Consider the following 56156-nt stretch of genomic DNA (forward strand, 5'->3'; position numbering starts at 1 on the left):
ACACCCTCAAGCTCAAGACGGGCGGCGGTCACGGCGGTCACAACGGTGTGCGCGATGTCGCCCGCGCCATCGGCACCGCGGACTTCCCGCGTGTGCGTGTCGGCGTCGGGCGTCCTCCTGGACGCCAGGATGCCGCGGACTGGGTCCTCTCACCGTTCGGCAAGGCCGAGCGGGAGACGCTGCCGACCCTCGTGTCGGATGCCGCCGACGCCGTGGAGCTCCTCGTCGCCGAGGGACTGCTCGCCGCTCAGCAGAAGCATCACGCGCCGCGCTGAACGAGGAACGCCGAGGCGCCGGAGCGCCGGTCAGGCGCCGTAATACGTGACCGCTCCCGCACCGGCGCCGATGCCCAGCATGATGCTCAGCACCAGGAAGAAGAGCACGGGGCCGATCCCGGCCAGGATGAGCGAGACGATGCCCCAGACGCGACCGCGACGCTTCGCGATCGCGATGATGCCGAGCACGATCGCCGTCAGGCCCGAGACCGTACCGACCCAGAAACCGATCTCGCCCACGAGCACTTGATCGCGCACGGGGGAGAGGAACGAGAGGTCAGAGGTGGAAGGGTCGACGTACTGCATCACGGAGGGAAGGCCGTAACCGATCTGATAGCCGCCGATGCCCCCGATGATCGGGGCCACGACGCCGGCGACGACCGACAGCACGAACGCGATCACGCCCAGTGCGACCGAGCCGGCGGCCGCCGTCTGCGGCGGCTGGTAGGTACCTGCGGGAGCCCCATAACCGCCGACGGGCGCGGGATAGGCACCGGGCGGGGTCTGATAGGCGGGCGCGGGCGGCACCGGCGTGTAAGGTGCGGGCGGCGGAAGCTGCGGGTCGGTCACGCACCCATCCTAGGATGCGCGACCGTACGGCCTCACACTCGGCGCAGCAGTCCGACCTTGTCGTACACGTCCGCGAGCGTCGCATCGGCGACGGCATCAGCGCGGGCGGCATTGGCGGCGAGGATCCGGTCGAGCTCTGCCGGGTCGTCGAGCAGCTCGAGGGCACGGTTGCGCACCGGCTCGAACTCCGAGACCACGACCTCGGCGAGGCCCTTCTTGAAGTCGCCGTAGCCGCGACCGGCGTATTCGTCCTCGATCGACGCGACCTGGCGCCCGCTGAGCGCCGCGTAGATCGTCAGCAGATTCGAGACACCCGGCTTGTTCTCCCGATCGAAGCGCACGGATCCCTCGTTGTCGGTGACGGCGCGCATGATCTTCTTCGCGGACTTGGCCGGATCATCCAGCATCCACAGCACACCGGCGTCGCTCTCTGCCGATTTGGACATCTTCGAGGTCGGGTTCTGCAGGTCGTAGATCCGCGCGGTGTCCTTCTGGATCACAGGCATCGGCACGACGAACGTCTCGCCGAAGCGCGAGTTGAACCGCTCGGCGAGATCGCGCGTGAGTTCGACGTGCTGCTTCTGGTCGTCGCCGACGGGAACGACATCGGTCTGGTACAGCAGGATGTCCGCGGCCATCAGCACCGGGTAGGTGAAGAGGCCGACGCTGGTGGCGTCCTGTCCGTAGCGTGCCGACTTGTCCTTGAACTGCGTCATGCGCCCCGCCTCGCCGAAACCGGTGATCGTGGAGAGGATCCAGGCGAGCTCGGCATGCGCCCGCACGTGCGACTGCACGTACAGAGTCGACTGCGAGGGCTCGATGCCGGCGGCGATGTACTGGGCCGCCGTGCGACGCGTCTTCTCGCGGAGTTCCTTGGGGTCCTGGGCGACGGTCAGGGCGTGCAGATCGACGACCGAGAAGTAGGCGTCGTACGACGTCTGCAGATCACGCCACTGCAGGAGCGCGCCGATGTAGTTGCCGATCTGAAGCGAATCGGCTGATGGCTGCATTCCAGAGTAAAGGCGAGGTTTGGTCACCCGTCAATCCTATGGGGCGGCGCGGGACGCCTCGTCAGTAGGAGTAGTCGACGATCACGGGCGCGTGATCGCTCCACCGCTCGCCGTAGGTCGCTGCGCGCGCCACTCGGTAGTCCCGCGCCCGGTCGGCGAGGGCCGGGGTGGCCAGGTGGTAGTCGATGCGCCAGCCGGAGTCGTTGTCGAACGCCTGGCCGCGCATGGACCACCACGTGTACGGCCCCTCGCCCTCGCCGTGGAATCGACGGCCGATGTCGATCCACCCGAGTCCGGTGCCCACGGTGCCGTCGACGCCGGTCACCTCGGCGCCGGCATCCCCGAGGAATCGATCGAAGTACGCCCGCTCGCGGGGGAGGAACCCGGCCTTCTTGCGATTGCCGCGCCAGTTCTTGATGTCGAGCTCGCGGTGGCCGACGTTCAGATCGCCTGTGACCAGAGCCAGCGCTTCGTTCTGGCTGAGCTCGACGAGGCGCTGCCCGAAGGCATCGAGGAACCTCCACTTCTCCTCCTGCTTCGGAGTGTCGGCCTCTCCGCTGTGCACGTAGGCGCTCACCACGGTGAGAGGACGGTCGCCGATCAGGAAATCACCCTCGATCCAGCGGCCCTTCGAGTCGAAGTCCTCGGCACCGAACGTCGTCCGCGACGCGAGCGCGGGCGTGCGGCTGGCGATCGCGACGCCGGCGCGGCCCTTGGCCGTCGCCTCGTCGTGGATGATCGACCAGCCGGGCAGCGCGGCCTCGAGATGCTCATCCTGCCCGCGGACCTCCTGCAGCGTCAGGATGTCGACGTCGGCGGCATCCAGCCATCCGCTCATCCCGTTGCGGGCTGCCGCCCTGATCCCGTTGACATTGACCGAGGCGATACGCAGGTGAGGCATGTGATCAGCCTAACGAGGGCCGGTGACATCCTCGGCCTCTGCTCCCTCGATCGCGATCGCGAGGGTGTCCTCGGCTCTCCGCACCCCACGGGACGCGAACCAGCGGCGATACCAGGGCGCCTCATCGTACGCGTCCCGTGCCCGGCGCAGCTGCACACGTGCGGCGAGGACCAGTGCCTCCTGCTCGGCGAGGCGAGCGGCCTGCTCGTCCTCGAGTTCCAGCGGATGGTCGTGGTCGGCGGCGGTGACGGCGATCCAGGATGCCGCGACGAGTACGACGCTCGCCAGCAGGCGGCACCACAGCAGCAGTCCGATGATCACCGCGAACGAGGCGAGCAGCGGGTTCGTCGGCACGCGAGTCAGCAGCAGACCGGCGGCCAGCTGAAGAACCACCATCGCGCCGCCGCCGAGCAGCGACGCGGGCCAGATGAAGCGCCATCGCAGGTCCGCTCCGACCAGGAACCGTACCAGGGCCGCCAGGGCGCCGGCATCCACGACGAACGCGCTCGCCATCCAGAGCGCACGCCCGGCACCCGAGAGTACCCACGAGTCCTCCGGCCAGCCGAAGAGCTCGAAGATCGACTCCAGCGCCCAGATGCTCAGGACGCTGAGCGCGGCGCCCAGCAGCAGCGCGAGACCGAACAGGATGCCGGCGAACAGGTCGCGCAGCTTGAGCAGCCAATACGAGCGCGTGTCGAACGGCAGACCGAAGATGTCTCGGATCGCTCGGCGGGTGAACGTCACGGCCGAGATGGCCGTCCACGCCGCGAATCCGACCGCGACCGCACCGGTGATGGTCAGCAGGCCTGTGCTCCGCTGCGCGATGTCGACGACGTCGGCGCGCTCGAAGAGGCCGGGGTCGCCGATGAGGCCGGGGAGGTAGCTGTTCGCCAGGTCGATGAGCATGTCGATCGCCCGCGGACTCGCGCCCATCCACAGACCGACGCCGGCGAAGCTGACGTAGATGACCGCGAACAGCGAGAACAGGACGTAGTAGCTCATGCCCGCGGACAGCAGGAATCCGTTCCCGCGCAGAAAACCACGCCATACGCGCACAGGGAACGCGGCGAGCGTTCGATCCTTCAGCTCAGCCGCACGCTCGAGCGGCCCTTCCAGGCGCTCGCGCAACGGCACGGGGATCCTCCTACGGGCGTCCGCGCAGAACCGCCTGCTTGACCTCGGCGATCGCCTTGGTCACCTCGATGCCACGCGGGCATGCCTCGGAGCAGTTGAAGGTCGTACGGCAGCGCCACACGCCCTCCTTGTCGTTGAGGATGTCCAGACGGACCTCGGCGTTGTCGTCGCGCGAGTCGAAGATGAAACGGTGCGCGTTGACGATCGCGGCAGGACCGAAGTACTGGCCGTCGGTCCAGAACACCGGGCACGACGAGGTGCACGCGGCGCACAGGATGCACTTGGTGGTGTCGTCGAAGATCGCACGGTCGGCGATCGACTGGACGCGCTCCTTGCCCTTCTCGGGGACACTGCTCGCGACGAGGAACGGCTGGACCTCGCGGTAGGAGGCGAAGAACGGCTCCATGTCGACGATCAGGTCCTTCTCGAGCGGCAGACCCTTGATCGCCTCGACGTAGATCGGCTTCGAGATGTCGAGGTCCTTGATCAGCGTCTTGCAGGCGAGGCGGTTGCGTCCGTTGATGCGCATCGCGTCGGATCCGCAGATGCCGTGCGCACACGAGCGGCGGAACGACAGCGAGCCGTCGACCTCCCACTTGATCTTGTGCAGCGCGTCCAGGACGCGGTCGGTCGAGAACAGTTCGACGTCGTAGTCCACCCAGCGCGGCTCGGCATCCTGTTCAGGATCGAACCGGCGGATGATGAACGTGACCAGGAAGGACTGGATGGCCGGGTCTGCGGCCGCGGGGGCCTCTGCGACGGCGTTCGACATGCTCAGTACTTCCTCTCCATCGGCTGGTAGCGGGTCTGGACGACCGGCTTCGAGTCGAGTCTGATGTGATCGGCGGGGGTCGACGAGTGCGGGTCGCCCGTCAGGTACGCCATGGTGTGCTTCATCCAGTTCTCGTCGTCGCGCTTGGGGAAGTCGTCGCGCATGTGGCCGCCGCGGCTCTCCTCGCGGTTCTGCGCCGCGTAGACGACGACTTCGGCGATGTCGAGCAGGAACCCGAGCTCGACGGCCTCGAGGAGGTCGGTGTTGAAGCGGTGCCCCTTGTCGTCGATGTAGACGTTCTTGTAGCGTTCGCGCAGCTCCTTGATGACGTCGAGGACGTGCTCGAGCGACTCATGGGTGCGGAAGACCTGGGCCCCGCGGTCCATCTCGTCCTGCAGCTTCTTGCGCAGCACCGCGACGCGCTCGGTGCCGTTGCTGCTGCGCATGTCCTCGAGCAGGCCCTTCACGAATGCAGCGGGGTTCTCTGGCAGCGGTACGAACTCGGCCGTCTTGGCGTATGCGACGGCGTTGTTGCCGGCGCGCTTGCCGAAGACGTTGATGTCGAGCAGCGAGTTGGTGCCGAGGCGGTTGGAGCCGTGCACCGAGACGCAGGCGCACTCGCCGGCCGCGTACAGGCCGGGAACGACGGTGTCGTTGTCGGCGAGCACCTCGGCGTTGTTGTTCGTCGGGATGCCGCCCATGGCGTAGTGCGCCGTCGGCATGACGGGGACGGGGTCGGTCACAGGGTCGACGCCCAGGTACGTGCGTGCGAACTCGGTGATGTCGGGGAGCTTGGTCTCGAGGACTTCGGCACCGAGGTGCGTGCAGTCGAGGTACACGTAGTCCTTGTGCGGACCCGCGCCGCGCCCGTCGAGGACTTCCTGCACCATGGAGCGCGCGACGATATCGCGAGGGGCGAGGTCCTTGATCGTGGGGGCGTAGCGCTCCATGAAGCGTTCACCGGACTCGTTGCGCAGGATCGCGCCCTCACCGCGGGCACCCTCTGTGAGCAGGATGCCGAGGCCGGCGAGACCAGTCGGATGGAACTGGAAGAACTCCATGTCCTCCAGCGGCAGGTTCTTGCGCCAGATGATGCCGACCCCGTCACCGGTGAGGGTGTGCGCGTTCGAAGTGGTCTTGTAGATCTTCCCGAAGCCGCCGGTCGCGAAGACCACGGCCTTGGACTGGAAGACATGCAGTTCGCCGGAGGCCAGCTCGTAGGCGACGACGCCGGCGACCTGGATCTTGCCCGCGTCGTCCTTCACCGTGATCAGGTCGAGCACGTAGAACTCGTTGAAGAAGTTGATGCCGAGCTTGACGCAGTTCTGGAACAGCGTCTGCAGGATCATGTGGCCAGTGCGGTCGGCGGCGTAGCAGGCGCGGCGGACGGGGGTCTTGCCGTGCTCGGCCGTGTGGCCGCCGAAGCGACGCTGATCGATCTTGCCCTCTGGCGTGCGGTTGAACGGCAGGCCCATGTTCTCGAGATCGATGACGGCGTCGATGGCCTCCTTGGCCAGGATCTCAGCCGCGTCCTGGTCGACCAGGTAGTCGCCGCCCTTGACGGTGTCGAAGGTGTGCCACTCCCAGCTGTCCTCCTCGACGTTCGCGAGTGCCGCAGCCATGCCGCCCTGCGCCGCACCGGTGTGCGAGCGCGTCGGGTAGAGCTTGGAGATCACCGCGGTCTTCGCACCGGGGCCGGCCTCGATGGCCGCCCGCATTCCTGCGCCGCCGGCGCCGACGATCACGACGTCGAACTGGTGGTAGTGCACACCGTCGCGAACGACGGAATCCTGAGTCTCAGTAGTCACTTCTCGTTGCTCTCTTCTCAGTCCACGTGGCGGGCGTCAGGCCGCGCACAGCTTCACAAGCTCGGCGGTCGACGGGTCGCCCAGGCACGGGTCGAACGTGAAGACGACCAGGGTGCCGAGGATGATCAGCAGCCCTGCGGCCAGACCGATCGCCCAGACGAGGGCCTTGCGCACCTTCTCGTTGGTGACGTAGTCGTTGACGATCGTGCGCATGCCGTTGCCGCCGTGGATGAAGGCGAGCCAGAGCATGAGCACGTCCCACCACTGCCAGAACGGTGTGGCGAACTTTCCTGCGATGAAGGCGAAATCGAGGGCGTGGATGCCCTCACCGACCATCAGGTTCACGAACAGGTGGCCGAAGATGAGGACGATCAGCACGACGCCGGATGCTCGCATGAACACCCAGCCCCACTTCTCGAGGTTGATGCCGCTGCGGCGGCGGGCCGGTGCGGCGACGGTCTGGGCGGACATCAGTGACCCCCTCCGAATCCGGCGAACGCCAGAGCAAGATGACGCGAGGTGAATCCGGCCATGAGGACGAGCCACACGGCCAGGACGCCCCAGAACAGCTGACGCTGGAAGCGAGCGCCCTTCGACCAGAAGTCGACGAGGATGATGCGGAGTCCGTTCATCGCGTGGAACACGATCGCCGCGACGAGCACGACCTCGCCGAGGGCCATGATCGGGTTCTTGTAGGTGCCGATCACCGCGTTGTACGCCTCGGGGGAGACCCGGATGAGTGCCGTGTCGAGCACGTGCACCAGAAGGAAGAAGAAGATGGCGACTCCGGTGATGCGGTGAAGCACCCACGACCACATGCCCTCACGGCCGCGGTACAGAGTGCCGCGCGGGGTCTTGGACGTGGTTTCCGAAATCGACGGTGTCAAGCGAGTGCCTGCGGACACGGTCGTCCTCCCTGATCGATGCGAGGCCGGGAGCACTGGGTCCGAACCGACCGCAGGGCATGCCCGATCGGGACCCATCCTATTCCTGTCAGAACGCTGGGTGCGACGAAGGCGACCCTAAGGCCCGGCCTCATCATTGCCATCATGCATCGTCACGATTCGGCCTGGCTATCGTGCTGAACAGCCAAGAGAATCCGCCGATGCGCCGCAGCCCCGGCGGATAGGTTAGATCCATGGCGCCGTTCGACGACTTCTATGCAGTGATCCCCGCCGGCGGTATCGGCAGTCGGCTGTGGCCGCTCTCTCGGGCGGACGCGCCGAAGTTCCTGCACGACCTGACCGGCTCCGGCAACTCCCTGCTCCGCGACACGTGGGACCGCCTCGAGCCCATGACCGGCCCCGACCGCATCTCCGTCGTCACCGGTCGCGCCCACCGCGCCGCCGTGGAGGCCGAGCTCCCCGGCATCCCCGACATGAACGTCTTCCTCGAGTCGGAGCCGCGCGAGTCGGCGGCTGCCATCGGCCTCGCCGCCGCGATCCTGCATCGGCGCGACCCCGACGTCATCATCGGCTCGTTCGCCGCCGATCACGTCATCCGCGGCACCCGCACGTTCGAGTTCGCCGTGCAGCAGGCCGTCGCCGTCGCGCGCGCCGGTTACATCTGCACGATCGGCATCCAGCCGTCGGAGCCCTCGGTCGGATTCGGATACATCCAGAAGGGCGAAGAGATCGTGGTCGACGGAGCGCCCGAGGCGGCGACCGTGCAGCGCTTCGTCGAGAAGCCCGATCTCGAAACCGCCAAGGAGTACTACGCCGACCGTTCGTTCCTCTGGAACGCCGGCATGTTCATCTCCAGGGCCAGCGTGCTCCTCGACGAGCTCGCGGCGAACGAGCCGGAGCTGCATGCGGGTCTGCTCGAACTCGCAGAGGCGTGGGACGACCGCGAGCGCCGAGGGCCGGTCGTCGACCGGGTCTGGCCGCGGCTGAAGAAGATCGCGATCGACTACGCCGTCGCCGAGCCGGCGGCGGACAAGGGGCGCCTGGCCGTCATCCCCGGGCACTTCGACTGGGACGACGTGGGGGACTTCGCCTCACTGACCAAGCTCATCTCCGGCGGCCGCAAGAACGACCTCGCCGTGCTCGGTCCGAAGGCGCGCGTGCTGTCGGATGCCGCCACCGGGATCCTGGTCAGTCAGACCTCCCGGGTCATCAGCCTGATCGGCGTCCAGGACATCGTCGTCGTCGACACCGAGGATGCGCTGCTCGTCACCACGGCCGAGCACGCACAGCGCGTGAAGGGCGTCGTGGAATCGCTCAAGCTGACCGGTCGAGGCGACGTTCTGTAGCAGCCCCGACCGGGTCTATTGCGAGTTCATAACCATTAACCGTCTCGACCACTGCGTTCGCCGTAATACTGGGTAATTTATCCAGACGGACCCTGCGATCGGCGCAGGCCAGTAGTCGTGGAGGCTTACGTGACCATTTCCACCCGAAAGCGCGCTCTCGCCGCGCTCGTGGCGACCGGCGTCGCCGTCGCACTCGCAGGCTGTGGGGCCGCTCCCGAGGAGAACGACGGCGGCAACGCCGGCGGCGAGAAGCTCGACTTCCTGCCCTGCATCGTCTCCGATATGGGCGGATTCGACGACAAGTCGTTCAACCAGCTCTCGTTCGAGGGCGCGCAGAAGGCCGCAGACGAGCTCGGTGTCGAGCTCAAGGACGTGCAGTCCAACGCCGAGACCGAGTACGGCCCGAACGTGACCAACCTCGTCGGCGAGGGCTGCAACGCGATCGTCGCCGTCGGCTTCGCTCTCTCGGCCGCCACCGTCGAGGCAGCCACGGCCAACCCCGACGTCGACTTCATCCTCGTCGACGACGCGGCCGACAACGACTTCGACGGCAAGAAGGACGCCGAGAACGTCAAGCCGCTGCTGTACGACACCGCCCAGGCGGCGTTCCTCGCGGGCTACCTGTCCGCGGGCTACTCGAAGACCGGCAAGGTCGGCACCTTCGGCGGCATGGAGTTCCCGACCGTCACGATCTTCATGGACGGCTTCCTCCAGGGCGTGAACCACTACAACGAGGTCAAGGACGCCGACGTCCAGGTCGTCGGCTGGGACGGCAAGACCGGCTCGTTCACGGGTGGCTTCGAGGCCAACCAGGACGCCAAGCAGGTCGCCGTGAACATCCTCGACCAGGGCGTCGACGTCATCCTCCCCGTCGGCGGGCCGATCTACCAGTCGGCGCAGCAGGCGATCAAGGAGTCCGGCAAGGACATCGCCCTCATCGGCGCTGACGCAGACCTGTTCGTGACCGACCCGAGCACGGCTGACGTCGTCCTCACCTCGGTCCTCAAGGCGATGGACCTGTCGACCTACCAGGCGGTCCTCGCCAGCGGCAAGGACGAGTTCGACGCCGAGGCCTACATCGGCACGCTCGAGAACGACGGCGTGGGCATCGCCGACCTGCACAACTTCGCCGACAAGGTCGACTCCGGCCTGCAGGACGAGGTCACGCAGCTCCAGCAGGACATCATCGACGGCAAGGTGACCGTCACGTCCTACCTCAGCGAGTGACGCAAAGAGACGGGGAGGCCGGCGCGCGTCGGCCTCCCCGTCTCGTTCTGTCCGGCCACTCCCGCAGACCCGGGTCTGCTGAATAGGATCGACCACATGAAGCTTGAACTGCGCGGCATCACGAAGAGATTCGGCGCGCTGACAGCGAACGACCACATCGATCTCACCGTTGAAGAAGGTGAGATCCATTGCCTTCTGGGCGAGAACGGCGCAGGCAAGTCGACGCTCATGAACGTCCTCTACGGCCTGTACCAGGCCGACGAGGGCGACATCCTCCTCGATGACGAGGTGCAGCACTTCTCCGGCCCTGGCGATGCGATGGCCGCCGGCATCGGCATGGTGCACCAGCACTTCATGCTGATCCCCGTCTTCACCGTCGCCGAGAACGTGATGCTCGGACACGAGCAGACGAAGTTCGGAGGCCGTCTCGACCTGGCAGCCGCACGAAAGCGCGTGCGCGAGATCTCCGACCGCTTCGGATTCGCCGTCGACCCCGATGCGGTCGTCGAAGATCTCCCCGTGGGCGTCCAGCAGCGCGTCGAGATCATCAAAGCGCTTTCCCGCGACGCCAAGGTCCTCGTGTTCGACGAGCCGACCGCGGTCCTCACGCCGCAGGAGACCGATGAGCTGATGAACACCATGCGGCAGCTCAAGTCGCAGGGCACATCGATCGTCTTCATCACCCACAAGCTCCGCGAGGTGCGCGAGGTCGCGGACCGCATCACGGTCATCCGGCTCGGCAAGGTCGTCGGCGAAGCATCGCCTTCGGCTTCCAACGAAGAGCTCGCCTCCCTCATGGTCGGCCGGGCCGTCGAGCTGACCGTGCACAAGGACGCGCCCAACGTACGAACGAACTCGCTCGTCGTCGAGGGGCTCACCGTCACCGACCGCACCGGGACCGTCCTCGTCGACGAGGCGTCGTTCGAGGTGCGCGGAGGCGAGATCCTCGCGATCGCCGGTGTGCAGGGCAACGGCCAGACCGAGCTCACCGAGGCCATCATCGGCCTTCAGGATCAGGTCAGGGGCAGCATCCGCCTGGACGGCGAGGAGCTGCTCGGGCGCTCGGTCCGCGAGATCCTCGACGCCGGCGTCGGGTTCGTCCCGGAGGACCGCAGCGTCGACGGACTGGTGAAGGAGTTCACCATCGCCGAGAACCTCATGCTCGACCGCTCGCACGGTGAACCGTTCGTCAGCGTCGGCACCGTTCGCCGCAGCGCCCTCGATGCGTTCGCCCGCGAGAAGATCACCGAGTTCGACATCCGCACCCAGGGTCCGTCGCAGGCGGCCGGGCGGCTGTCCGGCGGCAACCAGCAGAAGGTGGTGCTCGCACGCGAGCTGAGTCGCGATCTGTCGCTGTTCGTCGCAGCGCAGCCCACCCGCGGCGTCGACGTGGGGTCCATCGAGTTCATCCACAAGCGCCTGATCGACACCCGCGACGCCGGAGTTCCTGTGATCGTCATCTCCACAGAGCTCGACGAGGTCACCGCCCTCGCCGACCGCATCCTGGTGATGTATCGCGGCCAGGTCGTCGGCATCGTCCCCGGTGACACCCCCCGCGACCGCCTCGGCCTGATGATGGCCGGCATGTCGGCGACCGCCGCGAGCGAGGAGACCAGCGCATGAGCGCCACGCAGCCCCAGACCCCTCTCGCCGCGCCGGACACCAAGGTCGCGCCGTCTCGCTGGCGGCTCGCCATGCAGGCGATCGTGCGCGGCAACGGCATCATCTCGGTGCTGGCCGTCCTCATCGCCGTCGTCGTCGGATCGATCATGATCGCCGCGACGAACGAGCAGGTCCAGGCCACCTCCGGCTACTTCTTCGCCAGGCCGATGGACATGATCGGTGCGATCTGGGATGCCGTCGCCGGGGCGTATGCCGCTCTGTTCCGCGGCGCGATCTACAACTTCAACGCCGACAGCTTCGCGATCGGCATCCGTCCGCTCACCGAGACCCTCAAGTTCGCCACGCCGCTGATCGCGGCCGGCCTCGGCGTCGGTCTGGCGTTCCGCGCGGGTCTGTTCAACATCGGTGGCCAGGGGCAGATGCTCATGGCGGCCGCTGCCGGAGGCTACGTCGCGACGCAGTGGGATCTTCCGTTCCCGCTGCACCTGATCGCCGCCGTCGTGGCCGGCATGGTCGCCGGTGCGATCTGGGCCGGTATCGCCGGACTCCTCAAGGCGCGCACCGGTGCGCACGAGGTGATCACGACGATCATGCTCAACCACATCGCCTTCTACCTGCTCGCATGGATGCTGGCGACGCAGGGAATCCTGCAGGCGCCGGGCTCGAGCAATCCGAAGACCGCACCGATGCCGGACAGCGCCGTGCTGCCGCAGCTGCTCGGCCCGCAGTACAAGCTGCACGCCGGGTTCCTGCTGGCGCTCGTCGCGGTCGCCTTCACCTGGTGGCTGCTGGAGCGCTCCTCGCTCGGCTTCCGCTTCCGCGCCGTCGGTGAGAACCCCGCAGCCGCGCGCGTCGCGGGTATCGACGTCGGGCGCATGTACCTGGTGGTCATGCTCATCGCCGGCGCGCTGGTCGGCATCGCCGGCATCAGCCAGATCCTCGGCACCGAGACCAGCGGATTCGGCGGAGCGATCGACGCCGGCATCGGCTTCGACGCCATCACCGTCGCTCTGCTCGGCCGCTCGACGCCGCTCGGCATCCTCGCCGCCGGCCTCCTGTTCGGCGCGTTCAAGACCGGCGGATTCACGATGCAGTCCTCGGAGGGCATCCCGATCGAGATCGTCCTCGTCGTCCAGTCGCTGATCGTGCTGTTCATCGCCGCACCGCCTCTGGTGCGCGCCATGTTCGGCCTGCCTCAACCAGGGGCGCGCAAGAAGCCCAAGAAGCCGAAGAAGAATGCGGCGCAGATCGCCGAGGAGGTGTCCGCATGACCGTCACGGCCGAACCCGTCGTCAGCGATGAGCAGCGTCGCGTGACCGTCGTCTCATGGAAGGCGCCGGTGATCTTCGCGATCTTCACGGTGCTGTTCGCGCTCCTGCCGCTGCTGGCACCGCGCGAGGGCGAGACGACGTTCCGCCTGTCTGCAGGCGAGGCGTTCTTCACGGTTCCGGACGTCGTGCTTCCGGCGACGGCCACGGCGTGGATCGCCGTCGTCCTCCTCGCCGCAGCGACGGTGTTCGCCGTGATCCGCGTGCGGGCACGGCGCGGCATCCCGTTGTGGCTCGTCATCGTCTGGGTCGCCGTCCTGATGATCGGCTTCCTCGCGTGGGCCGCCGCCGGCAGCACGCTGCCGATGATCGGGCTCCTCGGCGGTGCGCTGGCACTGGCCACGCCACTGATCTTCGGCGCACTGGGCGGCGTGATCGGCGAGCGAGCCGGCGTCGTGAACATCGCGATCGAGGCGCAGCTGCTCGCCGGCGCGTTCTCGGCCGCCGTGGCCGCGTCGCTGGCGGGCACGCCCTGGGCGGGCCTCGTGGCCGCCATGGTCGCCGGCATGCTCGTCGCCCTCGTCCTCGGTGTCTTCACGATCACGTACTTCGTCGACCAGGTGATCGTCGGCGTGGTGCTGAACGTGCTCGTGATCGGTCTGACGACGTTCCTGTTCCGACAGGTGCTCGCGCCGAACACCGAGACGCTCAACAGCCCGGAGACGTTCAACGCCGTCGCGATCCCGGGGCTCAGCGAGATTCCCGTGATCGGACCGATCCTGTTCCGCCAGTCGTTCATCGTCTACCTGATGTACGTCGTGGTGGCGCTGGTGTGGTTCGGTCTGTACCGCACCCGCTGGGGACTCCGGCTGCGGTCGGTCGGCGAACACCCCCAGGCCGCCGACACGGTCGGCATCAAGGTGGCCGCGACCCGCTACCGCGCCGTGCTTCTGGCCGGTGCCGTCGCGGGCCTCGGCGGTGCGTTCTACACGCTGGTGTCGGTCCCGAGGTTCAATCAGGAGATGACCGCAGGAGCCGGGTTCATCGCGCTCGCCGCCGTGATCTTCGGAAAGTGGGACCCGATCCGCGCGACGCTCGCAGCCCTTCTGTTCGGCTTCGCGACGAACCTGCAGGGCGTGCTCTCGGTGATCGGCTCCCCGGTTCCGAGCCAGTTCATGCTCATGCTTCCGTACATCGTCACCATCTTCGCCGTCGCCGGACTCGTCGGCCGCTCGCGGGCACCAGCCGCGGACGGCGAACCCTACATCAAGAGCTAGAGGAGCCATGACAGACATCGATTGGGACGAGCTTCGTCACGTCGCGACCGAGGCCATGCACAAGGCCTACGCCCCGTACTCCCGCTACAAGGTGGGGGCTGCGGCGCTCGTCGCAGACGGACGCATCGTCGCCGGCTGCAATGTCGAGAACGCCTCGTACGGGGTGACTCTCTGCGCCGAGTGCGCGCTGGTCGGCGACCTGCACATGTCGGGCGGCGGCAAGCTCGTCGCCTTCGTGTGCGTGAACGGCGACGGGCAGACCATCATGCCGTGCGGGCGCTGCCGTCAGCTGCTGTTCGAGCACTCCATGCCCGAGATGCTGCTCGAGACCGTGTCCGGCATCCGGACCATCGACGAGGTGCTGCCCGACGCATTCGGGCCGCGCGACCTGGAGGACGCCCGATGAGCGCACCGGAACCGTACGACGCGATCGACGTGATCCGCGCGAAGCGCGACGGGGGAGCGGTCCCCGAGCCCGCCCTGCGGTGGATGGTCGACGCCTACACCCGCGGCTACGTCTCGGACGCGCAGATGGCGTCCTTCGCCATGGCGATCTTCCAGCGGGGCATGGAGCGCTCCGAGATCCAGGTGCTCACGGATGCCATGATCGCGTCGGGGGAGCGGATGGACTTCGCCGGCCTGGGCAAGCGCACGGTCGACAAGCACTCCACCGGCGGCGTCGGCGACAAGATCACTCTGCCGCTCGCCCCGCTCGTGGCATCCTTCGGCGTCGCCGTGCCGCAGCTTTCCGGTCGAGGACTCGGCCACACGGGTGGCACCCTCGACAAGCTCGAGGCGATCCCCGGATGGCGCGCTGCGCTGTCGAACCAGGAGATGTTCGAGCAGATGCGCGGCGATGTCGGCGCTGTGATCTGCGCGGCAGGCTCCGGTCTCGCCCCGGCGGACAAGAAGCTGTACGCGCTCCGCGACGTCACCGGCACGGTCGAGGCGATCCCGCTGATCGCGTCGAGCATCATGTCGAAGAAGATCGCCGAGGGCACTGACGCACTGGTCCTGGACGTGAAGTTCGGCTCCGGCGCCTTCATGCAGGACATCGATCGCGCGCGCGAGCTGGCTCAGACGATGGTCGCGCTCGGAACGGACTCGGGGGTGGCCACCACGGCGCTGCTGACCGACATGAACGTGCCGCTCGGACTCGCGATCGGCAACGCCAACGAGGTGCGCGAGTCCGTCGAGGTCCTCGCCGGCGGCGGGCCGGCCGACATCCGAGAGCTCACGATTGCGCTCGCACGCGAGATGCTCACGCTGGCCGGTCAGCCGGATGCCGACGTCGAGGGCGCGCTGGACGACGGTCGCGCCATGGACACCTGGAAGGCGATGATCCGCGCCCAGGACGGCGATCCGGATGCTCCGCTCCCCACCGCTCGTGAGACGCATGTCGTCACGGCCGAAGCGGACGGGATCGTCACCGGCATGGAGGCCCTTCCGTTCGGCATCGCGGCGTGGCGCCTGGGAGCAGGGCGCGCACGCGCCGAGGACCAGGTCGTGCACGCCGCCGGCATCGACCTGCACGTAAAGCCCGGCGATCGGGTGAGCGCAGGACAGGCGCTGTTCACGCTCTCCGCCGAGGACGAGGCACGCTTCCCCCGGGCGCTCGAAGCCCTCGAGGGCGCCTGGACGCTGGGCGACACCGCGCCCGAGATCGGGCCCCTCGTCCGCGAGCGCATCACCGCGTAGGCTGTAGCGCGCGTGAGAGCGCGCTCCGCTTCTGAGAGGACGAGGTTCCATGTCGATCGCACCTGACGGTGACGTGAAGATCCAGGGCGTTTCGCTGCGCTCGCTGCCCAAGATCTCGCTGCACGACCACCTCGACGGCGCTGTGCGCCCCGCTACAGTGGTCGAGCTCGCCGAGGAGATCGGACTCGAGCTGCCCGCAGGCTCCGGCGATGCGCTCGGCGACTGGTTCACCGCGCAGGCCGACTCCGGATCCCTCGTGAAGTATCTGAAGACGTTCGACTTCACGGTCGGAGTCATGCAGACGGCCGAGGGACTGACCCGCATCGCGCGGGAGTTCGTCGAGGACCTCGCCGACGACGGCGTGATCTACGGCGAGATGCGGTGGGCGCCGGAGCAGCATCTGGCAGGCGGCCTGTCGCTCGACGACGCCGTCGACGCCGTGCAGCAGGGGATCGAGGAGGGCGAGGATGCCGCTGACCGCTCCGGTCGCAGCATCCGGGTCGGTCAGATCCTCAGCGCCATGCGACAGAACGACCGCGCCCTCGAGATCGCCGAGCTCGCGCTCGATCACCGCGACGACGGCGTTGTCGGCTTCGACATCGCGGGCCCGGAGGACGGGTTCCCGGCCTCCGATCACCGTGAGGCCTTCGAGCTGCTGGCGGCGAACTTCATGCCCGTCACCGTTCATGCCGGTGAGGCCGCTGGCTTGGCCTCGATCCGCAGTGCACTGCTGGATGGTCGTGCTCTGCGCCTCGGCCACGGCGTGCGCATCGTCTCCGACCTCGAGGTCATGGGGCGCGACGGCGAAGAGGTCCAGGTCAAGTTCGGCGATCTCGCCCGTTGGGTTCGCGACAGGGAAGTTCCGCTCGAGCTCTCGCCCTCGTCGAACGTGCACACCGGCGCGATCGAGGCCTGGGGCACCGAACTCGCCGACCACCCGTTCGATCTGCTCTATCAGTTGGGCTTCGCCGTCACCGTGAACGTCGACAACCGCACGATGAGCGGCACCTCGCTCACCCGTGAGCTCGCCCTGCTCGTCGACGCCTTCGGGTACGACCTCGACGACCTGGAGACGTTCCAGTTCAACGCGGCCGCCGCGACGTTCCTGCCTGTCGAGGAGCGCGAGGAGCTCGTCGAGATGATCGCCGAGGGCTTCCAGAGCCGCTGACCGACCGCGCAGGTCATCCCTGCAGGAACGGGACGAGCAGTTCCGTGACCGTGCTGTGCATCTCGCCGTCGGAGATCGTCGGGGTGCCGTCGCCGCTCTGCGGACCGTAGTCGCCGAACGACGCGTGCGAGGCGCCGTCGATCTCGACGAGGTCGGCGTCAGCCGGGAGCAGGTGCCGGGCGTCGGCGATCTTCTCGGGCGTCGACAGGCCGTCCTCGCTCCCCGCCAGGCTCAGTACATCAAGGTCGGAGCCTGAGAGATCGTTCGAGCAGTATGAGCCGAACAGCACCAGCGCACCGGCATCCGGGGCCAGCTGGCACGCTCGCACGCCGCCGAGCGAATGGCCGCCCACCGCCCAGGTGTCGACCTCCGGCGCCGCGCTCGTGAACGCGTCGAGGCCGCGCGGATCGAAGAAGGCGAGGTTCAGCCACGGGCGCGTGATGACCACGGTCTTCCCCTCTTCGGCGACGCCCTGCAGCATGGCGACGTAGGCCCACGGATCGACCTTGGCTCCGGGGATGAAGACCAGACCGGCATCCGAGTCGCCGTCGGCCGGGGTGAGGACGATGCCCTCCGGTGCGTCCTCGATCGTGATGCTCGCGTTGTTCCGCGCGCTCTCCAGCGGCCCCTCTTCGGCGGGCATGACCCCGACCTGCGTCCAGACGAGTGTGCCGCCGATCGCGAGGACGAGGACCGCGACAAGGCCCCACAGGGTCCAGCGCAGGACGGACCGCTTCTTCTTCACGCCGCCCACGCTACGCCCGTCCCACCCCCGGATGCGTCGTCAGGTACTCCTCGAACGCCTCCGCGCTCGTGCGTGACGGCGTGAAGCCGAACTCCGTCTTCAGCCGTCCGTTCGCCAGCACCGGCCGATAGCGCAGGAAGACGACCTTCTCCGGGCCGTGCGGCGTCAGCCGCAGCATCCGGCCCACGCTGAGCGCGACAACCAGCGCCCACGCGGGGATGGTGAGCAGCGGCTTGCCCAACCGAGCAGCGATCTGCGGCACCGTCAAACTGCCGTCGCCGGCCACATTGTAGATTCCTGGTGGCCCGTCGGTCGCGGCGCGGGCGAACGCTGCGGCGACGTCGTCGACCCAGGCGAACACGAACGGGGAGTCGGAGCCCGTGATCCGCAGGATGCGCCGGCCATCCCACAGTGCCGTGATCTGATTGCGCACATCGGGGCCGAGGATCGTGCCGATCCGGAAGATCACCTGCTCGAGTTCGGGATGCGTGCGGCGGTGCTCGGCCAGCATCTCCTCTACGAGGCGCTTGTGGCGCGAGTACGGGAACACATCGTTGCCGCGCAGCGGCTGAGTCTCGTCGATCCATTCCGGGTTGTCGGGGTGGTAGCCGTACGCCGCACCCGAACTCGACACGACGATGCGCACCACACCGGTGCCGACGCACGCCGCGAGCACGTTCGCCGTGCCGGTGACGTCGACCCGGTACTCGAGGTCGACGTCGGCGCCGGGGTTCACGATCGCGGCGAGGTGCACGACGGTGTCGATTCGATACTCGCCGAGCACGCGCGCGATGTTCTCAGCATCCGTCACATCCATCCGCACCGAGTACATCCGCACCGAGCGGATGCCTTCGCGTTCCGGCTCTTCGCGCAGATCCGCCGACACGACGAGCTCGACGTCTTCGCGTGCAGCCAGCATGCCGGCGACGTGGGAGCCGAGGAACCCGCTCCCGCCCGTGATGAGGACGCGCCTCACGAGGATGTCTCCAGGGTGCTGCGCCCGCTGGCGTCTCCGGCGGGGGAGCCGGTGCGGCGCCGGGTGTGCCGCGCCCACAGGCTCGCGACGATGAGCCCGGCGACGATGTCCCAGATGCCCCACCACCCGGCGACGATGGCCATGCCGCCGAGTCCGTCGAAGAAGGCGAAGACGATGCCGAGGCCCAGCCCGGCGTTGCGGATGCCGACCTCGAACGTCATCGCCTTGCGCTCCCGCGTGCCCAGGCCCCCGGCCACTGCCGTGCCGTAGCCGAGCGCGAGCGCGACGGCGTCGTGCACGGTCACCACGAGGACGATGATTCCGAGCACGCTGACGAACACCGACCAGTTGCCCACCAGCGCCACGGTGATGAAGCCGACCAGGGCGAGCAGACTGAACCACTTGACGAAGGGATGCGCCTTCTCGGCGATCCGCGGCAGCTTGGCGCGCACGAACAGACCGACGGTGAACGGAAGCCCGATGATCAGGACGATCTCGAGAAGCATCTTCACCGGATCGAGCGACACTTTCTCCAGCACGGTGCTCGCGGAGGGGTGCAGCGAGCCCCAGAATGCGATGCTCAGCGGCATCGCAACGATGTAGAGCAGGTTTCCCACAGCGGTCATCGACACCGACAGCGCCACGTTGCCCCCGGAACGGTGCGTGAGCACCTGCGAGATGTTCCCCGGCGGACAGCACGCCACGAGGATCATGCCCATCGCCATGGATGCCGTCACCGGCAGTACGAGCGTCAGAGCGAAGGTCACCACGGGCAGCAGGAGCAGCTGGGCGAGGATCGCGATGATGAAGGGCTTGGGATGCTTCGCCACCACGCGGAAGTCGCCGGGCGCCGTGTCCAGAGCTATCCCGAGCATGATCAGCCCGAGGACGACGTTCAGCAGCGTGAGAGACACCGGTGTGAAGCTCAGGACGATGTCGTCGACGTTCACGGCGCCTCCATCGTCCGGCGCTCAGCCTTCACCGCGCCGCGGTACGCGTCCTTGTTGACGTAGTACGCCATGCGATCCAGGGCGAGATAGCGGTAGCCGCCTGTGACGTCCGGCCAGGGGCTGCGCGTGACCCGTTCGCGGAAGCGCTGGGCACGGCCCGGATCGTTCTCCACCGCGTCGAGATAAGCCGCCAGCAGCTCGGCCTGCTCGTAGCGCCCTTGCCAGCCCAGACCCGAGGCCTCGACCATGCCCATCACGTACAGCCCGTTGAACGACGCGGGGAAGATGTTGAGGAACAGCCGCGGCGACGCGGAATGCCACGACAGGTGCGCGCGATTCACGAACGGGTAATCGAGCGTGTAGCCGGTCGCCAGCAGAACGAGGTCGAAGTCGCCTGAGCCGCCGCCCCGGAAGTGCACGGTCTCGCCGTCGAATCGTTCGACATCGCCTCGGATGCGCAGGTCGCCCTGGCCGAGGTGGTTCAGCACCATGGTGTTCACGATCGGGTGGGATTCGTAGATCCGGTAGTCGGGCTTCGGGAACCCGAACCTGACAGGGTCGCCGGTGAAGGCCTTCAGCACGCGTGAGTCCACGGCCTGTTTGAGGCGTGCAGGCAGGGGACGCCCCTGGTTGAGGGTGTCGCTCGGGCGGCCGAACAGGTACCGCGGGACGAAATAATATCCCCGGCGCACGCTCATGTCGACGGATGCCGCGTGGTGCACGGCATCCACGGCGATGTCGCACCCCGAATTGCCCGCCCCGACGATGAGCACGCGTTTGCCGTCGAGCTCGCGCGCACTCTTGTAGAAGTGCGTGTGCCTGATCTCGCCGCTGAACTCTCCGGCGAACGTCGGAGTGTTCGGCTCCGACAGGGTGCCGTTCGCCAGGATGACTCCGGCGTACCAGCGGGTCTGCTCGCCGTCAGGGCCCATCGCGGTGAGATCCCACCCGCAGCCCTGCGGCTCGAGCCGGGTCACCCTGGTGTCGAAGCGGAACAGCGGCGTCAGGCCGAAGTGATCGGCGTAGGAACGGAAGTACTCGAGCAGAACCGCGTGACTCGGGTAGTCGACGTCCGACCGCATCGGGAACTCGGCGAACTCCGTGGTCGTGCGAGACGAGATCAGGTGAGCCGACTCGTACATCGAGCTGCGCGGGTTCGTGATGTCCCAGAGGCCGCCGACGCCGTGCGACGCCTCGAAGCCCTCGACGTCGATGCCCTGCTTCTGCAGCGCCCGCGCTGCTGCCAGCCCTGATGGGCCAGCGCCGATGACGGCGTACCTGCTCATGGGGAGATTCTGTCAGAGCGTGCGCAGCTCCTGCTGCCGTGCCGCGAAGACGTCGTGCACGGCGCCGAAGAGGGGGTGCTCCGGCTCGAGACCGGTGACAGTCGCCGTCAGCGTATCCGCGTCGTCGGAGCGCAGCATCCGCTGCAGTTCGACGGACTGCTCGTCGGCCGGATCGTCGAACGCGACAGTGGCGGCGATCGCAGCGACGAGGGCCGACGTCGACAGTCCGTGTTCCGCCGCCTGCGAGGCCGGGCCGATGAAGCGCTCGTGCCTGGACAGCTTGCGCAACGGCTGCCGGCCGACGCGCTGCACGGTGTCGACGAGCTCCGGGTTGCGGAACCGGTCGAGGATCTTCGCACGGTATGCGGCGAGCTCGTCGGGGTCCAGCCCGTGCACGGCCGAGAGCATCGCACTGGTCTCCTCGAGCGCAGCGCTGACGCGGGCGGCGATCGAGGGGGAGGCGAGGGCATCGGAGATCCGCTCGATGCCGGCCTGCGCGCCGAAGTAGGCGGTCGCGGCGTGACCGGTGTTGACGGTGAAGAGCTTGCGCTCGATGAACGGCGCCAGGTCGTCGACGAAGTGCGCACCGGGGATGTTCGGCAGATCCTCGCCGAAGGGACCGGACTCGATCGCCCACTCGTAGTACGGCTCGACCGTGACGTCGACGCCTGAGCCCTCTGGCTGGGCGGGGACGATGCGGTCGACGGCGGTGTTCGCGAAGACGGCGCGATCGGCGGCGGCCGGATCGAGCTTCTCGATCTCTGCACGCAGTTGATCTGTGGCGCCGATCGCGTTCTCGCACGCCATGATCTGCAGCTTCGGCAGTGCGGGGTCGCGGCGGGCGAGCCCGGCGGCGATCGCGGGGGCGATGAAACGCAGCACCGTCGGTCCGACAGCGCACGTGACGACGTCGGCGGTGGCGACTTCGTCTGCCACGGCATCCGGGTTCTCCGCGCTGTTCACCGCGCGGTACCCGGTCACGACCCGGTCGACCCCGCCGGGACCCGCCTCGTGGACCGTGTAGGAGTCAGTTGCGTTGATGGCGTCCACCAGCGCGCCGGCGACGTCGGAGAAGACCAGCTCGTAGCCGCCCTCGTGCAGCAGAAGACCGACGAAGCCGCGCCCGATGTTCCCGGCGCCGAAGTGGACGGCCTTCATCCTTCGTTCACCGCCGACAGGAGCGCGAACAGTTCATCCGGGGTCTGGGCGGCGTTGAGCTTCGCGACGTCGTCCTCGTCGGAGAACAGGATCGCGATCTGCGAGAGGATCTCGAGGTGCTCGTCGCCACGTCCGGCGATGCCGATCACGAAGTTCACGTCGTCACCCGCCCAGTCGACGCCGCCGTCGTACCGGACGACGGACAGACCGGAGGCGAGGATCGCATCCTTGGTCTCGTTCGTGCCGTGCGGGATGGCGAGGCCCGCTCCCATGAAGGTCGACACCGTCTCCTCGCGCTGACGCATCGCGTCGACGTAGGCGGGGGTGACGGCGCCAGCGGCGACGAGGATGTCCGTCGCCTCCTGCAGCGCCTGCTCCTGCGTCGCGCTTCCCGAGTGGATGCGGACCTGGCCGATCGTGAGAACGCCCATCATGTCTCCTTCGTTTGCTGTCGATGGAATCGGTGGGCGGATGCCGCGGCATCCGCCCACCGAAAGGGATTACTCGCCGGATTCCTTCTGCTCGCGCACCATCTCGACGACCTCTTCATACTGCGGCGCATTCATGAAGTTGTCGACGGAGACATGGATCGAGTTCGGGGACTTGCCCTTCGCCCGGTCGGTGAGCTGCTGCTGGGTGATCACCAGGTCGGCCGTGCCGTCGAGGTTCGCGATGGCCGCGTTGGTGACGGTGACGTCCTCGATGCCCGCCTTCTTGAGCTTGTTGCGCAGCACGCTCGCACCCATCGCGGACGACCCCATGCCCGCGTCGCACGCGAACACGATGTTCTGGATCGGTGCGGTCGCCACTGCCGTGGCCGCCGCACCGGTGGCGGTTGCCGTGGCCGCGAGGTTGGAGAGCGTGCTGGACGACTTGCCCTTGTTCGCCTCGGTCTTCGCGATCGCGGCTGCGAGAGGGTCGCCGGTGGCCGCTTCTGCCGCGATATCCCGCTTGCGCGAAGCGAGCAGGATCGGTGCGCAGATCGCGAACGTCACAGCTGCGGAGAACACGACCGAGCAGATGACGCCGAGGTGGCTGCCCGGTGCGGTCTGGATGAGGACTGCGAAGATCGACCCAGGAGCGGCGGGGGCTACGAGGCCGGACTGGAAGATCATGTTCGTCGCGACACCGGTCGCGCCACCGGCCATCAGACCGAGGATGAGCATGGGCTTGGCCAGTACGTACGGGAAGTAGACCTCGTGGATGCCGCCGAGGAACTGGATGATGAACGCACCGGGAGCGGTCGCGCGGGCGACGCCGACGCCGAAGACGGTGATCGCCAGCAGGAGTCCCGCACCGGGGCCGGGGTTGGCCTCGACCAGGAAGAGCAGGCTGCGTCCGACATCCTGCACCTGCTCGGTGCCGAGCGGAGTGAACACGCCGTGGTTGATCGCGTTGTTCAGGAACAGCACCTTGGCCGGCTCGACGATGATGCTCGCCAGCGGAAGCAGGCCGGTCTCGACGAGCCATCCGACGGCGCCGCCGAGGATGTCGGTGAGCCACTGCATGATCGGCGCCAGCCAGAAGAACGACGCCAGCGCCATGAAGAACGCCACGAAACCTGCTGAGAAGTTGTCGACCAGCATCTCGAAGCCGGGCTTGATCCTGCCCTGCCACGGCTTCTCGACCCACTTCAGGACGAGGGCGGTGAGGGGTCCGGCGATCATGGCTCCGAGGAACATCACCGTGCCGGCAGCGCCGCTGATGACACCCATCGCGGCGACGGCGCCGACGACACCGCCACGGTGTCCGTGCACCATTCGACCACCGGTGAAGGCGATCAGGATCGGCAGCAGGTACGTGATGATCGGGCCGACGAGGCCGGGGTAGTCGACATCGCCGATGGTCCCGCCGCCGAGGATGGCGGAATCCGCCCAGCGCCAGGATTCGACGGGGCTGTTGCTGCCCAGCCAGCCGTCAGGGATGAAAAGCGCGGTGATGAAACCCCACGCGATGAAGGCCGCGATGTTCGGCATGACCATGCCGGACAGGAACGTGCCGAACTTCTGCACGCCCACGCGGATGCCGCCACGATTCGGGGCGGCCGTTGACGTCGTCGTCATGATGTCGTCTCTTTCTGGTGTGAGGGTAGGGCCGTGACGGCTTCTGCCACGGCGTTGCGTGCACCGGCTGCGTCGTCCGCAGCCAGTGCGATCTCGGCGAGGCTGCGCGCCTCGTCGAGGGTGCGTTCGGAGAGCGCGAGCCGCACGTCGGCCAGCGCAGCAGGAGCCATGGACAGGCTCGTGATGCCGAGACCGACGAGGACCAGCGCGAGCAGCGGATCGGCTGCGGCCTCGCCGCAGACGCCGACCGGCTTGCCGGTTCGCGCTCCGGCCGAGCCGACCTCGCCCACCAGACGCAGCACCGCAGGGTGCCACGGGTTCTGGAACGAGGCGACGGAGCCGAGCATGCGGTCTGCCGCCATCGTGTACTGGGTGAGGTCGTTCGTGCCGATGGAGGCGAAGTCCGCGTGCGCGAGCACCCGGTCGGCCAGCAGCGCGCTCGCCGGCACCTCGACCATGACGCCTGCCGTCTTCAGCCCGTACTCGCGGGCGAGGTCGGTGAAGTACTTCGTCTCCTCGACCGTGGTCACCATCGGCGCCATGACCCACAGGTCGGCCGAGGTCGCGGCATCCGCCTCGGCGAGCGCCGTGAGCTGCTCTCGCAGGATGTCCTCGCTGGCGCGCAGAGACCGCAGGCCGCGCAGGCCAAGGGCTGGATTCTCCTCGTGCGCGTCGTTGAGGAACGCCAGGGGCTTGTCGGCACCGGCATCCAGCATGCGAACGACGACCTTCTTGCCGGGGAAGGCGGCCAGGAGCTCGGTGTAGGAGGTCCGCTGCTCGGCGACCGTCGGCGCCTGGGATGCCGAGAGGAACAGGAACTCGGTGCGGAACAGGCCGACGCCCTCCGCGCCGCGCGCCACGGCGTCGGCCGCATCGGCCGGTTTGCCGAGGTTCGCGAGCAGGGCGACCGCCGTGCCGTCGGCGAGGGAACCGGGGGAGGGCGGAGCGTCGACGGCGGCTGCGCGGGCCGCAGCCCGGTCGGCTGCGCGCTCGAGCTGGTCCGCCGATGGATCGGTCGTGACGGTGCCGGATGCGGCATCCACGATCACGGTCGTGCCGTTCTCGAGCGCTGCGGCGTCTGCGGCGCCGACGATCGCGACGATGCCCTTCTCGCGGGCGAGGATCGCCGTGTGCGACGTGGGGCCGCCGTCGGTCGTGATCAGGGCGAGCACCTGGTCCAGCTTCAGCAGCGCCGTGTCCGCCGGAGCGAGGTCACGCGCGACGAGGACGAAGGGGTGACCGGGGTCGGGGACTCCGGGTGCATCGACGCCGCGGAGGTGCGCGAGAACGCGCTGAGCGATGTCGTCCAGATCGGCTGCGCGCTCGCCGAGGTAGCCGCCGACGGCTTCGAGCGTCGCGCGGAATCCGGCGAACGCGTCATGAACGGCCCATTCGGCTGTGCTGCCGTCGTCGATCCTGGCGTCGACCTCGTCCTGGAGCGTCGGGTCCTCGGCGATCATCGCCTGGGCCTCGAGCACCTCCTGCGCCGATCCGCCGGCGGCCTCGGCGCGCTGCTGCAGTTCGGCCGCCACAACGGTGACCGCCTCGCGTGCACGGGCGCGTTCGGCGTCAGCACCGATCGTGGTGGGTCTCTGCTCCGGCGCGGGGAGCGCCTCGGCCATGCGGACCACGGGCCCCTGGGCGACGCCCTGCCCGATGCCGACGCCACGGATCTCGGCCATCACGACTCCTGGTCATGGTCGGTCGTCAGGAGCTCGGTGAGCGTGTCGATCACGGTCTCCGCGCCGTCGCCATCGGCCGTGAGCGTGACGTAGTCGCCGTGCTCGACCGCGAGGGCGATGACGCCGAGGATGCTGGCGGCGTTGACCGGCTTGCCGTCGCCCTTCGCGATCGTGACGGGGATGCCGGCCTCCTTCGCAGCCTGCGCGAAGAGCTTCGCGGGGCGGGCGTGGAGCCCGTGCGAGGAGCCGATGCGGACGGTGCGGGAGATCTCGGTCATGATGTTCCTTTCGCGGTGGACGGTGGGGAATCAGTCAGGGGGGAATCAGGCAGGGGGGAATCAGTCAGCGCGGCCTCGACGAGCGCCAGGGTTCGCGTGCCGTCGCGGTCTCCGAAGACGTCTTCCGGCAGCACGACGACGGGAACCTGCGCCGCGGCGCGGATGGCGTCGATCCCGTCGGCCAGATGCGGGCCGACGAGGACGAGGTCCGCGAACGCGGACGCGATCGTGCTCTCCGTGCCGGCCGTCGCCTCCCAGTCACGACCGGCCGCGGATGCCGCGTGCCGCAGTCGCTGGGCGACGAAGGTGCTGGACGCGCCGGCGCCGCACACCACAAGGATCCTCATCGATGCCACCTCACCCTTCGCACTTCACCGAGGCTTCTCCCATTCTGGGAAACGGCTGAGAGGGGTGCCACCATGTTCCTTTCCGCCCCTGCGGAACATCGCCTTCCGCCCTCCGAACGGCGCGGTGCTGGCATCATGGAGACCATGTCGCGACAGCGTCAGGACCGGCTCCTGCAGACCCTGCTCCGGCAGGACGAGTGGGCGACAGCCGCGAGCCTGGCCGATGTGCTGGGCGTGACACCGCGCAGCATCCGCTCGTATGTCGCAGCGCTCAACGCCCGCACCGCCGAGGCCGACGCCGTCGAGTCCGGGCCGGCCGGCTACCGGGCAGGGTCCGGTGCGCATGACGCGCTGCGCGCCAGGCTGACGGGCGAATCGGCACCGCGTGACCGCCTGCACGCCCTCGTGCGCCTGCTGCTCGACGCCTCGGACGGCATCGATGTCTACGAGACCGCCGATCGCATGCACGTCAGCGAGGCGACCCTGGAGTCGGATCTAGCCCGGGTGCGCGGGCTGCTCGACGGAATGGAACTGCGTCTGGAGCGCGACCGCGAGACCGTGCGGCTGCGCGGTGCGGAGGTCGCCCAGCGCCGCCTGCTGAGCCGTCTCGCGCACGACGAGATGGATGCCGGGTCTTTCCACCCCGAGAGCATCCGACGGGCTCTCACGGGCACGACCGTCGCCGCGCACGCCGTCGGCCCGTTCAAGACCGCGCTCGTCCGCGAGCTCGGCGCGCTCGGGTACTACGTCAACGAGCTGGCGATCTCGGATGTGCTGCTGCACATCGCGATCGCAGCCGACCGGGTCTCCGCCGGTCGCGCTCTCGAGACGCCCGTCGCCGGCACGTGGGAGGAGATCCCCAAGCTCGGCGGCGTGATCCGCGACCTCGCGGCGGAGCACTTCGGTGTCACGCTGGGCGAGGGCGACAGCGCGCATCTCGCGACGCTGGTGCTCACGCGCGCGATCGCGCCAGGACAGGATGCCGCTGCCGGTGCCGTGCGCAGCGGCGTGGATCCCGGGATCGAGGCGGCGGTCAGGGCGGAGATCGTGCAGGCCGCAGCCGACTATCAGGTCGATCTCGTCGATGAGAAGTTCATCCTCCGGCTCGCGCTCCACGTGCAGAACCTGCTGCGCCGCGCCGAGGAGCAGGCATGGACGCGCAACCCGCTCACCCGCTCGCTGAAGTCGTCGTATCCGATGATCTTCGAGGTCGCCGTCTCCATCGCCAGCGGGCTGCACGACCGCCTCGGCGCCCCGATCCACGACGACGAGATCGCGTACATCGCGATGCACATCGGCGGGCGCCTGGAGCGCAGCCGCAAGGCGGAGTCGATCCTCACCGCCACGATCGTCTGTCCCGGCTACTACGAACTGCACGAACTGCTGCGCTCGAGCGTCGACCGGTCGCTCGGGTCATCGGTCGAGGTCACCGGCGTCGTCACGACCGTCGACCCGGACTGGAAGAGCATCGACACCGACCTCGTGCTCACCACGATCGACCCCGGGGCGAGCGGCGAGCGGTACGTGCGCATCCAGCCGTTCCTCACGGACGCCGACGTCGAGCGCGTGACGCAGACCGCCGCGCGCATCCGCCGCGGACGCCGCCTGAACCGGCTGCGCGAGGAGCTCTCACGGTACTTCTCTCCCGATGCGTACCTGCACCCGTTGCCCGACGAGGGCGAGGAGTCCGTGATCCGGCGCCTGGGCGGCATGCTCACGGCATCCGGGCTCATCGGCGACGACTACGTGGAGAACACGATCGTCCGTGAACGGATGTCGTCGACGGCGTTCACCGACGCCCTGGCCGTGCCGCACGCGCTGCAGATGACCGCCGAACGCACCGCGATCGCGATCGGTGTCGCCGATGGCTCGGTGGCCTGGGGGGACGGGCGCGTGCAGGTCGTCGCGCTCGCGGCCTTCAGCGAAAGCGATCGCACCGCGTTCCAGACCGTGTTCGAGCAGCTCGTCGAGGTGTTCAGCGAGCGCGACAGCGTGCAGCGGATCGTCCGCCGTGGGACGACGTTCGAGGCGTTCCTCGACGAGCTCGTCGCCGTCATCGACGGCTGAGTGCGATCGGTCCGCGCTGCTGGATCCTGTTACCGCGGCTCAATCCTGGTTCGCGCTGCCGAATCCTGTTCACGCGGCCGACATTTCTGCAGCGCGGGCAGGGAAGAGCCGCGCGAACGATCAGCTGCGCGGATCGAGAATCCCGGCCATCGCATCGAGGGCGCTGTCTGCAGTCGCAGACTCGGCGGTCTCGAGCCGCACCGCATCGCCGGGGCCGAGGGCGAGGTCCATGACGGCGAGGACGCTGCCGACGTCGACGGTCGCTCCGGATGCTGTCGTCAGGGTGACCGGATCGGGATGAGCGAGCGCCAGACGCGCCAGGTCAGCGACAGGACGTGCGTGCATACCGTCGTGTGCGCTGATCACGACCTGTCTGATCGGCATCGCGGCCTCCCTTTCGAGAGATGCTACCGGGGGCTCATCGCGCGACGGCGACGACCGCACGCACCAGCACCACCAGGGCTCCGATCCATGCGCACCACAGCATCACCGCTCGAGCCAGCGGGACGGGGACGACGCGAGTGAGCACCGAGCCGCCGATGATGCCGATCGCCGTGCACACGCCGAGTACGAGCACCTCCCACGCGGGGGTGTCCGGGAGCCCGCGCAACAGCACTGAGGTCGCACCGTATCCGAGGAATATCACCTGAGCGCTCGCGGCGAAGCGTCGCTGCTCCCAGTGGTCGGCAATTGCATAGGCGGCCAGTGCCGGACCGGACAGCCCGCTCGAACTGTGCATGAATCCGGCGATGGCGCCCGCGGCGATCGCGCCTCGGCGACCGCGTAGCGCGGCAGCGGCGGGACCACCCGTGGCCCGAGCAGAGCGATGATCGCCATCGCCGCGATCGCGAACAGCAGGGCGGGCTCCGGCAGCAGCCTGGCGAGCAGAGCGCCGAAGGGTGCCGCGACCAGCCCGGCTCCGAGCAGCCAGAGAGCTCGTCCCCAGTCGATATCCCGCCATGCCGACGGCAGCGCCATCGCCGAGGCGATCACGGCGAGCAGCACGGCCAGCGTCACGCCTTCGACCGGACCGTACACGAGCACGATCGGACCGATGAGAACGAGCACGAAGGCCAGGCCGGTGACACGCTGGATGACCCCTGCCGCCAGTGCGGTGACGCCGACGAGGGCGAGGATCAGGAGCGCTCTTCCAGCAGCGTCCGCACACCGGCCTCGAGCGCTTCGACCGTCGCCTTCGCCTGATCGGCGGAGGCGGCCTGGGCGTCGAGGTAGACCTTCAGCTTGGGCTCTGTGCCGCTAGGGCGCACGATCACGCGCGAGCCGTCCGCCAGCGTGTACCGCAGCACATCGCCGGAGGGCTGGCCGGGCGCTGCCTCCATCAGGTCCTCGGCGGACGCGATCGGCGTCTCGCCGATGCGCGTGGGCGGGAGAGTGCGCAGCGCGAGCATCACCTTGCCGATGATCGAGAGGTCGTCGACGCGAACCGACACCTGCCCGCTCGCGAAGTGCCCGTACGTCTCGCCGAGGTCGGCGAGGAGGCTCGCCAGCGTCTCGTCGCGCTCGCGTGCTTCGGCAGCGAGACCCAGCACGGCGATCGCGGCTGAGATGCCGTCCTTGTCGCGCACTGTCTCGGGATTGACGAGGTAGCCGAGGGCCTCCTCGTAGCCGAAAACCATGCCCGGAGCTCGCGAGATCCATTTGAACCCGGTCAGCGTCTCGTGGAAATCGAGCCCGTGGTGCGCGGCGATCGCACCGAGACCTGGGGAGGAGACGAGGGAGCAGGCGAGAGACGCGCCCGGTGTGCCCTCGGCGGCGCGCGCGGCGCGCGCACCCAGCAGCAGCCCGATCTCGTTGCCGCTCAGGCGGCGCCAGCCGCCCTCCGCAGCCTCATCGGGGATCGCGACGGCCAGGCGGTCGGCATCCGGATCGTTCGCCAGAATGAAGTCCGCGCCGGTGCGTCGCCCGGCGGCGAACGCCAGGTCCATCGCGCCGGGCTCTTCCGGGTTCGGGAAAGAAACGGTGCGGAACATCGCATCGGGGTTCAGCTGCTCGCCCACGGTCTTGGGGCGCGGGTAGCCAGCGGCGTCCAGGATCCGCGCGAACGTCTCCCACCCGACGCCGTGCATCGCCGTGTAGACCCACGTCATGCCCTTGGCGGACTCCGGCGCAGGGGCTACGGCCGCGGTCGCGCTGACATAGGCCTCGACGACGTCCTCGCCGGCGAGTTCGTACGCGGTCGAGCGGGGGAGGGTGCCGATGTCACCGGCATCCGCCACCTGCTGGATGCGCGCGGCGATCTCGGCGTCGACGGGGGAGACGATCTGCGAACCGGAGTCCGCGCCGCCGAGGTAGACCTTGTAGCCGTTGTCGTTCGGCGGGTTGTGGCTCGCGGTGACCATCACACCGGCGTCAGCGTCGAGGTGGCGCACGGCGAACGCCAGCACGGGCGTCGGCAGCAGCCGAGGGAGCAGGATCGCGCGCAGGCCCGCACCGGCGAAGAGCTCGGCGGAGTCCAGCGCGAAACGCCGAGAGTTGCGGCGACCGTCGTAGCCGATCACGACCGACGCGGTGGAGTCGCCCGCACGCTCACGCAGATAGGCGGCGAAGCCCGCCGCCGCCTGCGCCACGAGCACGCGGTTCATGCGGTTGCTGCCGGCACCGAGCTCTCCGCGCAGGCCGGCCGTCCCGAACTCCAGACGCGCACCGAAGCGGTCGTCGAGATCGGCGACTGCTGCCGCGTCCCCTGATGCCGCGCGTGTGATGACCGCGGCGAGCTCGTCGCGGGTCTCGGCATCCGGATCCTGACGCATCCAGGCCCGCGCCTGCGCGAGCCGTGCGTCCAGCGCCTCGGCGCTCACAGCGCCCCCACCACCCGGGCGAGCAGAGCGGAGATCACCGGCTCGGCGGCCTTGCCGGCCTCGATGACCTCACCGTGACTGAGCGGGGTCTTCTGGATTCCGGCGGCGAGGTTCGTGATGAGCGAGAAGCCCAGGATCTCCATGCCGGCCTCGCGGGCGGCGATGGCCTCGAGCGCGGTCGACATGCCGACGATGTGGCCGCCGATGGCCTTGGCCATCTGCACTTCGGCCGGGGTCTCGTAGTGCGGGCCGCGGAACTGCGTGTACACACCCTCGTCGAGTGACGGGTCGATGCTGTGCGCGACGTCGCGCAGGCGCTTCGAGTACAGGTCGGTGAGGTCGACGAACGTCGCGCCCTCGAGCGGCGAATCGGCGGTGAGGTTGAGGTGATCGCTGATGAGGACGGGCTGGCCCGGCTTCCACGTCTCGCGGATGCCGCCGGCGCCGTTCGTGAGCACCATGATCTTGGCCCCGGTCGCCGCGGCGGTGCGGACGCTGTGCACGACGCGGCGGACGCCGTGGCCCTCGTAGTAGTGCGTGCGTGCGCCGATGACGAGCACGTTCTTGCCGCCAGGCGTGCGGATGCTGCGGAGCGTTCCGACGTGGCCCTCTAGCGCCGGCTTGGAGAACCCGGTGACCTCCGTGGCGGGGATCGTGGCGACGGTCTCGCCGATGAGTTCGGCCGCCTTGCCCCATCCGCTGCCGAGTGTGAGCGCGATGTCGTGCGTCTCGACACCGGTGAGCCGCGCGATGTCTGCTGCGGCTTCGGCTGCGATCGCGGACGGGTCTGCGTCCGGAGCGTCGAGGGGATTGTCATGAATGTCGGTCATGGATCCACTCTAAGGAAGGCGACGGCATGTCAGCGAGGATTGCGGAAGAATGGAAGGCATGTCTTCGACTCCTTTTGAGCGCACTCAGCGCGTTGCCGTCCTCGGTGGCGGTCCCGGCGGATACGAGGCGGCGCTCGCCGCCGCTCAGCTCGGTGCTGAGGTGACGCTCGTGGAGCGAGTCGGAGTCGGCGGATCGGCCGTGCTCACGGACGTCGTTCCGTCGAAGAGCCTCATCGCCACAGCTGACGCGGCCGTCGCGATCGCCGAGGCGAGCGACCTCGGCGTGCAGTTCTACGCCAAGGGCGCGCACGGCAAGCCGCTCAAGCCAGAGATCGCGATCAACCTCGCCGCCGTCAACAAGCGGCTCCTGGCTCTCGCCGGTCAGCAGTCCGAGGACATGCGCTCGACCCTGCTCGAATCCGGCGTCCGCATCCTCTCCGGTCACGGCCGGCTCGAGGGACCGAACGCGATCATCGTCTCCACCGGCCCCGGCGGCACGGACTTCGACCGCGTCGAGGCCGACACCATCGTCGTCTCGGTCGGAGCATCGCCGCGTGAACTCGACAGTGCCAAGCCCGATGGTGAGCGCATCCTCACCTGGACCCAGCTGTACGACATGAAGGCGCTGCCCGAGCATCTCATCGTGGTCGGCTCCGGCGTCACCGGCGCCGAGTTCGCCTCGGCGTACATGAACCTCGGCGCGAAGGTGACGCTCGTCTCCAGCCGCGACCAGGTGCTCCCAGGCGAGGACCCGGATGCCGCTCGCGTTCTGGAGAAGGTCTTCAAGCGCGGCGGCATGACCGTGCTCTCCAAGGCCCGTGCCGACAGCGTCGTGCGGACTGAGAACGGCGTGCTCGTCACGCTCGCCGACGGCCGCACGGTCGAGGGCAGCCACTGCTTGATGGCGGTCGGGTCGATCCCGAACACCGCCGGCATCGGGCTGGAGGAGGCCGGGGTCGAGCTCACCGAGTCCGGCCACGTCCGCGTCAACAAGGTCGCTCGTGCCTCTGTGCCCAACATCTACGCGGTCGGCGACTGCACGAACTTCTTCCCGCTGGCATCCGTAGCATCCATGCAGGGCCGCACGGCCGTGTTCCACGCGCTCGGCGACATCGTCATCCCGCTCGACAAGGTGAAGATCACGTCGAACATCTTCACGGCACCCGAGATCGCCACGGTCGGCGTCGGCGAGAAGGACGTCGAGAACGGCGCGGCGGACGGCCTCGTCTACAAGCTCCCTCTCGCCGCGAACCCGCGCGCGAAGATGATGGGCATCAAGGACGGCTTCGTGAAGATCATCGCCCGCAAGGGCTCGGGCACCGTGATCGGCGGCGTGATCGTCGCGCCCAAGGCCTCAGAGCTCATCTACCCGATCGCCGTCGCCGTCGAGCGTCGGCTGACTGTCGACCAGGTCTCGCGCGTGTTCGCCGCATACCCGTCGCTGTCGAGCAGCATCACGGATGCGAGCCGAGCGATGCATCTGGTGAACATCTCCTGACTTCCGTCCGCCGAGACCCCGTCTTCGCACCGAGACCCCGTCCTGTTCGCGTCAGCAGGACGGGGTCTCGGCAATAAAGCGGGGTATCGGCGCGGGTGGACGGGTCAGGAGATCGTCAGGAGCTGGTGGCCGGCGGCGACCGTGGCGCCGGATGCGGCGTTGATGTTGCCGATGACGCCGTCCTTGTGCGCTTGCAGCGGCTGCTCCATCTTCATCGCCTCGAGCACGACGACGAGGTCGCCCTTGACGACCTGCTGCCCGTCTTCGACCGCGATCTTGACGACCGTGGCCTGCATGGGCGACTTCACAGCGTCACCGGATGCTCCCGCTGAGGCGGTCGTCGCGTGGCTGCGGCGCGACGGGGGCACGGCGGCCGGTCGGCCTGCGGTGCCTGCGGCGACCGTGACGCGGTCGGGGAGGCTCACCTCGAGGCGCTTGCCGGCGACCTCGACGACCACCGTGTGGCGGCTGGCGGCGGCAGCGGGGGCCTCGAGCTCGCCATCCCAGGCGGGGATGTCGTTGTCGAACTCGGTCTCGATCCACCGGGTGAAGACGCCGAACTCGTCGTTCTCGGCCGTGAAGGCGGGGTCGCGCACGACCTTGCGGTGGAAGGGAAGCACAGTTGGAAGGCCGGCGACCTCGAACTCGTCAAGGGCGCGACGAGCGCGCTCGAGCGCCTCGGCGCGGTCCTTGCCGGTCACGATGATCTTGGCCAGCAGCGAGTCGAACGCGCCGGAGACCGAGTCGCCGGCGGTGACGCCCGAGTCGAGGCGGATGCCGGGACCGCCGAACGTCTTGAAGACGTGGACAGGGCCGGGCTGGGGCAGGAACCCGCGACCGGGGTCCTCGCCGTTGATGCGGAACTCGAACGAGTGGCCGCTGGGCGTCGGGTCGTCGTAGTCGATGGTGCCGCCCGCTGCGATGCGGAACTGCTCGCGGACGAGGTCGATCCCGGTGATCTCCTCGGAGACCGGGTGCTCGACCTGCAGGCGGGTGTTGACCTCGAGGAACGAGACGGTGCCGTCGGCGCCGATCAGGAACTCGCAGGTCCCGGCTCCGACATAGCCGACCTCCTTGAGGATGGCCTTGGATGCCGCGTACAGCTGCTTGTTCTGCTCGTCCGTGAGGAACGGGGCCGGCGCCTCTTCCACGAGCTTCTGGTGGCGGCGCTGCAGCGAGCAGTCGCGGGTCGAGATCACGACGACGTTGCCCTCGGCATCCGCCAGGCACTGGGTCTCGACGTGGCGCGGCTTGTCGAGGTACTTCTCGACGAAGCACTCGCCGCGGCCGAAGGCCGCGACGGCCTCGCGCGTGGCGGATTCGAACAGCTCGGCGACCTCGTCGAACTCGCGGGCGACCTTCAGGCCGCGTCCGCCGCCGCCGTACGCGGCCTTGATCGCGATCGGCAGGCCGTGCTCCTTCGCGAAGGCGACGACCTCGTCTGCGTTCTCCACGGGGCCGGGGGTGCCTGGTGCCAGCGGGGCTCCGACCTTCTCCGCCACGTGACGGGCGGTGACCTTGTCGCCGAGCGCCTCGATCGCCTCGGGGGACGGGCCGATCCAGGTGATGCCGGCGCCGATCACCGCGCGGGCGAACTCGGCGTTCTCGGCGAGGAAGCCGTAGCCGGGGTGCACAGCGTCGGCGCCGGAGCGCCGCGCGATCGAGAGGATCTTCTCGATCTGCAGGTAGGTGCTCGCGCTCGTGTCGCCGTCGAGCGCGTACGCCTCGTCCGCAAGGCGCGTGTGCAGTGCATCACGATCCTGGTCTGCGTAGACGGCGACCGAGAGAATCCCGGAATCGCGAGCGGCACGGATGATTCGTACGGCGATCTCACCGCGGTTGGCGATGAGCACCTTCTCGATTGGCATGAGTGCCAGCCTAGCGAGATCAGGGCTCAGATTTTTGAGCACTCTCCACAAGAAACCCGTGAGAACGTGACGGGATGTCTACGACCACAGGTCTGGCCAGGAAACGCCGAGGTCGCGGACCATGGCCCTGATCGTCGACAAGGACATGCCGACGACTGTCGACGGATCGCCGTCGACGCGGGTGATGAACGCGCCGCCGAGGCTGTCGACGGTGAAGGCGCCGGCGACGTGGAGCGGCTCGCCGGATGCGACGTAGGCCGCGATCTCCTCGTCGGAGATGTCGTCCGCGAACGTCACGGCGGCCTCGGCGACCGCGGTCGCCTCACGACGGGGCAGGCCCGGCTGAAGCCGGAACACGGAGTGGCCGGAGTGCAGGATGCCGGTGGCGCCGCGCATCTCGCGCCAGCGCCTCGTCGCCTCCTCAGCCGTGTACGGCTTGCCGTAGACGCGGCCGTCCAGGGCGAACATCGAGTCGCCGCCGATCACGATTCCGTCGAAGCTCGGATCGTCGGCGGCGAGGCGATGCGCGACATCGGCTGCCTTCGCTCGGGCGAGGAGCAGCACGAGGTCGTCCGGAGCGAGGTCGGTGCCTCGTTCGGAGGCGGCCTGCGCGGTCAGCGCGTCCTCGTCCGTCTCCGGGGCGCGCGTGATCGGTTCGATTCCGGCCTGGCGGAGAAGCATGAGGCGGGCGGGCGACGTGGACGCGAGGCAGACCTGCATGGACTCCACCGTATCCCGACGACATGCCGACGACACGGTGCCGCCGCGTGAACCGTATCCTCGAGGGATGGCCTCCTCAGCATCCGACCTGATCGATCTCGACATCACCGGCATCGCGCACGGCGGCACCTTCATCGCCCGCCACGAGGGTCGCGTCGTCTTCGTCGCGGATGCCATCCCCGGCGAGCGGGTCCGTGCCAGGGTCACGGATACCACGAAGTCGTCGTTCTGGCGGGCCGAGACCGTCGAGGTGCTGGATGCCTCACCCCACCGCCGCACGCACGTGTGGCCGGAGGCCGATGTCTCCCGCGACCCCGACGACCGCGCCGGCGGCGCGGATCTCGGACACATCGCCCTCGACCATCAGCGGGTGCTGAAGCGCCGAGTCCTCGCCGAGGCGCTCGACAAGTTCGCAGGCCCGGGGCTCGAGGCGCCCGAAGTGTCCGGCGTGGATGACACCGACGGCACAGGCTGGCGCACCCGACTGTCACTGCACGTCGACGCCGACGGGGTCGTGGGCCCCTATGCCGCTCGCAGCCATCGGGTCATCGGCGTCTCCTCCCACCCGCTCGCTCGCCCGCGTATCGCAGCCGAGGCGCTCGCGCTGCGCAACCTCAAGCCGGGGCGCGTCGATCTCGTCGAGTCCGCTGACGGCGCGGTGCACGTGCTGCGCCGCCCCGAGCGCGGCAAGCGACCCGCCGCACCGGTGATCGTCGAACGGGTGGGGGAGCGCCCGTTCCGCGTGGATGCCGACGGTTTCTGGCAGGTGCATCCGCGCGCCGCCGCCACACTGGACGGCGCCGTCCGCACGATGCTCTCCGGTCGCATCGATCCGGAGCAGGTCCACTTCGACCTGTACGGCGGGGTGGGCCTGCTGGCGTCCTCGCTGGCGGCGGTCGGCGCGACCGACATCGTGACGGTCGAGTCGAGTCGGCGGGCCACCGACCACGCGCAGGAGAACCTCGCCGATGTCGATGCGACCGCCGTCACTGCCCGAGTCGATCGGTACCTCGCCGGACTTCCCGAGGGTGCGCGCGCCGGCACTGTCGTCCTGGACCCGCCCCGCGCAGGCGCAGGACGAGCGGTGGTCGAAGGCGTGAACGCGCTGCGCCCGGATGCCGTCGCCTACGTCGCTTGCGACCCCGTCGCGCTCGCCCGCGACCTCGGAACCTTCCGCGAGCTGGGCTGGGAAGTCGCCTCGCTGGACGCCTTCGACCTCTTCCCGCACTCGCATCACTTCGAGACGGTTGCACTGCTCACCCGCTGAACACTCAGCAGATCGATAGGCTGAGGACATGAGCAGGGTCGCATTGATCGACGATCACGAGTCCGTCCGCCTCGGACTGGAGCTCGCCTGCGAGCGTGCCGGCGAGAGCACGGTCGTGTTCTCGGGGAGTACCGTGGGGTCCTATCTGGACTGGCGGGCCGGTACCGGAGCGACCCCGGCCGATGTGGTCGTGCTGGATCTTACGCTCGGCGACGGCACGACCGTCACCGAGAACGTCACGGCGCTCGTCGCGGACGGCGCGAGCGTCGTGATCCACAGCGTGGCCGATCGACCGGCAGCCGTGCGCGAGGCCCTCGTGGCCGGCGCCGCGGGCGTCGTCAGCAAGTCGTCGTCTCTGGATGACGTGCTCGACGCCATCCGCACCGTCGCGATCGGGGAGGCTCTCAACAACGTCGAGTGGGCGAGCGCCGTCGAAGGGGACCGCGAGTTCGCCGATGCTCAGCTGTCGGTGCGCGAGCGCGACGTGCTCAGGCTGTACGCCACGGGGCTGCCGCTCAAGGCGGTCGCCGAACGCCTCGGAGTCGCGTATTCCACGGCGAAGGAGAACATCACCCGTGTGCGGGTGAAGTACGTGGAGGTGGGGCGTCCTGCTCCGACCAAAGTCGACCTGCTGCGCCGGGCGATGGAAGACGGCATCGTCGCCTCCGATGGAGCCGTGAGTGCCGGCTGACACCGCGCTGCGTGCGGCCTGGGGACAGATCCCCTCACCCGGTGGCACGGCGGGCAAGGAGTTCGAGCGCTTCACCGGCAAGCGCATGGAGCGGATCCTCGCGACTGTGGTCGCGATCGGATCGGCGATCCTCGGTGTACAGGCGCTGTTCGCGGCGTTCGGCGGTCAGACCGAACAGGCGTCCACAGTGCAGGTCGTGCTGCTGCTGGTCGTGTACGTGCCGCTCGCGGCGATGCTCGTGGCCTGCGTCCTCGGCCGCGGGGTTCGCGTGGTGAGCGGTGTCTTCGCGGTCGTCTACGTGGTCGCGCTCGCAGCCTGGCCGCTCGTGATCGACTCCCATGCCGCGACGGTCAGCCAGCCCTGGATCTTCTTCCTCGTCAACGTCGGCGTGGTCGCGGCGATGCTCGCCTTCCCCGTCTGGATCCAGGTGATCTGGGCGTTCGGCGTGCCGCTCGTGTACGGATACGTGCGACTCGTCGAGGGCGAGTTCACGGGGACGTACTGGACGTCGACGGCGTTCGACGTGACGTTCACCATCATCCTCGGCGTCGTCATCGTTTCGCTCGGATGGATGTTCCGTTCCGTCGCAGCCGGCGTCGACGAGGCCCGCAGCATGGCTGTCGCGTCGTACGCGGCGGCGGCCGCAGGGGCAGCAGCCGAAGAGGAGAAGGTCGCGATGGCCGCCCTGATGCATGACAGCGTCCTCGCGGCGCTGATCGCGGCCGAGCGCGCGGACTCGGATCGTGCCAGAGACCTCGCTGTCGCTATGGCCAGGGAGGCGCTCACCCGCCTCGCCAACACCGAGGCTGCGGTCGCGCAGGAGGGCAGCGATGACCCGGTGGGTGCGGCCCAGATCGTCGCTGAGCTGCGTCGCGCGCTCTCGGAACTGGGAGCCGACGCGATCGTGGAGGAGCGTGGCACCGGTGGCCTCATCCCCGGGAGGGCCGCGCGGGCAATGGTGCTCGCGGCACGGCAGGCGATCGGCAACGCGATGGCGCACGCGAACGGCCGGGGTCTGCATGTGATCGCCGAGGGACGCGGCGACGACGGGCTCACGGTGACGATCATCGACACCGGTCCAGGGTTCGACTTGGATGCGATCGGGGAGGACCGGCTCGGCATCCGCGCGTCGATCATCGCGCGTATGGCGGGCGTCGCCGGCACCGCGACCATCGACTCCGATTCGACGGGCACGCGTGTGATCCTCGGTTGGGAGCAGGTGTGAACCGCTCCGTGCGAAGCGTGGCGACGGCACTGGCCGTCGGATTCGCGATCTACTTCGCGGCTCGTGCCGTGTGGTGGACCGTGCAACCGGCCGCACCGCTGCTCATGGTGGCGTCGATCCTGCTGTACGTCGTCGTGATGGTCGCGTCCGTGCTCGTCGAGGGTCCGAACGCGCCGCGACTGCCGGCCTGGTGGGGGATCATCGCTCTGCTCGCGGGGATCGCCATCCCCGTGCTGGTCAGCTCGTCGCTGCAGCCGATCCATCGCACGGCGCCGTTCGCGACCTGGTACATCGGCGGCGTCGGGCTGCTCGCCGTGGTGTGCATCGTGCGCAGGAGGCCGGTGATCGGGTGGCTGGTGCTGGCCGTGCTCATGGCGGTGTCGAGCGTCTATCTCGGATTCTTCGTGGCGCTGGAGCTGGGTCTGGTGGGATCGATCACCTGGGCTGTCGTCGCTCAGCTGCTGGTGCTCTTCTGGGATCGGGCAGTGCGCGACACCGAGCACCTGGCAGACATTCAGCGAGCCGTATCGGCGTGGCACGCGACGCAGCTCGTCCGTCAGCGCGAGCGTCGCATCCGCGTGCAGTACGCGCTCGGTGCCGCCGGGCCGGTGCTGACGAGCACGATCGCCTCGCGAGGACGACTCAGCGAGGAGGAGCGGCTGGAGGCGCGGCTCGCCGAAGGGCGCCTGCGTGATGAGCTGCGCGGTGCGAGTCTTCTGAACGACGCCGTCCGCTCCGCCATCCGCGACGTGCGTCTGCGCGGCATCGCAGTGACCGTGTTCGACGAGGGTGGGCTCGACGAGCTCGGCGAGGCGCGGCGCGACGAGATCCGCAACGAGCTCGCCGATGTGCTCGGGCAGGCCGATGTCGAGCGCGTCATCATCCGCGCCGCGCGAGATGCTCACACCGCCGTGACGGTGGTGGGGCGGTCGGGGACGGGAGATTCGTCCGACGACGACGCTGTCGGCCTGTGGCACGAGATCCCGCGGGAACGAAGCGTGGACGCGACGCCCTGAGAGAGAGGGCGAGGGGCGGCGAAGCCGCCCGCCCCTCGCCGATGCGGTGCAGTTACCCGAAAACTGACCGCCGGAGATCGATCACCGTCTGCCTACCCTGGGGCAGAGAGACCGATCGAACGCGAAGCGTTGGTATCAGTCTGGTCGGTGTGCAAGAACTTTGTCTGTAGGTATTTCGGGGGACAAGGATTCAGGTGAATAGTTCAGCCTGAGAAGCGTCCCCAGGGGATGTCCCGACGCATGGGTTTGCGGATCGGGCGCTGCGTGCGCTGCCACGCCGAGACGCGCGGCTCATCGGCGACGGCAGCCGTCGCTTCGCGCTCGTACGCGTCGGTGACCACCGCGATCAGCGCGGCGAGCTCCTCCTCGTTCGAAGTGCCGCGGACGATGCGAAGGTCGGGAGCCGCGTGCTCGTCGGTCACAGCGGGATGTTCCCGTGCTTCTTGGGCGGCAGCTCGGCACGCTTGCCGCGGAGTGCTCGCAGCGCTTTCGCGATCGACACGCGCGTGTTCGCCGGCTCGATGACGCCGTCGATCTCGCCGCGCTCAGCCGCCAGGAACGGAGACGTCACGCTGTAGGTGTACTCGTTCGCGAGGCGCGTGCGGACAGCGGCGACGTCCTCGCCGGCCTCCTCGGCCTTGCGGATCTCGTTGCGGTACAGGATGTTCACGGCGCCCTGGCCGCCCATGACGGCGATCTCGGCGGTCGGCCACGCGAGGTTGACGTCGGCGCCGAGTTGCTTGGAGCCCATGACGATGTACGCGCCGCCGTACGCCTTGCGCAGGATCACGGTGACCAGCGGCACGGTGGCCTCGGCGTAGGCGTAGATGAGCTTGGCGCCGCGGCGGATGACGCCGGTCCATTCCTGGTCGGTCCCGGGGAGGTAACCGGGAACGTCGACGAGCGTGACGATCGGGATGGAGAACGCGTCGCAGAAGCGCACGAAGCGGCTGGCCTTCTCGCCAGCCTCGATGTTCAGCGTGCCGGCCATCTGCGAGGGCTGATTGGCGATGATGCCGACCGAGCGCCCCTCGATGCGGCCGAAGCCGATCACGATATTCGGAGCGAAGAGCGGCTGCACCTCGAGGAAGTCGTCGTCGATCACGTGGTCGATGACAGTGTGGATGTCGTAGGGCTGGTTCGCGGAGTCCGGGATGATCGTGTTCAGGGTGCGATCGGCATCCGTCGTCTCCCATTCGAAGCCTGACTCGTAGCCGGGGATCTCGGCCATGTTGTTGTCGGGCAGGAAGCCCAGCAGCGTGCGCGCGTAGTCGATCGCATCGTCCTCGTCGTCTGCGAGGTAGTGCGCCACGCCGGAGCGCGTGTTGTGGGTGAGGGCTCCGCCGAGCTCCTCCATTCCGACATCCTCACCGGTGACGGTCTTGATGACATCGGGGCCGGTGACGAACATCTGGCTGGTCTTGTCGACCATGATGACGAAGTCGGTGAGCGCCGGCCCGTACACGGCGCCGCCGGCAGCCGGGCCCATGATGATCGAGATCTGCGGGATGACGCCGGACGAGCGCGTGTTCAGCTTGAAGATCTCGCCGTACTTGCTGAGGGCCAGCACGCCCTCCTGGATGCGGGCTCCGCCCGAGTCGAGGATGCCGATCACTGGCATGCCGCTGGTGAGGGCGAACTCCATGATCTTGATGATCTTGTCGCCCGAGACCTCGCCGAGCGAGCCGCCGAAAGTCGTGAAGTCCTGTGAGTAGACAGCGACCGTACGGCCGTGGATCGTGCCGATTCCGGTGACCACGGAGTCGCCGTAGGGGCGGTTGCGGTCCATGCCGAACGCCGTGGTGCGGTGGCGGACGTACTCGTCGAACTCGACGAAGCTGCCAGGGTCCACGAGCAGTTCGATGCGCTCTCGGGCGGTCATCTTGCCCTTGGCGTGCTGCTTCTCCTGCGCGATCTTCTCGGGCTCTGTGACCGCCTCGTTCAGGCGGGCGTGGAGGTCGGCGATCTTACTGGCGGTCGTGGAGAGGTCAGGGGTGTCCGTCACGGATTCCACCCTAGCGCCGCGCGCACGCCTCGCGTTGGATGCCTCGCACAACGGGTCGGGGGATCCTTTGGCGGGTTCCGTTGAGGTGCGGCGTCGCCTCGCGTCGCAGCGCGTGCAGTCGTTGCCGTCACACGACGAACCGCCACACGTACTCGAGCCCGTCGGCCGGGCGGAACCAGGCGATGGTCACGACGGCGTCGTCGAGGTCCGCCCCGCACAGACACAGTTCGATGTCCTCAGACGGCAGCACTTGACCCCACAGTTGGGTGTTCTCGCGGCTGGGGTCATCCAGCAGCACGCGTACGAAGTCAGCGCTCTCCGCGCTGCCGTTGATCACGACGGGGTGAGCAGGATCGGCGCGGCGGACCATCCAGGGCACGCGGTACGCCGCAGGCGGGGGAGACTCTGATGGATCGATCGGTCGCAGCATGCGAGCAACGGTAGGGACGACCGTCGACGTCGGACCCTCGCTGGAGAAGCCCCTTCACTGATCGGTTGACAAGGTGTCAGGAGGTCCTGTCCGTGGAGGGCGGGTCGAGTTCGTGATCCTTGCGCCTGCGACGCGTCACCTCGCCGACCTTCTCGCCCACCCGGCTTGCGCTCCGCGCGACCGTGCCAGCGCTCCGTGCGACGACGCCCGCGACGCCGGCGACCGCAGAGCCGGCGTAGCGAGCGCCGTTCAGCATCCGCAGCTCGAGCTTCTTCGATCCTTCGACGGGTTCGAGATCGGCGGGAAGAACCGCAGGAGCCACCCCGAACGCGCGACGCGACGTCGTCAGTACGCGACGCCCCAGCATGTGGTTGCCCGCGCCGCCCACCGCCGCGCCGATGCCGAACGGCATCGCCTTGCCGAGGAACGAGGCGCCACCCGCTGCGGCGAAATGCTTCACGAACCGGGTCTTGAGCTGATCGACGACGGGGCCGACGGCTGCTCGGGGGAGCGACTTCGTCACGATCTCGCCCCAGTACGACGACCTGCTCGATCCTTTGCCCGTCGCCTGATTGGCCAGCTGGCCGACGAGGTCGACACCCTCTTTGCCGAGCATCAGCGTCATGACGAGCGCGCGTGCGCGGTCGGGATTCTCGATCGCGATGCCGTGGACTTCTGCGAGCGACTGGGCGAACAGCGCGGTGGACTCGAGGAAGCCGAGAGTCTCGACACCCGACAGCGCCAGTGTGACGCCGGTGCCGATGCCTGGGACGACGGCGGTGGCGCCGACCGCAGCTCCACCTGTCGTGACGGCAGCCAGATAGCGGCGCTCGAGAATGCGAACCAGGCGATCCGGTGTGGCATCCGGATTGCGCAGGCGGATGCTGCGGATGTGTGCGAGCACGAGCGGACGCTGGATGGCCAGCACCTTGTCCAGTCCGCGTACGGTCAGCGGATGCTCCTCCGAGCCGGCGGGCGGCACTCCTTTGTCCCAAGCGGAGTCGTCCGGGAGGGAGTGGATCTTGTGCACCTTCTTGGCCATGGGCAGATCCTATGCAGGCGGTCCGGAAGAATGCCGAAAGCCCGACACCTTCGATGAGATCGGTGTCGGGCTTTCGCGCGTTTGCTCCGGCGGTTCAGACGAAGAGGTTCGCCTGCTCGAGATCCTCGGCGAAGTCGACCTCGACCGCGTACAGGTCGGAGACGTCCATCGGCTCGAGCAGCAGGCCGTCCTCGGCGATCGCCAGCTCGAGGCCGCCCTCGAAGTACTCCTGATCGTCGACCCGCGACAGCTGGCGCATGAACGCCTTCTTGTACGTGGAGGAGATGTAGTTGATGCCGATCGCCTCGCCGAGGCCGCCCTTCACCGACTTCGACAGCTCCTTGATGAAGCCCTCGGCGGTGACGGTGTACTTGACCTCTTCGTCGCTCACCTTCGAGGTGTTGACGGCGACGAACGACTGGTCGCGCTCGATGTACTCGATCGCGCGCCCGAGGATGCGCGGGTCGAAGACGACGTCGCCGTTCATCCAGAGCACGCCGCCCTTGCCCGTCGCGCCGAGGGCGCGCAGCAGGCTCTTGGACGTGTTGGTCTCGTCGTAGCGCTCGTTGTGCACGTAGTTGACGTGCGGGAACGCCTCGATGATGGTCTCGGCGCGGTAGCCGACGACGGCGGTGACGCGTGCGTCGCTGCCGAAGGCTGCGCGGATGTTCTCGTGCTGCTGCTGCATGATCGAGCGGCCGTCGCTGAGCTGGGTCAGCGGCTTCGGAAGCGCGCGCCCGAGGCGCGAGCCCATGCCGGCGGCGAGGATGACGGTCTGAAGAGTCACGAATACTCCTAAAAAAGAATCTGTGTTCATGGCCGGTTCACCGGCCGGACACTTCTTCGTGCCGACGTTCATGCTAGCGATGCCCGCTGGGAAGCCCCGGGGTGAGGCACCGCCGTTGCCATTTCGTGATGAGGTACACACCGGATCCACAGGTCGCATGGATCGTGGTGGACCCCTGCGTCGATTGTTTCGCGTGGCCCGGGGAAAGTCCACTGCCCGTTGATACCTTAGGACGGTGACTGCACCGGTGGATGACGACTTCGAAGGCCCGGATGCCGCCCCGAGCGCTCCCGCTGAAGACAAGACCACGACGCGCACCTCGGCTGTGCGGATCGTCGCCGCGCGTCCGAAGCGACAACCCGCAGCACGCACGAGTACGGCGAAGGCGACCCCTGACAAGACCTCGGCCGTGAAGGCGGCCGCCGCGCGCAATGCCGCTGCGCGGTCGGAGACGAAGAGCGCCGCGTCCAAGACCGCAGCGGCGAAGTCCGCGGCCGCGAAGGCGGCCGCCGCGAAGGCCGCAGCCACCAAAGCGACCAAGGCTGCGGCGGTGAAGGCTGAGCGAGAGGCAGCGAAGGCGGCGAAGCAGGAAGCTGCTCTGCGCGCCAAGGAGCAGGCGGCGGATGCCGTCACTGCCGGCGAGGTGATCGACGCAGCCCCGGATGCCGCCCCTGAGGAACTGATCGCCGATCTCCTCGACCCGGACTCGGTCGCGATCCCCGAGCCGATCGTCGACGCCGAGCCAGAGCCGCTCTTCCGACCCGAACCGAAGCAGACGCCCGTTCCCGAGCCCGACCCGGAGCCCGTTCCCGAGCCCGAGCCGGAGCCCGACCCGACCCCGGAATCGGAGAACGACCCGACCCCGGAACCGGAGAACGAGCCGGAGCAGGCGAAGGAGCGCGAGCAGGACATCGACGCAGCCGCAGCCGCGGAAGCCGTCGTCACCGATGTGCATGCGCCCGCGGCATCCGATGCGATCGTCGTCCGCGGTCTGGTGAAGGACTTCGGCGACCACCGCGCGGTGAACGGCATCGACCTCACGGTCCCGGCCGGCTCGTTCTACGGCATCGTCGGTCCGAACGGCGCAGGGAAGACGACGACCCTGTCGATCCTGGCCGGGCTCCTGCGAGCCGATGCCGGTGACATCGAGGTGTGCGGCATCGACCAGGCGAAGAATCCGCTCAGCGCCAAGCGCGTCATGGGTGTCCTGCCCGACCGGCTGCGCACCTTCGACCGCCTGACCGGCAGGCAGCTGCTGCACTACTACGGCCTGCTCCGCGGGCTCTCTGCGGACGTCATCGAGAAGCGCTCGGCCGACCTCATGCGCGCATTCGATCTCGCCGGATCCGTCGGTCGTGTCGTGTCCGACTACTCGGCAGGCATGACGAAGAAGATCATGCTCGCCGGAGCCATGATCCACTCGCCGCGGGTGCTCATCCTCGATGAGCCGTTCGAGTCCGTCGACCCGGTCTCCTCGGCCGTGATCCTCGACATCCTCCGCGCCTATGTCGACCACGGCGGCACGGTCATCCTCTCCAGCCACGGCATGGATCTCGTCGAGCGCGTGTGCTCGCGCGTCGCGATCATCGTGGGTGGAGACGTGCTCGCCGAGGGCACGATCGACGAGGTGCGCGCTGGACAGACGCTCGAATCGCGTTTCGTCGAGCTGTCCGGCGGCACCGGCGAGGTGGAGGGGCTCGAGTGGTTGCACACGTTCTCCGACTGAGGATCGCGCTCATGCTCGGCGCCCTGCGGGGCGACCGAGTGGTGCGCACGATCATCGGGCTGGCCGCGCTCGTGGCGGCGACCGCGGTCGTCTGCGTCGCCCTGCTGAGCCTGTCCGATGCCCCGCTGACCGCAGCCAGGACCGTGATCGTGCTGGGCAGTTCCGCGGCGGTGCTGGGATTCCTCGTCGGTCCGATCCTCACCGGCACGGCCGATCAGCTCGACCCGCGACGGTTCCGCGTGTTCGGCGTCGACGATCGTGCGATGCCGTGGATCCTCGGCTTCGCGTCGATGGTGAGCGTGCCCTCATTCGCCCTCATCGCCGTCGCCGCGTGCTTCGTCGTCACGCTCGTCGCACTGGGCACACCGGTCTGGGGCGCCGTGATCACCGCCGTGTTCGGCGTCATCTCCCTCGCTGTCGCCGCGCGCATCGGCATGGCGATCAGCGCCCTGCTGCTGCCGGAACGACGTTCCCGAGAACTCACCGCTCTGTTCGTGCTCGCCGTGATCGTCGTCGCCTTCCCCGCAGCGGTGTTCCTCGGATCCCTGGAGTGGGACGGCCGTGTACCGGACGCCGTCGCCGCGGCGGCCAACGTCATCGCATCCACGCCGCTCGCCGCAGTCCCCGGATTCGCCCTGGCCGTCGCGGCCGGCGACGAGTCGGGAGCGTGGCTGAGCGGCCTCATCTCTGTCGCGACCGTGATCGCGCTCTGGATGTGCTGGACCTGGCTCGTGCGGCGGCTGCTGACGACCACTGATCGGCCGACGATGGCCCGCGAGCGGTCCGGTCTCGGATGGTTCGGGCTGCTGCCGGCGAACGCGTTCGGTGCGATCGCCGCGCGGAGCCTCGTGTACTGGTTCCGTGATCGCCGCTACATCGTCAACTTCGTGATCGTGCCGATCGCCGGTGTGCTGACCGTCTTCCCGCTGCTGGTGGCAGGGGTTCCGCTGTACATCGCGGCCCTCGTGCCGGTTCCGGTCATGGCGCTCTTCTTCGGCTGGCTACCCCACAACGATGCCGCGTACGACTCCACAGCGCTCTGGGTCCACGTCGCGAGCGGCATCCGCGGTGCTGCCGACCGGCTCGGCCGCCTCGTCCCGATCGCGCTCGTCGCGATCCCGGTGCTCGCCATCGCGATCCCTGTCAGCCTGGCCCTGGTCGACAGCTGGTATCTGCTGATGCCGATGATCGGTCTTGCTGCAAACCTCTTCCTGGGTGGTCTCGGGGTCTCCAGCATCCTGTCGGTCACCTCGCCTTACGCGGTCTCGCGCCCTGGTGACAGTCCGTTCCAGCAGCCGCAGCGTTCGGCATCCCGTGCTGGATACGCACCGGCGATCGGTTTCATCGGCGCCCTGGTGCTGAGCGCTCCGACCATCTGGCTGTTCGTCATGACGGTGATCGAGGACGATTCGTACAACCCCGCCACCTTCTGGGTGGGGACGGCGTCAGGCATCGTGCTCCTCGCCGCCGGAGCCGCGATCGGCGGACTCGTCTGGGATCGCGGCGGGACGCGTCTCATGGAGTTCGTCGAGACCGCTTGAGACCACCCCGACGGCGCGCCCGGCGATTAGACTCAGCGCATGAGTACTCCGCTGGACAGCCCCGATCAGGGCGGCGTGGCAACGCTTGATCGCGAACTGGAAGAACTTCTCAAGGAAGAGAATCTCGAGCCGGGCGACCACGAGCGCTTCTCGCACTACGTCAAGAAGGACAAGATCCTCGAGTCGGCGATCACCGGCAAGCCGGTGCGAGCGCTGTGCGGCAAGAAGTGGACGCCTGGTCGCGACCCGGAGAAGTTCCCGATCTGCCCGACGTGCAAGGAGATCTACGAGTCGATGGTCGGCTGACGCCCATCACCCCTGATCGACGAAGACCGTCGGGATCGCCGGGTCGGACTTGCTGAGCGCGAGTGCGCGCACGGGCAGCTCCTCGCGCACGCGCAGGTGGTGCTCTCGAGCGGATGCCGTCCCTGACGCCCCTTCATACGAGGTGTCGATGTCTCCTGCTTCGACCAGCGCGACCTGGAGCGGCCGGGAGTCCGGGTGCTCCGCCGCCGAACCCAGAGCTTCGAACCCGTCGGAGACGACGATGGTCTCGGCCGTGGCAGCTCCGCGCTGCAGCATGCGGAACGCGGCCTTGCGGCCGCCCTTCGAACCCTTGTCCGTCGAAGCCTTGGCGACGCTGACCCAGCCGCCGCCGGCATCCTGCCTGGCGACGAGTTTGTAGACCATCCCGGCCGTCGGATATCCGGAGCCGGTGACGACGGACGTCCCGACGCCGTAGAAGTCGACGGGGGATGCCGCAAGAGCCGCGATCGCGTACTCGTCGAGGTCGCTCGTCACGGTGATCTTCGTGTTCACGGCGCCCAGCTCGTCCAACTGGGTGCGCACGGCAGCGGCGACCGTCGGGAGATCGCCGGAGTCGAGCCGGACGCCGCCGAGGTCGGTGCCGGCGACGCGCACAGCGGTGGCGACGCCCTCGCGGATGTCATAGGTATCCACGAGCAGTGTCGTGCCGGTGCCGAGACTGTCGATCTGAGCGCGGAACGCGGCCTCTTCGGAGTCGTGCAGGAGAGTCCAGGAGTGGGCGGCGGTGCCCATCGTCGGGATGCCCCACAGCCGCCCGGCCTCGAGGTTGCTGGTGGCGCCGAAGCCGGCGATGTACGCAGCGCGGGCGGCGGCCACCGCCGAGTGCTCGGCTGCACGTCGTGAGCCCATCTCCGCGAGCGGGCGCTCGCCGGCGGCGATGCTCATGCGGGATGCCGCTGTCGCGACCGCCGAGTCGTGGTTCAGGACGCTCAATGCGATCGTCTCCAGCACCACGGCGTCGGCGAAGGTGCCCTCGACGGTGAGGAGGGGGGAGCCGGGGAAGTACAGCTCGCCCTCGCGGTAGCCGCGGATCGATCCGGTGAACCGGTAGTTCTCCAGATACGTGAGCGTGTCGGCATCCACGACGTTCTTGTCCCGCAGGAATCGCAGCTCGTCTTCGCCGAAGCGGAAATCGCGCAGCAGCGACAGCAGGCGCCCCGTTCCGGCCACGACGCCGAAACGACGTCCGCCGGACAGCCGGCGGGCGAACAGCTCGAACACGCTGGGGCGAGCGGCGGTTCCGTCACGCAGGGCCGCGCCCAGCATGGTGAGTTCGTAGCGGTCGGTGAGCAGCGCCGTCGACGAGGTCATCCACTCAGCCTACTGTCGCCGCTCCGGCCGCCGAGCGCCGGGAAGGGTAGGCTGGTGAGTCATGAACGCGGCACCGATCGGCATCTTCGACTCCGGTGTCGGCGGACTCACCGTGGCCCGCGCGATCCGTGCCCAGCTGCCGCGCGAATCCTTCGTCTACATCGGCGACACCCTGCATTCGCCCTACGGCCCCAAGCCCATCGCCGACGTGCGCCGCTACTCGCTCGAGGTGCTCGACACGCTCGTCGACCAGGGCGTCAAGATGCTCGTGATCGCCTGCAACACGGCATCCGCCGCCATGCTGCGCGACGCGCGCGAGCGCTACGACGTGCCCGTCGTCGAGGTCATCGGCCCCGCGGTGCGCCGCGCCGTCTCGACGACCCGCAACGGCCGCGTCGGCGTGATCGGCACGGTCGGCACGATCGGTTCGCGGGCCTATCAGGACATGCTCGAGGTCAACGAGCAGCTGGAGGTGTTCACTGCGGCCTGCCCTCGTTTCGTCGAATTCGTCGAGGCCGGGGTCACCGGTACACCAGAAGTCATGGCCACCGCCGAGGAGTATCTCGCGCCGCTGCGGGATGCCGACGTCGACACGCTCGTGCTCGGATGCACGCACTACCCGTTCCTGCGCGGGGCGATCAGCTACGTGATGGGCGAGGGCGTGTCGCTGGTCTCGAGCGACGACGAGACCGCCGGTGACGTCTACCGGCAACTGATGCGCGGCGACCTGCTCGCACCTGCTGACGCGCGAGCTACGTACGTGTACGAGGCGACGGGGGAGTCCACCGAGGAGTTCACCGCGCTCGCCAACCGTCTGATGGGCACAGAGGTCCGCGACGTGCAGCACGTGCAGACCGGCGTCATCACCCTCCCCGATCTCTCCGAACTCGCCGAGAACACGGCATCCGACCCGAAGGAAACCCATGTCTGACATCGTCCGCGCGGATGGCCGCGCTACGGACCAGCTCCGCGAGATCACGATCGAACGCGGCTGGAGCGCGAACGCCGAGGGATCGGCCCTCATCAGCTTCGGCGGCACGAAGGTGCTGTGCACGGCATCCTTCACCAACGGCGTGCCTCGCTGGCTCACAGGCAAGGGCAAGGGCTGGGTCACGGCGGAGTACGCGATGCTGCCGCGGGCGACGAACAGCCGCAACGACCGTGAGAGCGTCAAGGGTCGGATCGGCGGACGCACGCACGAGATCTCGCGCCTGATCGGCCGCGCGCTGCGCGCCGTCGTCGACACGAAGGCACTCGGCGAGAACACGATCGTCATCGACTGCGACGTCCTGCAGGCAGACGGCGGAACGCGCACGGCGGCGATCACCGGCGCCTACGTCGCTCTGGCTGATGCGATCGAGTGGGGCCGTGCCAAGAAGTTCATCGGCAAGAACGCCACGCCCCTGATCGACTCCGTCGCCGCGGTGTCAGTGGGAATCATCGACGGCGAGCCGATGCTCGACCTGCCGTACGTCGAGGACGTCCGCGCCGAGACCGACATGAACATCGTCGTCACCGGTCGTGGGCTGTTCGTCGAGGTGCAGGGCACCGCCGAGGGAGCGCCGTTCGACAAGCGCGAACTCGATGCTCTGCTCGAGCTCGGCGTCGCCGGATGCGCGACGTTGAAGGAGCACCAGCTCGCAGCGCTCGCAGGCGAGTGACGATGAAGGTCGTTCTCGCCACGCACAATCCGCACAAGGTCTCTGAGTTCCAGCAGATCGTGGCGATGACCCGCCCGGATCTCGAGGTCGTCGGATACGACGGTCCTGAGCCGGTCGAAGACGGCGTCACGTTCGCGGAGAACGCTCTGATCAAGGCTCGTGCGGCCGCCGCCCACACCGGGCTCCCTGCCATGGCCGATGATTCGGGGATCTGCGTGGACGTGCTCGGCGGATCGCCGGGCATCTTCTCCGCCTACTGGGCGGGGCAGAAGAAGGACGCGACGGCGAACCTCGAGCTGCTGCTCGATCAGCTCGCCGACATCGCCGATCCGCATCGCACGGCTCAGTTCGTCTCGACGATCGCGCTCGTGACGCCTGCGGGCGTGGAGCAGACCGTCGAGGGCGTCTGGCCGGGCCGACTCGCGCACTCCGCCGCCGGTGCGGGTGGATTCGGCTACGACCCGATCTTCATCCCGGACGGACAGGCGGAGGGTGCCGAGCGCACCACCGCTGAGCTGTCCAGCGAGGAGAAGCAGTCGCAGTCGCATCGGGCCCGCGCCTTCGAGGTATTCGTGCCGCTGCTGAAGACCCTCTGAGGCGCCGCGACCGGACGCGTGCTGTATCACTTTCGTCGGTTATTCAGCGCCAGAACCGACCGAAGTGATACGGCATCCCGTCATCGGACGGGAGAGCGGATGCTAGTGAGAATCGTTACCCTTCCCGACTAGGCGAAAACGCCTCTGACGCGTGGTTTCGCTCGTAGCCTGGATACATGCACGACCACGCGCACGGGATCAGAGGCTCAGGCAGCCGCCGCCTGCTGACGATCTCGCTGTGCCTGACCGCAACGGTCATGCTCGTGCAGATCGTCGGCGCGATCCTCACCGGGTCGCTGGCGCTGCTCGCGGACGCCGCGCACATGTTCACCGACGCCTCGGCGCTCGTGATCGCGCTCATCGCCAGCACGGTCGCCGCCCGCCCCGCCGATGACCGCCGCACGTTCGGCTATCAGCGTGCCGAAGTGCTCGGAGCCCTGGTCAACGCCATCATCCTCATCGTGCTCTCGGTGAGCGTCGGAATCGAGGGTGTCCGGCGCCTCGTCGAGCCCGCCGACACCGAGGTGGCCGGCCCGCTCATGCTCGTCGTCGCCGTCATCGGTCTCGCGGCGAACGCGATCGCGATGTGGCTGCTCAGCTCCGCGCAGAGGACGAACATCAACGTGCGGGGCGCGTACCTCGAGGTGCTCGGCGACATGATCGGCTCGGCGGCCGTGATCGTCGCCGCCATCATCATCGTCACGACCGGATGGATGCCGGCGGATGCCATCGCCTCCCTGTTCATCGCCGTCATGATCATTCCGCGGGCGATCACCCTGCTGCGAGAGGTGTTCTCGGTGCTGGCGGAGTCCGCGCCGAAGGACACCCATGTCAGCGAGATCCGCGACCACCTGCTCGGCTTCGACGGAGTCACCAGCGTCCACGACGTGCACGTGTGGCAGCTCACCAGGGGAGCGCCGGTCTTCTCCGCGCACGTCGGCGTCGATCAGGCCGTGTTCGCCGAGGGACGTGCGGGCGCACTCCTCGAACAGCTCCAGGGCTGCCTCGCCGACCACTTCGACGTCGAGCACTCCACATTCCAATTGGAACCCGACGGGCAGGCGGAGTGCGCGGAGACGCACGCCTAGCAGCTCTCACTCGACGCGGATGTCGGCGATCTCCTTGTCCGGGCGCAAGCCGCGCCAGCGGGCATGGCGCAGCGAGCGATCCGTCGTCCAGCCGGCGAACTCCACTTCGCCCACGAGCTCCGGATGCACCCAGAGCGCGTCGCGGGCATCGAGATCCGGTACGCCCTCCAGCGGGTTGTCGTCGGTGCGCAACGGGGTGAGCTGAGCGAGCAGATCGCGCAGCATCCGATCGTCGAATCCCGATCCGACCCTGCCGACGTAGCGGAGCGTGCCGTCGGCATCCGGGACGCCGAGGAGCAGGGAGCCGAACGTCCCCGACCGGTTGCCCTTGCCAGGGCGGATGCCGGCGACCGCGACCTCCTGTGTCCGGGTGTGCTTGAGCTTCAGCCAGTCCGCCGAACGGATGCCTGGACGATACTTCGACCCCGCCGACTTCACCACGACGCCCTCGAGGTCGAGCTCGCGACTGGTCTGCATCGCGGCATCCAGATCATCGAACACGGGGGGCACGATGACCGGACGATCCGCGCTCTCGCCGAGCGTCTGGAGCAACGCGCGGCGATCGCGCAGAGGCACGCCGGTGAGGTCGTGGCCGTCCAGGCGGACCAGATCGAACAGGTGATACGCGATCGGGGTTCGCACGACCTCGCGCTCGATCTCGCGCGCCTTCGTGAGATGCATGCGGCGCTGGAGGAGCCCGAAGCTCGGCCGGCCGGAGGCATCCAGGGCGACGATCTCGCCGTCGACGATCGCCTCATTCGCCGCGAAGTGGGGCGCCCCGTCGGCGGTGAGCTCCGGGTAGCGGGCGGTGATGTCGGTGCCGCTGCGGGCGTGCAGTCGCAGGCGGCCGTCCTGCCACGTCCCGATCGCGCGGATGCCGTCCCACTTGATCTCGGTCCAGGCATCGCGGATCGAGCGGGCGAGGCCGGGCGTGCCGGACTCAGCCAGCATCGGACTCACGACACCTGTCGTGCTGTGCATCGGTGTGCTCTGCGGCGATGTGCGCTTCGGAGCGTGCCCCGCGTACTGCTTCGGCGCGGCATGTTTCGGCGCGGCATCCTGTGCCTTCATCCGGTGCAGCAGCCACGACGACTTCTCGCCGGAGCCCTCCGTGCGGATCAGCGCGAGCCGGGCGCGGCCGAGCGGCCCAGACCCCGTGAACGTGCCGATCACCTCGTCGTCGCGCCACTTCTCGAGCTCGACCGTGCCGGAGTCCCAGATCGTCATGGTCCCTGCGCCGTACTCGCCGTGCGGGATCTCGCCGTGGAAGGTCAGGTACTCGAGCGGATGCGGTTCGGTCATCACCGCCAGCCGATTGCGGGTGGGGGTCTCGGGGACGCCCTTGGGTACGGCCCAGCTGACGAGCACGCCGTCGCGCTCGATACGCAGATCGAAGTGCTTGGCCCGGGCGTGATGCTCCTGGATGACGAAACGGGGGAGGGCGCCGGCCCCAGTGATGACGGTGCGCTCCGGGACAGGTTCCGGTGTGCGCGAGGCATCCCTCTTCGACCGGTAGGAGGCGAGCACGGCATCCGCCGACGACGGGCCGAACCCCGCGAACGGGTCGATGCCTTCTTCCACGCGCGATGCGACCTCGCCGAAATCGAGCTGGTGGAGCTTCGGATCGTCGAGCTCGTCCCAGGTACGGGGAGCCGCCGCGGTCGGGTGGGCTCGGCCGCGCAGCGAGTACGGCGAGATCGTCGTCTTCGAGCCGTTGTTCTGGCTCCAATCGATGAACACCTTCCCACCGCGGACCGACTTCGACATGGTGCTCGTGGCGAGGTCGGGATGGTCCGTCTCGATCGAACGCGCCAGTTCACGAGCGATCGCCGACGCCTGATCGCTGGACTGCGTGCCGTCCAGGTGGCAGTACAGGTGGATGCCCTTGCTGCCGCTTGTGACAGGAACGGGGTCGAGGCCGATGTCGCCGAGGATCTCGCGGGCGAGACGGGCGACATGCGCGCACTGGGCGAGGTCGACGCCGGGCCCGGGGTCGAGGTCGAGGACGAGGCGGTCGGGGTTCCGGCGCTCGCCGTCCTGGCCGAACCGCCATTGGGGCACGTGCAGCTCGATGCTCGCGATCTGCGCCATCCACACGAGCGTGGGCAGATCGGCTGCGATCGGGTACTCCTTCGCGCCGCCCGAGTGCTCGATCGGCAGATGCCGCACCCACGTGGGCGCGCCGCGCTCGATCTGCTTCGCGAAGAACGCCTCAGCCGGGGCATCCGCCGTACCGACGCCCTCCACCCACCGCTTGCGCGTGACAGGGCGATCGGCGAGCAGGGGCAGCATCAGCGGGGCCACTCGCGTGTAATACGCGATCACCTCGCCCTTGGTCGTGCCCGTCTCGGGGTACATCACCTTGTCGAGGTTCGTCAGGCGCAGGCGCCTGCCGTCGACCTCGACCTGCTGCGGCGCGCTCGGCATGTCGAAAGACTAGGGCATGTCGAAAGACTAACCTCTGGCCCCCAGAGCCCTCGGCAGTGTCTACTGGTCTCATGAGGTCGATCTGGAAGGGCGCCCTGACGTTCGGGCTGGTGAACGTCCCGGTGAAGGTGTACTCCGCCACCGAGGACCACGACGTCTCGCTGCACCAGGTGCACGATGAGGACGGCGGGCGGATCAGGTACAAGCGGACGTGCGAGATCTGCGGCGAGGTCGTCGCCTACCAGAACATCGACCGTGCCTACGAGGACGACGGGCAGATGGTCGTGCTCACCAAGGAAGACCTCGATGCGCTGCCGGCCGAGCGCAGCCGCGAGATCGACGTGGTCGAGTTCGTCCCGAGCGACCAGGTCGACCTGCTGACCCTCGACAAGGCGTACTACCTCGAGCCCGACTCCAAGTCGCCGAAGGCGTACGTGCTGCTGCGCAAGACGCTCGAGCAGACCGATCGCACGGCGATCGTGCGATTCACCCTGCGACAGAAGACGCGGCTCGCGGCTCTTCGCGTCCGCGGAGACGTGCTCGTACTGCAGACGCTGCTGTGGGCCGACGAAGTGCGCGAGGCCGCGTTCGATTCACTCGACGAGGACGTGAAGATCTCGAAGAAGGAGCTCGAGCTGTCTGCGAACCTCGTCGACAGCTACTCGAGCGACTTCGATCCGGAGTCGTTCGTCGATGAGTACCAGAAAGAGCTGCGGACGCTCATCGACGCGAAGATCGAGGCAGGCG

The 56156-nt window shown here is 68.3% G+C and carries 55 protein-coding genes (2 of these 55 only partly in view); 23 read left to right on the forward strand and 32 right to left on the reverse strand.

The window, feature by feature from the left end; translation table 11 throughout:
- Positions 1-275: the 3' portion of an aminoacyl-tRNA hydrolase gene (gene pth / locus KHB019_RS12590; protein ID WP_230103959.1), read on the forward strand. The gene continues 307 nt to the left of window position 1, outside the view; 275 of the gene's 582 nt are visible here — the last part of the coding sequence; its start codon lies beyond the left edge, outside the window; it ends in the stop codon at positions 273-275.
- 30 nt (positions 276-305) lie between these two features.
- Here pth and KHB019_RS12595 read toward each other — a convergent pair whose 3' ends face one another.
- The 8 genes from KHB019_RS12595 to sdhC are packed head-to-tail and all read right to left on the reverse strand — an operon-like array spanning position 306 to position 7375.
- Positions 306-845, reverse strand: a complete 540-nt coding sequence (locus KHB019_RS12595; RefSeq protein ID WP_230103958.1) for a hypothetical protein — start codon at positions 843-845, stop codon at positions 306-308.
- Between the two features lie 32 nt (positions 846-877).
- Positions 878-1882 (reverse strand): tryptophan--tRNA ligase, encoded by a 1005-nt coding sequence (trpS, locus tag KHB019_RS12600; RefSeq protein ID WP_290368275.1) that lies wholly within the window; start codon positions 1880-1882, stop codon positions 878-880.
- 34 nt (positions 1883-1916) lie between these two features.
- Entirely contained in the window at positions 1917-2756 is an 840-nt protein-coding gene (locus KHB019_RS12605; protein ID WP_337459121.1) for an exodeoxyribonuclease III, read from the reverse strand.
- Between the two features lie 9 nt (positions 2757-2765).
- Positions 2766-3890: a YihY/virulence factor BrkB family protein gene (locus KHB019_RS12610; RefSeq protein ID WP_230103955.1), complete on the reverse strand. Its 1125-nt coding sequence runs from the start codon at positions 3888-3890 to the stop codon at positions 2766-2768.
- 10 nt (positions 3891-3900) lie between these two features.
- Positions 3901-4662, reverse strand: coding sequence for a succinate dehydrogenase iron-sulfur subunit (locus tag KHB019_RS12615; RefSeq protein WP_230103954.1), 762 nt, complete (start codon positions 4660-4662; stop codon positions 3901-3903).
- 2 nt (positions 4663-4664) lie between these two features.
- Positions 4665-6470, reverse strand: coding sequence for a succinate dehydrogenase flavoprotein subunit (sdhA, locus tag KHB019_RS12620; protein ID WP_230103953.1), 1806 nt, complete (start codon positions 6468-6470; stop codon positions 4665-4667).
- A 36-nt stretch (positions 6471-6506) separates the two neighbouring features.
- Entirely contained in the window at positions 6507-6941 is a 435-nt protein-coding gene (gene sdhD, locus KHB019_RS12625; protein ID WP_230103952.1) for a succinate dehydrogenase, hydrophobic membrane anchor protein, read from the reverse strand.
- A complete protein-coding gene (gene sdhC, locus KHB019_RS12630) occupies positions 6941-7375 on the reverse strand; it encodes a succinate dehydrogenase, cytochrome b556 subunit (RefSeq protein WP_290368274.1) in 435 nt (144 codons plus the stop codon). Before sdhC ends, sdhD begins: the two co-directional genes overlap by 1 nt.
- A 233-nt stretch (positions 7376-7608) precedes the next feature.
- Here sdhC and KHB019_RS12635 point away from each other — a divergent pair, with 233 nt between their 5' ends.
- From KHB019_RS12635 to KHB019_RS12670, 8 genes are all read left to right on the forward strand, one after another.
- Positions 7609-8721, forward strand: coding sequence for a mannose-1-phosphate guanylyltransferase (locus tag KHB019_RS12635; protein ID WP_230103951.1), 1113 nt, complete (start codon positions 7609-7611; stop codon positions 8719-8721).
- A 129-nt stretch (positions 8722-8850) separates the two neighbouring features.
- Positions 8851-9948: a BMP family lipoprotein gene (locus KHB019_RS12640; RefSeq protein ID WP_230103950.1), complete on the forward strand. Its 1098-nt coding sequence runs from the start codon at positions 8851-8853 to the stop codon at positions 9946-9948.
- Between the two features lie 96 nt (positions 9949-10044).
- On the forward strand, positions 10045-11571 hold the full coding sequence (locus KHB019_RS12645; RefSeq protein WP_230103949.1) for an ABC transporter ATP-binding protein: 1527 nt from the start codon (positions 10045-10047) through the stop codon (positions 11569-11571).
- Positions 11568-12842, forward strand: a complete 1275-nt coding sequence (locus KHB019_RS12650) for an ABC transporter permease (RefSeq protein ID WP_325472029.1) — start codon at positions 11568-11570, stop codon at positions 12840-12842. The genes KHB019_RS12645 and KHB019_RS12650 overlap by 4 nt, the downstream gene beginning before the upstream one ends.
- Complete coding sequence (locus KHB019_RS12655; RefSeq protein ID WP_230103947.1) at positions 12839-14116, forward strand: ABC transporter permease; 1278 nt, start codon at positions 12839-12841, stop codon at positions 14114-14116. Before KHB019_RS12650 ends, KHB019_RS12655 begins: the two co-directional genes overlap by 4 nt.
- Before the next feature lie 7 nt (positions 14117-14123).
- On the forward strand, positions 14124-14522 hold the full coding sequence (locus KHB019_RS12660) for a cytidine deaminase (RefSeq protein WP_230103946.1): 399 nt from the start codon (positions 14124-14126) through the stop codon (positions 14520-14522).
- A complete protein-coding gene (locus tag KHB019_RS12665; RefSeq protein WP_230103945.1) occupies positions 14519-15814 on the forward strand; it encodes a thymidine phosphorylase in 1296 nt (431 codons plus the stop codon). The genes KHB019_RS12660 and KHB019_RS12665 overlap by 4 nt, the downstream gene beginning before the upstream one ends.
- Before the next feature lie 49 nt (positions 15815-15863).
- Positions 15864-16982: an adenosine deaminase gene (locus KHB019_RS12670; RefSeq protein ID WP_230103944.1), complete on the forward strand. Its 1119-nt coding sequence runs from the start codon at positions 15864-15866 to the stop codon at positions 16980-16982.
- A 13-nt stretch (positions 16983-16995) separates the two neighbouring features.
- Here the strand turns inward: KHB019_RS12670 and KHB019_RS12675 are convergent, their stop codons facing one another.
- The 10 genes from KHB019_RS12675 to KHB019_RS12720 all read right to left on the reverse strand — a co-directional run bounded on the left by KHB019_RS12675 (position 16996) and on the right by KHB019_RS12720 (position 26467).
- A complete protein-coding gene (locus KHB019_RS12675) occupies positions 16996-17727 on the reverse strand; it encodes an alpha/beta hydrolase (RefSeq protein WP_230103943.1) in 732 nt (243 codons plus the stop codon).
- A gap of 10 nt (positions 17728-17737) precedes the next feature.
- On the reverse strand, positions 17738-18703 hold the full coding sequence (locus KHB019_RS12680) for an SDR family oxidoreductase (protein WP_337459122.1): 966 nt from the start codon (positions 18701-18703) through the stop codon (positions 17738-17740).
- Positions 18700-19653, reverse strand: coding sequence for a bile acid:sodium symporter family protein (locus tag KHB019_RS12685; protein ID WP_337459123.1), 954 nt, complete (start codon positions 19651-19653; stop codon positions 18700-18702). Before KHB019_RS12685 ends, KHB019_RS12680 begins: the two co-directional genes overlap by 4 nt.
- Positions 19650-20939 carry a flavin-containing monooxygenase gene (locus KHB019_RS12690; RefSeq protein WP_337459124.1) on the reverse strand — a complete coding sequence of 430 codons (1290 nt, stop codon included), beginning with the start codon at positions 20937-20939 and terminating at the stop codon, positions 19650-19652. Before KHB019_RS12690 ends, KHB019_RS12685 begins: the two co-directional genes overlap by 4 nt.
- A gap of 12 nt (positions 20940-20951) precedes the next feature.
- Positions 20952-22097, reverse strand: a complete 1146-nt coding sequence (locus KHB019_RS12695; RefSeq protein ID WP_337459125.1) for a mannitol-1-phosphate 5-dehydrogenase — start codon at positions 22095-22097, stop codon at positions 20952-20954.
- Positions 22094-22528 (reverse strand): PTS sugar transporter subunit IIA, encoded by a 435-nt coding sequence (locus KHB019_RS12700; protein WP_230103966.1) that lies wholly within the window; start codon positions 22526-22528, stop codon positions 22094-22096. Before KHB019_RS12700 ends, KHB019_RS12695 begins: the two co-directional genes overlap by 4 nt.
- 69 nt (positions 22529-22597) lie before the next feature.
- Positions 22598-24160: a PTS mannitol transporter subunit IICB gene (locus KHB019_RS12705; protein ID WP_337459126.1), complete on the reverse strand. Its 1563-nt coding sequence runs from the start codon at positions 24158-24160 to the stop codon at positions 22598-22600.
- On the reverse strand, positions 24157-25842 hold the full coding sequence (ptsP, locus tag KHB019_RS12710) for a phosphoenolpyruvate--protein phosphotransferase (RefSeq protein WP_337459127.1): 1686 nt from the start codon (positions 25840-25842) through the stop codon (positions 24157-24159). Before ptsP ends, KHB019_RS12705 begins: the two co-directional genes overlap by 4 nt.
- On the reverse strand, positions 25842-26120 hold the full coding sequence (locus KHB019_RS12715; RefSeq protein ID WP_325472249.1) for an HPr family phosphocarrier protein: 279 nt from the start codon (positions 26118-26120) through the stop codon (positions 25842-25844). Before KHB019_RS12715 ends, ptsP begins: the two co-directional genes overlap by 1 nt.
- The gene (locus KHB019_RS12720; protein WP_325472248.1) at positions 26117-26467 is read right to left on the reverse strand and encodes a PTS sugar transporter subunit IIB; all 351 of its coding nucleotides are present in this window, start codon (positions 26465-26467) and stop codon (positions 26117-26119) included. Before KHB019_RS12720 ends, KHB019_RS12715 begins: the two co-directional genes overlap by 4 nt.
- A gap of 144 nt (positions 26468-26611) precedes the next feature.
- On the opposite strand from KHB019_RS12720, the gene KHB019_RS12725 reads away from it, so the two are divergent.
- Positions 26612-28534, forward strand: a complete 1923-nt coding sequence (locus KHB019_RS12725) for a BglG family transcription antiterminator (protein ID WP_230103934.1) — start codon at positions 26612-26614, stop codon at positions 28532-28534.
- 120 nt (positions 28535-28654) lie between these two features.
- Here the strand turns inward: KHB019_RS12725 and KHB019_RS12730 are convergent, their stop codons facing one another.
- From KHB019_RS12730 to KHB019_RS12750, 5 genes are read right to left on the reverse strand one after another with little or no spacing between them, the layout of a single operon-like run.
- Complete coding sequence (locus KHB019_RS12730) at positions 28655-28918, reverse strand: HPr family phosphocarrier protein (protein ID WP_337459128.1); 264 nt, start codon at positions 28916-28918, stop codon at positions 28655-28657.
- Positions 28919-28952: 34 nt separating this feature from the next.
- Positions 28953-29180, reverse strand: coding sequence for a hypothetical protein (locus KHB019_RS12735; protein ID WP_337459129.1), 228 nt, complete (start codon positions 29178-29180; stop codon positions 28953-28955).
- Positions 29177-29674, reverse strand: coding sequence for a sulfite exporter TauE/SafE family protein (locus KHB019_RS12740; RefSeq protein WP_337459163.1), 498 nt, complete (start codon positions 29672-29674; stop codon positions 29177-29179). The genes KHB019_RS12735 and KHB019_RS12740 overlap by 4 nt, the downstream gene beginning before the upstream one ends.
- A complete protein-coding gene (locus KHB019_RS12745; RefSeq protein ID WP_337459164.1) occupies positions 29671-31305 on the reverse strand; it encodes a phospho-sugar mutase in 1635 nt (544 codons plus the stop codon). Before KHB019_RS12745 ends, KHB019_RS12740 begins: the two co-directional genes overlap by 4 nt.
- Positions 31306-31349: 44 nt before the next feature.
- On the reverse strand, positions 31350-32183 hold the full coding sequence (locus KHB019_RS12750; protein WP_337459130.1) for a purine-nucleoside phosphorylase: 834 nt from the start codon (positions 32181-32183) through the stop codon (positions 31350-31352).
- 49 nt (positions 32184-32232) lie between these two features.
- Here KHB019_RS12750 and KHB019_RS12755 point away from each other — a divergent pair, with 49 nt between their 5' ends.
- A complete protein-coding gene (locus tag KHB019_RS12755) occupies positions 32233-33681 on the forward strand; it encodes an NAD(P)H-quinone dehydrogenase (RefSeq protein WP_230103930.1) in 1449 nt (482 codons plus the stop codon).
- A gap of 104 nt (positions 33682-33785) precedes the next feature.
- Here the strand turns inward: KHB019_RS12755 and KHB019_RS12760 are convergent, their stop codons facing one another.
- The gene (locus tag KHB019_RS12760; RefSeq protein ID WP_230103929.1) at positions 33786-35549 is read right to left on the reverse strand and encodes an acetyl/propionyl/methylcrotonyl-CoA carboxylase subunit alpha; all 1764 of its coding nucleotides are present in this window, start codon (positions 35547-35549) and stop codon (positions 33786-33788) included.
- 78 nt (positions 35550-35627) lie between these two features.
- Positions 35628-36269, reverse strand: coding sequence for a Maf family protein (locus KHB019_RS12765; RefSeq protein ID WP_337459131.1), 642 nt, complete (start codon positions 36267-36269; stop codon positions 35628-35630).
- A 67-nt stretch (positions 36270-36336) separates the two neighbouring features.
- Between KHB019_RS12765 and KHB019_RS12770 the strand changes: the two genes are divergently transcribed.
- From KHB019_RS12770 to KHB019_RS12785, 4 genes are read left to right on the forward strand one after another with little or no spacing between them, the layout of a single operon-like run.
- A complete protein-coding gene (locus KHB019_RS12770) occupies positions 36337-37536 on the forward strand; it encodes a class I SAM-dependent RNA methyltransferase (protein WP_230103927.1) in 1200 nt (399 codons plus the stop codon).
- Between the two features lie 28 nt (positions 37537-37564).
- Positions 37565-38227 carry a response regulator transcription factor gene (locus KHB019_RS12775; RefSeq protein WP_230103926.1) on the forward strand — a complete coding sequence of 221 codons (663 nt, stop codon included), beginning with the start codon at positions 37565-37567 and terminating at the stop codon, positions 38225-38227.
- Positions 38217-39452, forward strand: coding sequence for a sensor histidine kinase (locus tag KHB019_RS12780; RefSeq protein ID WP_325472247.1), 1236 nt, complete (start codon positions 38217-38219; stop codon positions 39450-39452). The genes KHB019_RS12775 and KHB019_RS12780 overlap by 11 nt, the downstream gene beginning before the upstream one ends.
- A complete protein-coding gene (locus KHB019_RS12785) occupies positions 39449-40468 on the forward strand; it encodes a hypothetical protein (RefSeq protein ID WP_337459132.1) in 1020 nt (339 codons plus the stop codon). The genes KHB019_RS12780 and KHB019_RS12785 overlap by 4 nt, the downstream gene beginning before the upstream one ends.
- A 203-nt stretch (positions 40469-40671) precedes the next feature.
- Here KHB019_RS12785 and KHB019_RS12790 read toward each other — a convergent pair whose 3' ends face one another.
- From KHB019_RS12790 to KHB019_RS12810, 5 genes are all read right to left on the reverse strand, one after another.
- Entirely contained in the window at positions 40672-40890 is a 219-nt protein-coding gene (locus tag KHB019_RS12790; protein WP_230103923.1) for an acyl-CoA carboxylase subunit epsilon, read from the reverse strand.
- Entirely contained in the window at positions 40887-42482 is a 1596-nt protein-coding gene (locus KHB019_RS12795; protein WP_325472245.1) for an acyl-CoA carboxylase subunit beta, read from the reverse strand. The genes KHB019_RS12790 and KHB019_RS12795 overlap by 4 nt, the downstream gene beginning before the upstream one ends.
- A 118-nt stretch (positions 42483-42600) precedes the next feature.
- Positions 42601-42903 carry a hypothetical protein gene (locus KHB019_RS12800; RefSeq protein WP_230103921.1) on the reverse strand — a complete coding sequence of 101 codons (303 nt, stop codon included), beginning with the start codon at positions 42901-42903 and terminating at the stop codon, positions 42601-42603.
- Between the two features lie 76 nt (positions 42904-42979).
- Positions 42980-43945, reverse strand: coding sequence for a hypothetical protein (locus tag KHB019_RS12805; RefSeq protein WP_230103920.1), 966 nt, complete (start codon positions 43943-43945; stop codon positions 42980-42982).
- A gap of 94 nt (positions 43946-44039) precedes the next feature.
- A complete protein-coding gene (locus KHB019_RS12810) occupies positions 44040-44732 on the reverse strand; it encodes a phosphocholine cytidylyltransferase family protein (RefSeq protein WP_325472243.1) in 693 nt (230 codons plus the stop codon).
- A gap of 235 nt (positions 44733-44967) precedes the next feature.
- On the opposite strand from KHB019_RS12810, the gene KHB019_RS12815 reads away from it, so the two are divergent.
- Genes KHB019_RS12815 through KHB019_RS12825 form a run of 3 tightly spaced genes read left to right on the forward strand, consistent with a single transcriptional unit; the run spans position 44968 to position 48305 of the window.
- On the forward strand, positions 44968-46458 hold the full coding sequence (locus KHB019_RS12815; protein ID WP_337459133.1) for an ABC transporter ATP-binding protein: 1491 nt from the start codon (positions 44968-44970) through the stop codon (positions 46456-46458).
- An 11-nt stretch (positions 46459-46469) separates the two neighbouring features.
- Positions 46470-47999, forward strand: a complete 1530-nt coding sequence (locus KHB019_RS12820; protein WP_337459134.1) for a hypothetical protein — start codon at positions 46470-46472, stop codon at positions 47997-47999.
- Positions 48000-48038: 39 nt separating this feature from the next.
- Positions 48039-48305 (forward strand): DUF3039 domain-containing protein, encoded by a 267-nt coding sequence (locus KHB019_RS12825; protein ID WP_175985570.1) that lies wholly within the window; start codon positions 48039-48041, stop codon positions 48303-48305.
- Positions 48306-48311: 6 nt separating this feature from the next.
- Here KHB019_RS12825 and KHB019_RS12830 read toward each other — a convergent pair whose 3' ends face one another.
- Complete coding sequence (locus KHB019_RS12830; protein WP_325472241.1) at positions 48312-49637, reverse strand: nicotinate phosphoribosyltransferase; 1326 nt, start codon at positions 49635-49637, stop codon at positions 48312-48314.
- 61 nt (positions 49638-49698) lie between these two features.
- Here KHB019_RS12830 and murI point away from each other — a divergent pair, with 61 nt between their 5' ends.
- The 4 genes from murI (at position 49699) to KHB019_RS12850 (ending at position 52982) form a co-directional block, all read left to right on the forward strand.
- The gene (murI, locus tag KHB019_RS12835; protein WP_337459135.1) at positions 49699-50568 is read left to right on the forward strand and encodes a glutamate racemase; all 870 of its coding nucleotides are present in this window, start codon (positions 49699-49701) and stop codon (positions 50566-50568) included.
- Positions 50561-51298 (forward strand): ribonuclease PH, encoded by a 738-nt coding sequence (gene rph / locus KHB019_RS12840; protein WP_230103915.1) that lies wholly within the window; start codon positions 50561-50563, stop codon positions 51296-51298. Before murI ends, rph begins: the two co-directional genes overlap by 8 nt.
- A 2-nt stretch (positions 51299-51300) precedes the next feature.
- Positions 51301-51894, forward strand: a complete 594-nt coding sequence (gene rdgB, locus KHB019_RS12845; protein ID WP_230103914.1) for an RdgB/HAM1 family non-canonical purine NTP pyrophosphatase — start codon at positions 51301-51303, stop codon at positions 51892-51894.
- Between the two features lie 176 nt (positions 51895-52070).
- The gene (locus KHB019_RS12850) at positions 52071-52982 is read left to right on the forward strand and encodes a cation diffusion facilitator family transporter (RefSeq protein WP_230103913.1); all 912 of its coding nucleotides are present in this window, start codon (positions 52071-52073) and stop codon (positions 52980-52982) included.
- A gap of 6 nt (positions 52983-52988) precedes the next feature.
- On the opposite strand, the gene KHB019_RS12855 is transcribed toward KHB019_RS12850, so the two are convergent.
- On the reverse strand, positions 52989-55409 hold the full coding sequence (locus KHB019_RS12855; protein WP_337459136.1) for an ATP-dependent DNA ligase: 2421 nt from the start codon (positions 55407-55409) through the stop codon (positions 52989-52991).
- Positions 55410-55480: 71 nt separating this feature from the next.
- Between KHB019_RS12855 and ku the strand changes: the two genes are divergently transcribed.
- On the forward strand, positions 55481-56156 hold the 5' portion of the coding sequence (gene ku, locus KHB019_RS12860) for a non-homologous end joining protein Ku (RefSeq protein ID WP_325472240.1). 134 nt of this gene lie beyond the right edge of the window; 676 of the gene's 810 nt are visible here — the first part of the coding sequence; its start codon is at positions 55481-55483; the stop codon falls past the right edge of the window.

It is taken from the genome of Microbacterium sp. KHB019 (assembly GCF_037285405.1).
Lineage (GTDB): Bacteria > Actinomycetota > Actinomycetes > Actinomycetales > Microbacteriaceae > Microbacterium.

Excerpts from the sequence above, each read along its gene's own strand:
- KHB019_RS12705 (WP_337459126.1), bottom strand. The coding sequence starts at position 24,160 with ATGACGACGACGTCAACGGCCGCCCCGAATCGTGGCGGCATCCGCGTG.
- KHB019_RS12615 (WP_230103954.1), bottom strand. The coding sequence starts at position 4,662 with ATGTCGAACGCCGTCGCAGAGGCCCCCGCGGCCGCAGACCCGGCCATC.
- KHB019_RS12635 (WP_230103951.1), top strand. The coding sequence starts at position 7,609 with ATGGCGCCGTTCGACGACTTCTATGCAGTGATCCCCGCCGGCGGTATC.
- KHB019_RS12650 (WP_325472029.1), top strand. The coding sequence starts at position 11,568 with ATGAGCGCCACGCAGCCCCAGACCCCTCTCGCCGCGCCGGACACCAAG.
- KHB019_RS12855 (WP_337459136.1), bottom strand. The coding sequence starts at position 55,409 with ATGCCGAGCGCGCCGCAGCAGGTCGAGGTCGACGGCAGGCGCCTGCGC.
- KHB019_RS12825 (WP_175985570.1), top strand. The coding sequence starts at position 48,039 with ATGAGTACTCCGCTGGACAGCCCCGATCAGGGCGGCGTGGCAACGCTT.
- KHB019_RS12745 (WP_337459164.1), bottom strand. The coding sequence starts at position 31,305 with ATGCGTCAGGATCCGGATGCCGAGACCCGCGACGAGCTCGCCGCGGTC.
- KHB019_RS12645 (WP_230103949.1), top strand. The coding sequence starts at position 10,045 with ATGAAGCTTGAACTGCGCGGCATCACGAAGAGATTCGGCGCGCTGACA.
- KHB019_RS12730 (WP_337459128.1), bottom strand. The coding sequence starts at position 28,918 with ATGCCGATCAGACAGGTCGTGATCAGCGCACACGACGGTATGCACGCA.
- KHB019_RS12750 (WP_337459130.1), bottom strand. The coding sequence starts at position 32,183 with ATGACCGACATTCATGACAATCCCCTCGACGCTCCGGACGCAGACCCG.
- rph (WP_230103915.1), top strand. The coding sequence starts at position 50,561 with ATGTCTGACATCGTCCGCGCGGATGGCCGCGCTACGGACCAGCTCCGC.
- ptsP (WP_337459127.1), bottom strand. The coding sequence starts at position 25,842 with ATGGCCGAGATCCGTGGCGTCGGCATCGGGCAGGGCGTCGCCCAGGGG.
- KHB019_RS12720 (WP_325472248.1), bottom strand. The coding sequence starts at position 26,467 with ATGAGGATCCTTGTGGTGTGCGGCGCCGGCGCGTCCAGCACCTTCGTC.
- KHB019_RS12830 (WP_325472241.1), bottom strand. The coding sequence starts at position 49,637 with ATGACCTCGTCGACGGCGCTGCTCACCGACCGCTACGAACTCACCATG.
- KHB019_RS12670 (WP_230103944.1), top strand. The coding sequence starts at position 15,864 with ATGTCGATCGCACCTGACGGTGACGTGAAGATCCAGGGCGTTTCGCTG.
- KHB019_RS12655 (WP_230103947.1), top strand. The coding sequence starts at position 12,839 with ATGACCGTCACGGCCGAACCCGTCGTCAGCGATGAGCAGCGTCGCGTG.
- KHB019_RS12695 (WP_337459125.1), bottom strand. The coding sequence starts at position 22,097 with ATGAAGGCCGTCCACTTCGGCGCCGGGAACATCGGGCGCGGCTTCGTC.
- KHB019_RS12700 (WP_230103966.1), bottom strand. The coding sequence starts at position 22,528 with ATGGGCGTTCTCACGATCGGCCAGGTCCGCATCCACTCGGGAAGCGCG.
- KHB019_RS12755 (WP_230103930.1), top strand. The coding sequence starts at position 32,233 with ATGGAAGGCATGTCTTCGACTCCTTTTGAGCGCACTCAGCGCGTTGCC.
- murI (WP_337459135.1), top strand. The coding sequence starts at position 49,699 with ATGAACGCGGCACCGATCGGCATCTTCGACTCCGGTGTCGGCGGACTC.
- KHB019_RS12605 (WP_337459121.1), bottom strand. The coding sequence starts at position 2,756 with ATGCCTCACCTGCGTATCGCCTCGGTCAATGTCAACGGGATCAGGGCG.
- sdhD (WP_230103952.1), bottom strand. The coding sequence starts at position 6,941 with ATGTCCGCCCAGACCGTCGCCGCACCGGCCCGCCGCCGCAGCGGCATC.
- KHB019_RS12770 (WP_230103927.1), top strand. The coding sequence starts at position 36,337 with ATGGCCTCCTCAGCATCCGACCTGATCGATCTCGACATCACCGGCATC.
- KHB019_RS12775 (WP_230103926.1), top strand. The coding sequence starts at position 37,565 with ATGAGCAGGGTCGCATTGATCGACGATCACGAGTCCGTCCGCCTCGGA.
- KHB019_RS12725 (WP_230103934.1), top strand. The coding sequence starts at position 26,612 with ATGTCGCGACAGCGTCAGGACCGGCTCCTGCAGACCCTGCTCCGGCAG.
- KHB019_RS12820 (WP_337459134.1), top strand. The coding sequence starts at position 46,470 with ATGCTCGGCGCCCTGCGGGGCGACCGAGTGGTGCGCACGATCATCGGG.
- KHB019_RS12660 (WP_230103946.1), top strand. The coding sequence starts at position 14,124 with ATGACAGACATCGATTGGGACGAGCTTCGTCACGTCGCGACCGAGGCC.
- KHB019_RS12690 (WP_337459124.1), bottom strand. The coding sequence starts at position 20,939 with ATGAGCAGGTACGCCGTCATCGGCGCTGGCCCATCAGGGCTGGCAGCA.
- rdgB (WP_230103914.1), top strand. The coding sequence starts at position 51,301 with ATGAAGGTCGTTCTCGCCACGCACAATCCGCACAAGGTCTCTGAGTTC.
- KHB019_RS12805 (WP_230103920.1), bottom strand. The coding sequence starts at position 43,945 with ATGGCCAAGAAGGTGCACAAGATCCACTCCCTCCCGGACGACTCCGCT.
- KHB019_RS12850 (WP_230103913.1), top strand. The coding sequence starts at position 52,071 with ATGCACGACCACGCGCACGGGATCAGAGGCTCAGGCAGCCGCCGCCTG.
- KHB019_RS12665 (WP_230103945.1), top strand. The coding sequence starts at position 14,519 with ATGAGCGCACCGGAACCGTACGACGCGATCGACGTGATCCGCGCGAAG.
- KHB019_RS12765 (WP_337459131.1), bottom strand. The coding sequence starts at position 36,269 with ATGCAGGTCTGCCTCGCGTCCACGTCGCCCGCCCGCCTCATGCTTCTC.
- KHB019_RS12715 (WP_325472249.1), bottom strand. The coding sequence starts at position 26,120 with ATGACCGAGATCTCCCGCACCGTCCGCATCGGCTCCTCGCACGGGCTC.
- KHB019_RS12800 (WP_230103921.1), bottom strand. The coding sequence starts at position 42,903 with ATGCTGCGACCGATCGATCCATCAGAGTCTCCCCCGCCTGCGGCGTAC.
- KHB019_RS12760 (WP_230103929.1), bottom strand. The coding sequence starts at position 35,549 with ATGCCAATCGAGAAGGTGCTCATCGCCAACCGCGGTGAGATCGCCGTA.